Source organism: Streptomyces cupreus (assembly GCF_014257025.1).
Classification (GTDB): Bacteria; Actinomycetota; Actinomycetes; order Streptomycetales; family Streptomycetaceae; genus Streptomyces; species Streptomyces cupreus.
In genome coordinates this window covers 1-51,990 of sequence record NZ_JACMSF010000058.1, presented here as the reverse complement: position 1 = coordinate 51,990, position 51,990 = coordinate 1, and the positions used below count along the sequence as shown (strand labels likewise).

Genomic DNA, 51,990 nt, shown 5'->3' with positions numbered 1-51,990 from the left:
GGGATCGACATATTCAATGCCATCTCCGATTAACCCGTTTGGGGCGCCAACTGCACGCAGGGCTGTTGCAAAGTTGAGTGATCTTGTGACTTCGCTGGTCAGGGCAGGCCGATGAGGTCGAGGGGTCGGGTGTGGGGCCGGTAGGAGACGTGCCGGAGGGCGGCGGCGATGTTGTGGTGCCCGGCCCGCCGGAGGGTGCCGTTTGCGTAGTTCCGCAGGGTGGCCATGTTCTCCGGACCGTGTCCGGTGCGGACGCGGGAGGCGTCCTCGGCGAAGGTGACATCGCGGACGAAGGGGAGGCGGTTCTCGATCCCCCACTGCGAGCGGGCCACCCGACCGATTCGCTCGGGTGAGGCTTCCCTGCAGGTCAGATCCGTGATCGCGTAGATCGTTTTACGGGTGAGCTTCCCGGTCCTGACGTTCGTGCGGAACCGCATGATCCGTGCAGCCTGGACGACGCGGGGGAAGCCCACTGCGACTTCGGTGACCGTCAGCGCCTTCACGACGCGCAGCTCACGCCGGCCGTGTCCGGCATCGCGTTCCGCTGGCGGGCGGTGACCTCCTTCCAGGGCAGCGAGCGCAGAGCCTTGAACAGCCCGGGTTGGTTGTCCTTGACGACGAGCAGGAACCGGGCGCCCTTCTCCCGCAGGAAGCGGACATGGCCGCGCTGGGTGTGCAGGGCGTCGGCGGTCACGACCACTCCCGTCAGGTCGAAGGGGGCCAACAGGCGGGCGAACCAGGTGATTTCGTTAGTCTTCTCAGGGACACGCAACTGGCTGACGGCTTCTCCGGCACCGGTCATCGCGGCCAGCAGGTGTGCGGCCGGTGCGGTGCCGCGGCGAGAACCGCGGGCGGCCTTGCCGTCCACGGCGAGGGTGTCCGCTCCGGCCGGATCGCATCCCAGCAGGTCGGCAAGTCCCCCGGGGCACACTGCGGAGATCACCCGGCGGATCGTCGCAGCACTCGGCGGGATGCGCACCATCAGCGCCGTCGCCGCCCGGGCGCCGAGCCGTGTCAGGGTGTCCTGCGGGGCCCCGGCGGCCCACTGGCCGATCGCCGCGTAGGAGCGGGCGCCGGCCAGCACCGCGCAGACAGCGATCAGCAGCACGCTCACGAACGGGTGACGCACCCCGCGCCGACGTCGCGGGTCAGGCAGACTGACCAGCCGTTCCGCCACCGGCAGCCCCGCCAGGCCCGTCAGGGCGGGCGACTTGATCAGGCACGGCGTGACAGACTGACGGCACATCGAAGCTCCGTGGGATGCAAGCGACTTGGGAAGGTCACTCGCTCCAACGGAGCTTCGTTGCGTACGGCACGCTCCCCACGCCACCAAGCTCTGACCAGCGCGGACACAAGATCACTCAACTTTGCAATAGCCCTGGCCGCGCAGTATGCGGCATTCCTCACGGCGGCAACTGGTTTACCTGTCCACCCATTTGCGCGGCGCTGAGTAGCGTCCTCATTTGCTTTTATGGCCGAGAGCGGCACGCACGGTATTGCGGGAGTGGCCCGTCAGCTGTGCGATGCGTACCTCGGTAAGGCCAGCGGCCTTGGCTTTACGGATCAGATCGTCACGCGTCTGCATGCATCGCCTGTAGGCCACCAGTTCCGCCTCACAATCCGTCGCCCCGTCCTGGGTTTTGCTCTCGACGGGAGCTGGCGGTGATGCCCGGTTCGAGTTCCGTGTACGGGATTCGCTTGCTTGCTCAATCGTGGCTGGCGCACACATCCCCAGCAACTCGTTGTCTACCGCGATCAGTTCAGGCATGTGCAGAAATATACATGTCCAGTTCTGCACATTGAATTGTGTTGATAGTCAAGTGTGAATAGTCGGGAGAATGGGCTCCACGGGTTACAGAAAAGGGCTGACGAGGATGGCAGCTTGCCCGAATCAGGAAATGCCCGTGAAGCTTCGTCCAGCGGCGCACCGGTGTCGCTCATCTGCTGCCCAGGGGGCGTCTGCCCCCTGGGCATGTGAAACGGAGGCCTCATGGCAGTGCCCAAGGTCGTGGTCGGCATTGACTTCGGAACACATGGGTCCGGTATTGCGTGGTGCACCTATGGGGGCATGAACGACGACCCGGCCCAGCGGCGTATCAATTTCTTCAACACGTGGGCGGGGCAACCCGTCGCCACCGTGAAGAATCTGTCCGCGCTCTTGGTCGACGCGCAGGGCGAAGTCCTGGCGTGGGGCTACGACGCGCGAAGACGAGCTCTGATCAAGACGCACGGGGCTGATGAGCCTCGCTACTTCAACGCTTTCAAGATGGGGCTCATGGAGCAGGCCGTGGCGGAGCGTGCCGGCCTGGGCGGAGAACGGTCGGTGATTGAAAAGCCCGGCTGGGGCGACGACGAGGACGCAGACGACAACCAGGAAGAGGAAGAGGATGCGGCGACGCCGGAGAGCGTCGCAGGAAACACCGGCGAGGAGGAAGGGACGGAGGAAGAGGGGACAAGTGACCTCGTTGTGCTGTCTGGCTCACGCCGCCAGAACGCCGAGTCGCTCATCGCGGCGTACTTGCGGAGGCTTTACGAGACGGCCCTCGCGCAGGTCACCGCCAGCGGATACGACAAGGACGACATCCGCTGGTGTCTGACCGTGCCCGCGATCTGGACCGACGAGCAGAAGCAGGTGATGCGGGACATCGCGGGGAAAGCAGGCTTCCCCATGGAGGACGGCCGGCTCATCCTCGCTCTGGAGCCGGAAGCAGCAGCTCACTACGCCCTGGTCAGTGGTGTCAAAATCGCTGGCGGAGCCTCGGACGGCGCCAGCCTGATGGAGCCCGGCAGCCGGTTTGTTGTGGTGGACTGCGGCGGCGGTACCGTCGACCTCACGGCTTACGAGACCGACGCTGAAGGCCGGATGGTCGAGATCGGCCTGCCCATGGGTGGTCCCCACGGGGCGGAAGAGATCAACCGAGCGTTCCGCGATGAGCATCTCCTGGACCGTTTTGGCAAGCTGGAGATCTTGCAAGACCTGGCCGCTGATCACCCCGAGGCGCTGCTGGACCTCACTGAGGCCTTCGAGCGGGCCAAGCTCCACTTCGGGCCCGAGGAGACCGACCCCATCTACCTCACGTTGCCGACGGCAATCGACCGGCGGATTGGGGCCACGGTACGAAAGCGTCTCGCCCGCAAGCAGAACGGTGTCACGGACGCCATCGTCGTGACTGCGGACGAGGCCCGTCGCCTGTTCGACAATGTCCTGCCAGACATTCTTGACCTCATCGACGAGCAGCTCAAGGAAGTGGAGAATGCGGCGACCGCTGGAAGCCGTGACCCGGTCGTCCTCCTAGTCGGCGGTTTCGGCGCGTCCCCCATGCTCCAGCACGCAGTCAAGGAGCACCTCACGGGCCGTGCCGACGTGCTCGTGCCGCCGGACCCGGGCGCCGCCGTCCTGTACGGTGCCGCACATTACGCCTACGAACCGCACACGCGTGCACGTCGGAGCAGGCTGACCTATGGCACCTGCTTCTGCGCCGAGTTCGAGGACGGCGTGGACCCGGAGGAATACCGCTTCACTCTGAGCACGGGTGAGGACTACTGCAGGGGGCGGTTCTCCAAGCTCGTCTCCCGGGGCGACCTGGTCAACACGGATGATGAAGCGCACCTCTCGTACGTTCCTCTTGAGGGCACGACCCGCAAGCTGATCTTCAGTCTGTTTTCGTCCACGGAGCCGGATCCTCGCTACGTCACCGATCCAGGGTGCGAGTACCTCGGCAAGATCACGATTGACTTGAAGAAGGTCATGGCCTACGCCCTAAATGATCGCGCCGTCAACTTGTATATGCGTTTCGGGGAAACCGAGATCAAGGCCCGTGCGGTCGTGCGGGAAAGCGGTGAGGAAGCTGCCACCTCACTCCGATTCCTAACCAACTACTAAGCCGAGGACCACCATGGACTTGATCCGAAGCGTTTTCCCACCGGCACAGCCCCGCGAAACCTTCAGCCACCCGGAAGGCAGCGGAGCGGGGGATCCCCCAGGCAGCAGCCCCCGGCGCCTGGACGTGGAACTCATCGAGGGTGCTCGCCGACTGACCGCCCTCGAGCGCGAGCACCGCGGGCTGCAGCAGGCCTATGCCCAGTTGGAAGGCCGCCTGCAGTCTGTGGAACGACGGCTTGACACTCTGATGGCCGCGCAAGCGGAGGCCCGCAGTGACCTGCCATCAAACGCACACAGCGTTCATCACGTCATTGCCCGCGAGTACGACGTCCTCGTTGAGCAGAAGGTCCAGGCGCTGGCCCGAGCGGCTGCCCATTCAGTGGCCGCGGCTTCTCCCGGTGCGGTTCCCCGACTGCTGTGGCTCATGGGGCAGATCTGCTCCGTCCTCTTCGGCTCCGACAAGCCGGACGGCAAGGCGGTCCTGGCCGCAGTGTGCAAATCCCGCCTCGACCCGTTGGCGTCGCAAGCCAGTCGGTTGAGCAGCAGTGCCCTCGATCTCCGGGAGCGTTCGGCTCAGACGGGGCTGCCAGCACATTGGGATTTCGAGATCGTGCCTGGCGAACCCCTCGACGAGGAGTGGCAGGAAGCGTGGCCGTCCTGCGACAGCACGCTGCCCGGCCAGTTCGTGATCGCCCCCGCTTACCTTGTAGCCGAGCAGGTCTTCAGCCGGCAGCGGGTGTGCACCGGGCTGTCCATCCCGAGTTGATGCCAAGGCCGATCCATTGACTGCCCGATGCGGGGCACCCGGCCCGGCCATGCTCAACGCCTGGCCGCGCCACCCGCGAGCTATGGGCTAGCCCCAATGCCGTCGGCAATTGGGACTAGCCCCACCCATCAGGCGAACTCCAGGGCGGGGCCGTCGGCGTTTCGGGGGCCCTTACCGCATCGCTGCGTAATCCTGCGGTGCCGTGCGGAGGATCTCGACCATCTGGTCTTCGGTCAATCCGGTAGGCCAGCGCGGACGAGTTCGCGATCTTCCGGAACAGAATGTCGGCGGGGATCGGCGGCAGGCCGGCGAAGAGAGGGTGAGGGTCAGGTCCGGCGCCTTCGCTGAACTGTTGGACGACTCTCTGTATGAGTACGAAGGCGGGGGTCGGCGACACTCGCGGTGGACATGAGTGTCGATCTTGGTGGGCAGTCTGGTCCTGCTTCGTGCACAACGACACGGTGTGCACGAGGTGGAGGTAGGGAGGCCTCATTGTCGACACCGATGTCGTACGCGTGGAACGCCAACTGCGGGCAGGTGAGCTGGCCTGTCCGTCGTGCGGGCGCATCCGCCTCGTCAGCGCAATCCAGCACATGTAGGAGTAACTGCTGCCCGGCTTCGGAGTCGCACGATGGCGATTCGTTGGCCGGTCAACTGGGACGTCAGGCCGCGTGTCCGGGATTCGCAGCCGCGTCGTCATCGCCTTCGGCCGCGGCCGCGATCTGATCGCGGACGTAGCCGTCCACAGGTGCGTACGTAGGCTGCATCTTCGGGGAGCGCGCCGTGGCAGAAGCGCAGGTCCAGCCCTTCGTCCTGCAGCTCTCGCAGTGTGCTGAGGACCTCGATGTGCCCGAGCAGCCGCGTGCAGGCCTCCTCGGTGAGCACCGCCTCCGGCGCGATCCCTGCGAGGTGGTTCGACGTCTCCTGGAGTTCCGTCGGGCCGAGCGGGATGTGCTGCCCGTTGCGCAGCGCAGCGAACCAGACAGGTTCCGGGGCGGCGCCGAGCTTCTCGAAATCGACTCCTGCGGCGGCGAGGGTCGCGCGTACACGGTCGACGCGGCGGGGAGGCAGGCGTCAGCCAGGGAAGAGGTTGGGTCCGGCGTAGTGATCGGGCAAGGTGCGGGGAGAGCAGCCTCCCGGCGGCGACGGCGGACTTGTCGAACATCTCCTCGATCCTGCTGGAACGGTCCGCGCGTTGGCCACTCCTCAGGGATCTGACCTGGTGTGATGGCGCCCACGTGTGTGCTGTTCCCTGATCCGCGGGTGAGTCACGCAGGCGGATCGGTGGGCCTCATGCAGGTCTCGGAATGCCGCAATTGCCTTGTGTGGGTGGGCTATTGGCGGCGCCAGTGCTGGTGCACCTGTTGTACGTCTGCTTCGAGAATGTCGCGCAGGTCGTTGTCGTCCGCGGGAACGTCCAGCCCCAGGGCGGCGGCGACCTTGCGGTAGGACGTCATCATGTCCGGGTCTCCGGCGGCGACGAGGGATGACAGGAGTGCCTGGTCGGCGGGCGTGGCCTGGTCGACGAGGGTGAGGACCTCGACGCGGTCGGCGAGCGTCATGTGGGGGAGCGCGGAGCCGAGCTGCTGCTTGAGCCGGGACCAGGTGGTGGTGGTCTGCTCGCGGGCGGTCTTCTTGAGCGCCCCGCGCACTGCGGCGGCGGCGGATTCCAGGACGTGCGGCGGGAGCTCGCGGCGCCCCTGGCGGTCACGGGCCTGGGACTGCTTCTTCGCCTGGGAGGTCTTCTTGATCCAGGACCTGGCCTGCTGCCGCTCGCCGGTGGACAGCCAGTCGCCGGCGGTTTGCACCGCGGTGGCGAGTTCGTCGGTCAGCTTGCGCTGCTCATCGGCGGGGAGAGGGGAACCCTTTTGGAGGCGGTTCAGGGTGGCCCGGGCCTGGCGTACGGCTGCACTGCGTTCGCGTCGTTCCGTCCGGGCGGTGTTCGGTTCCTTCTTCCCCTTCTCCTTCTTCTCCGCCGGCGCCTGCTGTGGCCTGGGTACGGCCTTCGGTGTGCGGCGTCGCTTGGGGCGCGGCGCCAGGAGAGGGTGGAGTACAGGCCGGGCCGAGCCGGGCTCGGGGAGATGGTCCTGGTAGCGGAGGAAGTTGCGGGCCGCGGTCAGGACGCGCTGCTCGGCGGGGCTGGCGCCGCGCCGGGTGAGCGCCGCGGCGGTCTGGAGCTGGGAGCGGACGTCCCAGGCCCGCTTCTCGGAGACGGCCTGGGCGAGGTCGGCGAAGACGCGCTGCTGGTAGTCCTCATGGCCGGCCAGCCAGGTCCGGGCCTCGGCCAGGGCCTGCTCGGCGTCGGCGCGGATGGCGGGGGCCAGGGTTTCGAGGAAGGGGCCGCTGCCGTCGCACAACCGTCGTACGTGTTCCACGGTCCCGGTGCGCTGGGCTGCCTCCAGGCCTCGGATGAAACGGGTGACGTTTTCCGGGAGCGCTCCCGCGCGGTGCCCGTCGGTAGGTGGGGCGGTGGCGGAGGGCCGGTCTCGGAGGATCTCGTTGGCGGCCGGGGTGATCAGGCCGTCGTCGGTCCAGGAGCAGTCGGCGAGGGGAACCCATTCGGTGGGGTGGGCCAGGCTCTGCGTGCCGATCCACACCTGGCGGCTGGCTCGGCTGCTCTCGCACCGCACCCGGTACACGTACGGGCACCGGGAGAACACCCCCGGCTCCGGCACCACGCCGGGGCCCAGGACGGGGATCCGGTCATCCTCCCAGTCGGGCGGCACCGTGCCGTCCATGTGGACACGCAATGCGACGCCGCCGTCGAGGTCCAGGTCCAGGTCCAGCAGCGACCCGATCGGCGGCGGGAAGGCGAACCGGCCGACCAGACCATGGTCGAGCAGCGACCGCGACATGGCCGCCTTCACATACAGATGGTCGGCGCTGGACTCGCCGACCTTCGGCCTCCGGCACGCGTGCGGGGCGCCGTTGACCTGCGGAAAGTGCTGAAAATGGCACTGCCGGTCGACATACAGCTTGTGCGCGAGCTGGGCACCGCAGCCGCCGAGCAGAAGCCCGCACCAGAACGTGTCGTGGGCGTGCACGTGGCGGAACCCATCCAGCTCGATGGCCTCGGTCGGCAGGACGACCGGCACATCCGAGTGCTCGTCCCCGATCACTGCCGTCTGCACCAGCCGCGTGTCGCGCACTACGACGACCCCCAATCGTCCATGTTGACTTCCTCCCCGGTCTGATCCCCGGGGATTCCCCTATGAGGGGGTTCGGCCGGTCGCCCCGGCTTACGGGTTCCTGCTTTACGGACCGGCTGATGCCGAGGTCTCCACAGGCTGAGACCGCACGTCCTGCGGCCTTGATGTTCTTCGCGGCATTCACGTCGGCATGGTCATAGTGTCCGCAACCTGGGGATTTGCACCGGAAGACCGCTTGGCTCTCGCGGTTTCCTTCGGTGACGAAGCCACAGGCGGAGCACCGCTGCGACGTGTACGCGGGATTGACCTTCACCACGCGCGTGCCCGTGTACCGGGAGGCGTTGGCAAGGGCGCGTTCGAGGCGATGCCACCCCTTGTCCAGGATGGCCCGGTTGAGCCCGGCCTTCTGACGGACGCTCCGGCCGGGCTCGGCCGCAGTGCCGGACGCGCTGGCGGACATGTTCTTAATCCGGAGGTCTTCGAGGACCACGAGGGCGTTCTTCACGACGATCCGGGCGGCGGTCTGCGCACAGAAGTCCCCACGCCGGTCCGACACCCGGGACATAATCCGACCCATGGCCGTGATCGTCTTGTGCCGGTTCGCACTACCGCGCTTCGACCGGGCGAGGCTCTGTTGCAGACGCCGGTATCGGGCGATCTCGCCGGTCGTGACGAACGGCTGGTCGTGGAAGTGGCCGTCCGAGGTGACGACGGCGGTCTTAACCCCCCGGTCGATACCCACGGCGGTACCAGGCATTGCGTGCTGCTCCGGAGTGGCGGCTTGGTCGTCCACGAGGAACGCCACAAACCACCGGCCGCCCTTGCGGGACACGGTCGCGGAACGGATCTCGCCACCGGGGGACCGGGACCAGCGGAAGCGGACCCAGCCCAGCTTCGGCAGCTTGACCCGGCCCCACTTGCGTCCCAGCCGCTCCACGCTGATCTGCCTGGCGTCGGGGAACCGGAACGACGGCGACCAACGTGCCTTCGACCGCCACCGCACCTTGAACGTGCCGTGATCCCGGCAGGCCCGGTCCAGATCCTTGAGCGTCTGCTGCAATGCGTGCGACGGTGCCGCCTTCAACCATGGGTGCTCACGCTTGGCGTCGGCCAGCTCGGCGCACTGCGGCGCGTAGTTCATCCACGCGCCGCGTCGCCGGTACTCCCGGCGCTGCTCCAGGGCTGTGTTCCATACCGACCGGCAGATGTTGCCGAACTCCTGGCACATGTCCTCTTGTTCGGGCGAGAGGTTGAGCAGGTAGCGGCGACCGGACAGCATCAGAGCACCTCCCTTCGGTGGCTGGCGCCGTCAACGTAGTGCACGCCACTGACAACGCAGAGCACTCCGCCGCTGCGCGGCTCCGCGCGGCGGCAGGCGCTGGCCGGAAACGCTGACGGCCGGCGTGCTTCCGCCAACGGGCGATGCGTCCCGTCACCAGGGGCCATACTGAAACGGTGACCGTGGACCATGCCGCCGCTTCCCGTTGGGCTCATGTGGCCGAGCGTCTGCCCGCGCATCTTGAGGAGCTGTCCGGCCCCGCGACCGGGGTGGTGGAGTTGCCGCTGCATCTGGCGTGGTCGGGGCTCAGGCGCTTCGAGGTGAGCGACGAGAAGCTGCTGTTGGGCCTGTACCGCATCGTGCTTACGAACGGCCTGCACGACGACTTGATCGGCTACCTCAATGCCGACCTGCTCGTGAGGCACTGGCCGCGACTGCGGATCGCCCTGGGCAAGCCGGTACGCACATGCTGGGAGCAGCGCTTTCCCGAGCTGGTGGCCGCCGCCGCGGCATGAGACTCCCGGAACTGCACCGACGTTTGCTGAGCGACGCATTGGACAGCGGCCATGCCTACCGGCTGGTGCTGGCCGGCGGCTACGCGATCCAGGCCCACGAACTCGTGAGCCGGACCAGCCAGGACTTGGACCTGGCCACCGATGCAGCGGAGAGCATGAACGAGATCACCGGCGCCGTCGCCGCCGGCCTGGAGACCAGGGGCTGGGTAATCCACGTCGTCGAGGTCGCCCCTCGGATGGCCCGTCTGCTTGCCACCGACGCGGTGACCGGCGAGGCCTGCGAGCTCGACATTCTGAAAGAGATCTTCCACAGACCTCCCGCGCAGACGGACGCCGGGCCCACGCTGTCCCGGGACGACGCCGTTGGACTGAAGGTCCGCGCTCTGCACGACCGCGGCTTCCCCCGCGACGTCATCGACGTCTTCAGCGCCCGCGACCATTACACGATCGGTGAACTGGAGCGTCTGGGCGCTCAGCACGACGAAGAGTTCGACCTGGCAGAACTGCACGGCCGGCTCGAAGCGGTCGACTTCACCTCCGACCAGGAGTACGCCGCGTACGACATGAGCCCCGCCGGCATCGCCGAGCTGCGCGCGTGGGTCCGGGACTGGCAGGACGACCTCGGACTGCGGTTGGCCGAACCGTATGCCGAGGAAGCGGACGAGGACGGCGGCTGAAACGCCTTGGCCGCTCCGTTCAAGTGCACGTCCGGAAACTGAGGGGGGAACTGCTGGCCCTTGGATGCGCAGAGTCCAGCGGCAGGCCCAGGCGGGGGCACGACACCGTGGCATCCGCCCGTGGTGTACGGGGCGGCGAAGATGGTGCTGAGGAACTATCGGTCGAGCAGATGCCCGAGCGTGACCCGCGACGTCGCACTCCCCCTATTCGCTCGCGTGCGTGGCGCCAGGACACCTACCGTTGCCCGCGTGACCGATATGTGGACCCCCCTCTCGACCCGCCAGAGCACCGGCGACGTTCTGCGATACGACGTGTCCCCGGCCCTGGCCGCTGCCCTGCGCCCGTGGATCGACGGCGCGGTCCGTGAATCCAGCCGGCTGGCCGACCGCGTGCTGGTGCGCTGCGACCTGTTCCGCGACACCGAGCATGGGCCCGAAGCCGAGGTCGACGACGCCGAGTTCCTCGCCTGGTACACACCCGACGAGCGACTGCTCGACGTCGTCGACGCGGTCCTCGACCTGCTGCCCGGTGCCGGGGCTGTGCAACTCCCGGCGGGACACAAGCCCGGGATGCTGGAGGCAATGGCCGGCGGGCTCGCGAACATCACCTACGTGAAGCACCGCCAGCCGCTGCAGCAGCTGCTCGCCGACGGCCGCTCCGCCTACACCCTCAGCCCGAACGGCCGCTCCCTGGTCCACCGCGTCGACCCCGCCGTGGCCGCCCTGCTCGGCACGGCCGCCCGCGTCGCCGAGCAGCCCGACCGCGGATCCGCCAGCGGCCACCTGCGGCGGGCCTACACCGCGGCGTACGCCTTGCACCCCGAACCGGGGCGCGCCTACAGCGAGGCAATCAAGGCCGTCGAGTGCGCCGCGCACGCCACCGTGGAGCCGAACAACACGAAGGCCACACTCGGCACGATGCTGACTCAGTTGCGCCAGCACCCGGGCCAGTGGGTCGTCGCACTCCCCGGGACGACCGGCGTCGAGGGGGAGAACGTGGTCTACGCCATGGCGTCCCTGCTCTGGAAGGGACAGACCAGCCGTCATGGAGCCCAGCAGCCCACTCGGGAGGAGACCGCAGACGAGGCGCGTATGGCCGTCGATCTCGCGACGTCCCTGGTCCGTTGGTTTGCCGATGGAGCTGTACGCCGCCGCTGACCCATCCGACATCAGCGATCCAGCGGCTGGCGGAGTAGATGGCCGACCTGAGCGACCTCTCGCATTGCGAGTCGATGTCGGCATCCCAGTTCGTAGCCGCAGGGTGAGCGGTTTCTTCACGCCATAAGTCCGCAGGCGGTACGGCCGATAGAGTTCCGGCTCGCCAGCCCAGCACCCTGACACGGATGGTACCTACTAGGTACCATCCCATGTATGCCATCCCTGAACGTGTCGTTCACCGACGAGGAACTCGAAGGCGTCCGCGCGGCCGCGGCCGCCGAAGGCAAGAGCCTCAAGCAGTACCTGCACGACCTCGGCGTCCGCGAGATGCAGCGCAAGCAGTTCATCACGGGCGCGAGCGCCTGGGCCGACCGGCTGCGCGAGGAGTTCGACGACGCCTTCCCCGACGAGGTGCCCCCCTCGGAGCGCCCCGGCGGAGCCGCGGCCGCCTGATGCACCTGTACATCGACGTCTCCTGGCTCCTGGACGTCCAGGAGGCCGCCTTCGGCCATGACGAGGACATGTCGGTCGCGGATTACTCCGCGCTGGTCGCTGCCGTGGCCCGGCACAAGACCAAGCTGCCCACCCTGGAGGCCGCCGACCCGGACGCCGCATGGCGCGCGGCCGCACTCATGCACACCATCGTGCGTCTCGAGCCGCTCCCGCATCGCAACGGCCTGTACGCCGCGTTCATCGCAGCCCAGTACATGGACCAGTCCGGCGAAGGCATCGATCCGCCCTACGGCGCCCTTTCCGACCTCGTGCGAAAGATCCGCGACACCCGCCTGCGCGTCCCTGAGGTCGCCGCACGACTGCGCTCCTGGAAGATGTGAGCGACGCCCTGGACAGCGGTCATGCCTTCCGGCTGGTGCTGGTCGGCGGTTACGCGGTCCACCGCCCGTTTGGGCTGTCCCGAGGCTCAGCGCACTGGCGGCCCGGGATGTGCCGAGGGCCGGCGCCTTGCGGCGCCGGCCCTCGCATCAAGAGGTGTCCGGCAGGTCTTGCTCGCCGGATCTCAGATGGCGCGGACGTGCGAGGCCTGCGGACCCTTGGGGCCCTGGACGATCTCGAACTCCACGTGCTGGTTCTCCTCCAGGCTACGGAAGCCGGAGCTCTCGATCTCCGAGTAGTGCACGAAGACGTCCGGGCCGCCGTCGGCCTGGGCGATGAAGCCGAAGCCCTTCTCGGCGTTGAACCACTTGACGGTTCCCTGAGTCATTTCTTGCTCCTTGCAGGGGCTGGGTACGGGACCCGCACCGTGCAGTGCCCCGGGCCGGCCTGGACGCTACTTCTCCAGTTCCCTGAAGGAAGGCGGCGCCCGCGACATCGTTCTTCGCGAGCGTGCGGTCAAACACAGACACAAAAACTACGACCGCCCTGTACAACCCGCCGCCCGCCGGATTCATTCCCGCCGCCTGACGCAGGGCCTGGCAGTCCGCGTCAGGGCGCCGGGCGAGCTGCTGATGTAGGTCACTCCCCGTGGCGAGGCTCCCAGTCCGTAGATCAAGTTCCTGTGCGGACAGTGCGGTGAGGCGAGCCTTCACCCACAACTGTGTGTGGGGCAGCGCCTCACGCGACTTTCCAACCTCCGGCGTCGGGGTCTCGGTCGGTTTTCCGACGGACTCGGCCGCGAAGGCCATTACCGCACGGTCCAACGGCGTCCTTCGTCGCGCACCGCAACCTGCTCTTCACCGTGGCCTACGAGATGCTCGGTTCGGCCGCCGACGCGGAGGACGTCCTCCAGGAGACCTGGCTCCGCTGGGCGGACGTCGCTCTCGACACCGTACGGAACCAGCGCGCGTACCTGGTCCGGATCGCCACCCGCCAGGTACTGATCCGGCTGCGCACCCTCGACCGCCGCAAGGAGACCTACGTCGGCCCCTGGCTGCCCGAGCCGCTGCTGACGGAGCCGGACGTGGCCGAGGACGTCGAGCTGGCCGACAGTGTCTCGATGGCGATGCTGCTGGTGCTGGAGACGCTCACGCCGACCGAGCGGGCGGTGTTCGTCCTGCGTGAGGTCTTCGCCCTGGACTACGACGAGATCGCCGAGGCGGTGGAGAAGACCCCGGCCGCGGTACGCCAGATCGCCCACCGGGCACGGTCACACGTCGCCGCGCGCCGCCCGCGCGGAGGCGTCTCCCCGGACGAGAGCCGAGCCGCGCTGGCCGCCTTCCAACGCGCGGTGGAAACGGGCGACTTGCAGAGCCTGCTCGACATCCTCGCGCCGGACGTCGTCTTCCTGGGCGACGGCGGCGGAGTCGCCCAGGCCGCGCTGTCGCCGATCGTGGGCGTCGACCGCGTGGCCGCCCTGCTGGCCGCTTCCCGGCTCGCCGCGGCGGGCCCGCTGCGACCGGCGCAGGTCAACGGCTGCCCGGCGCTCGTCCTCCGGCTCGACGGCGAGGTCGACACGGTCATGGCCCTGCGCATCGACGACGGCCTCATCACCGGCCTGTACGCGGTGCGCAACCCGGAGAAGCTGTCGCGCATGCGGCGGGAGACGGCTCTGCGCCGCTGAGTCGAACAACGCGAACACCGGCAACGGCGATGTGCCCCACGTCCGGCTGGAGGTCCCCGGCCCACCGGGGCGCCACTCACGCTCCAGAACGCGATGACGGACGGCTCGCAGGACTGGGAACTGGTCCGGTGAGCGGTGCCGGAGGGGTTCTGAGGAACGCATGATGCAATAGGCCACCACAGAGTGGAACATGGGGCGGAGTGCGGCGTGTTGAGCAACGGGGAACTTGGTACCGGAGGGCTCGAGCCACTGGAGGCCGGCGATCCGCCGGTCGTCGGCGGCTACCGGCTGTTGGCCCGGCTGGGATCCGGCGGCATGGGACGCGTCTATCTCTCGCACACGCCGGGCGGGCGGGCCGTCGCGGTCAAGGTGATCCGTCCCGAGCTGGCCGAAAGCGCCGAGTTCCGCAAGCGTTTCCGCGCCGAGGTGGCCGCCGCGAGCCGGGTGCACGGGCTGTACACCGCTCCGGTCGTGGACAGCGACACGGACGGACCCATGCCATGGTGCGCGACCGCCTATGTGCCGGGACCGTCCCTCGCCGACGCGGTACGCGACCACGGCCCGCTGCCCGTCGACACGGTGCTGCGCCTGATCGCCGGGGTCGCCGAGGCGCTCCAGGCGGTGCATCGCGAGGGCATCGTGCACCGGGACCTCAAGCCGTCGAACGTGCTGCTGGCCGCCGACGGGCCGCGGGTCATCGACTTCGGTGTCGCGCGGGCCGCGGACGCCACTTCCGTGACGCAGAGCGGCATGGCCGTCGGCACGGTCGCCTACATGGCGCCGGAGCAGGTACTGGGCGGGGAGGCCGCCGCCTCGGCCGATGTGTTCGCGCTGGGGCAGACCGCGGTGTTCGCGGCGACGGGCGGCGCCGCCTTCGGGGACGGCGATCCGCACGCGGTGCTCTACCGGGTGGTGCACGAGGAGCCCGACCTCAGCCGGGTGCCGGCGGAGCTACGGGACCTGGTGACCCGGTGTCTGCGCAAGCCGGCCGCCGAACGGCCCTCCGTCGAGGAGGTCATACGTTCCGTCCAGGCGATCCAGGCCCAGCGTGGTGACGCGGCCCGGTTCACATCCGGGGCGTGGCTGCCGGGCGAACTGGCGGCGGGCATCGCGGCCCGGACCGAGGGAGCGGACCAGGCCCGGGCGGACGCCCCGTCCAGCACTCCCGCGGCGGGGGTCTTCGGGCCCCCGACCGCCTACTCCCCCACCTCCCCATCCCATTCCGCGCTGCCCGGACCCTTCGTGATGGGGGCGCCGACCGGCGGGCCCGGACCGTATGCGCCCGCTCCCTGGCCGGGGCAGCAGGAGCCGACCTCCCCGGTGGCCTCGGGCGGCAACGGCCGACGGACCCGGACCTGGGCCCTGTCGGCGGCCGCTGTCGTGCTCGTCGCCTCCGGAGCGACCGCGGGCCTGCTGCTCGTGCCCGGGGACGACGACCAGAACGACGGCCGGGTCCAGGACGTGGCCGCCTCCGGGTCGGCCACGGCCGCGAAGGCGTCGCCGTCCGCGTCCGGTTCCCCCTCGGCCCGGCAGTCCAAGAAGCCCGGGCCCGCCAAGTCCTCAGCGCCGTCGACCCCTTCGGGGGCGCCGACGCCGACGCGGGCGGCGACCTCCGCTCCCCCGCCTGTCGCATCAACCGCGCCCGCGGCCCCGACCGCCCCGGTCCCGGTGGCGTACTCCGGGATCCGGATGACCAAGAGCCACGACCTGTACCTGGCGGACAGCCCGGTACAGGCCAAGGCGGACACCGGAACCGCCGACGAGGATCTGACCTACGCCGTCTACTCCTCGGGCGCGGTCCTCGCCCCAGGCACCGACTCGGGCAGCTCCCTGGCCCTGCTGCCGACGGGTAGGCAAGGAAGCCTGGACGCGTGCAAGGCGGCGACGGGCTACAGGAGTTACATCTGGGTCAAGGATCTCGCCGTCGGCCAGCAGATGTGCGTGATCAGCGGGACCGGACACGTGGGGCTCGTGACGTTCAAGGGGGCGTCCGGAACGACGTACGCCACATTGGACGTGAAGGTGTGGCGCGACGCGGCGTAAGGCGGCAGGGGCGTGGCAAGGGAGTTCACCGCTGGGTTTCCTGCCCGGCGTGCAGCGCCGGGCAGTTGCAGCAGTCGCAGCCAGGGCGGCACCCACAGGTGCCCTCGCGTGTCGGGGTCTACTTCCTGCTCGCCCTGTCCCTGTTTCCGTCGCTCGGGTATGTGCGGGTATGGGACAAGCTGACCGCCGGGCTGCCGAACCGCGGTCATGCACGCCCCAGCGAGAAGGCTCTGCGGGATCTGCGCCGACGGGTGGGGCCGGTTCCTCTCAAGACGCTGTTCGAGATCGTGGCCGGCCCGTTGGGCCAGCCCCGGACGCCCGGTGTGTGCTACCGCCGGTGGCGGACAGTCGCCTTCGACGGGTGTTCCTCGGTCAAGGCGCCTGACCAGGAGCGGAACCTCAACTGGCTCGGCAAGTCCCGCACCCGGCTGGGATGGGCCGGCTACCCGATGATCCGCCTGATGGCTCTGTGCGAGACGGGCACCCGCGGCCTGTTGGGGGCCGTGTTCGGCCCCGCCGAACACGGGGAGGGTTTCTACGCACGGCAGCTTCTCCACCTCCTGTCGCCGCGGACACTTCTGCTGGCAGACCGGGGATTCGACGCGAACGACTTCCTCCAGGCGGCGGCCGACACCGGCTCCCAACTACTCATCCGCCTCAATCCCCGCCGACGGCCCGCCGTTCTCGCGGCTCTGCCCGACGGCTCCTACCTGACGCTCATCGGGCCGCTGAAGATCCGCATCATCGACGCCGAGATCAGCATGACAACCAGGGACGGACGACGCGTGTCCGATCACTACCGGCTGGCGACCACCCTGCTGGACCACCGGTCCGACCCCGCAGCGACCCTGGTCCGGCTCTATCACGAACGCTGGGAAATCGAATCGGCCCTCTACGCGCTGCGGCACACACTCGCCGACGGGCAAGTACTGCGCTCCGCAGACCCCACCGGTCTCGAACAGGAAGTATGGGCACAGCTCACGCTCTACCAAGTCCTGCGGACCGCCATGGTGGACGCGGTGGAATCCGTCGCCGGAACCGACCCGGACCGCGCCAGCTTCACCATCGCTCTGGAAGCCGCCCGCGACCACGTCGTCCGCGGCCCCGATCCTCTCCGGGAGGGCGCCATCGGCACCGTGGGCCGGATCGGCCGCCCGTCCTAGCGGGACTCCTGCCCAAACGGCGCCTGCGCACCTGTAATCGCAAGGTCAAAGCGCCGATGTCTCGTTACTACTCCCGCCTCATCGACCCCCGGCCTCGCAGCAGCTCCACCATCGAGGCCCTTGACTTCAAGATTCACCAGGCGCCGAGCGGACAGCCCCCACCGAAGACCACCGCGCCGGCAGACGGCCGCCGGGCGGGACGCGGACCCGGCCGGACCGGTGAAGGACAGAGGAATCGCACGCTCCAGCTCATGCGCACCGACCCCCAAGCGACCTGGAAGTCCTGTGACCTCGCACGATCACTCGGCTACAGCAATAATAGTGGATCGCGGATGCGCCCCGCTGGGTTTTGCTCGCCCTCGGCTTCGCCATCGACCCGTTCACCAGGGCGGTCACGGTCCCGCATCCCACGACCTTGATGTGACTCCTCGGGCGCCTCGACGGTGACGCCTTCGATGCCGCGGTCAGCGCGTTTCTGCAGGCGAGGGCCGCTGCCCGACAGACAGAGGAAGCCCGGTGGCGGGCCGTCGCCGTCGACGGGAAGCAGTTGCGCGGGTCACGAGCGGGCGGCGGGAAGGCCGTATGGCTGCTGGCCGCGATGGACCATGCCGGAACGGTCCTCGCCCAGCGGCAGATCTCTGCGAAGAGCAACGAGACGCCCGCGTTCATCCCTCTCCTGGACGGCCTGCCGTTGGAGAACACCGTGGTCACCGCGGACGCGGCCCACACCCAGCACGCGAACGGCCGCTGGCTGCGCGAACGTGACGCCCACTACATCGCCGTCGCGATGGGCAATCGTCCTGGCCTGCTCAAGCAGTTGAGGAATCTGCCGTGGCCGGACATCCCCGTGGACCACAAGGAGCGCACCAGGGGCAGGGGCCGACACGAGATCCGTCACCTCAAGACCGTCTCCTTCCGGCACCTCGACTATCCCGGCGCCCGTCAGGCCCTGCGTGTCATGCGCTGGCGCAAGGACCTGACCAGCGAGAAGCTCACGATCGAGCGACTGTACTTCGTGACCAGCCTCCCGCCGGGCGTTGCCACCGGTGAACAGATCGCCGGCTGGATCCGAGGGCACTGGAAGATCGAAAACCAGCTCCACCACGTCCGCGACACCACCTTTGCCGAGGACGCCTTCACGACCCGAACCGGCAGCCTGCCCCGCGCAATGGCCAGCCTCCGCAACCTCGCCATCAGCGTCCTCCGGCAGGACGGCTGCACCAACATCGCCGCCGCCACCCGGCACCAGGCCCGCCACCCGGGCCGCCCACTGGCCACACTCGGATGGACATGATCAACCACGGCCCACGTACTCAACCGGACGGAACGCGGACACGAAAAATCCCTGGTCCCCAACGACCTTGGAAGTGAGTCACTGCTCCTGGTCGTCCCAAGATCGGACCCAGGATTCGTCCTGCAACCGCTTCTCCAGCATGTACTCGTGGGTGAGATGCCCGTCGAGCCAAGCCTGAATCCACTGGGGGAACGTCAGGTCGAGTTTGTGGCGGTCGCCCTCCTCCCACCACCACATCTGGCCCTCGGGATGGCGACAGTCGAGCAGCGCCCACATCGCGCAGCCGAAGTCACAGAGGAACAGAACGCCCGGTGGCGGGAGAGGCGGAGCCCCTGGGGGCAACTCGGCATTGAGGCACTCAAGATACCCAGTGACCACTCCCTCGTGCTTATCGATCAGGGGCGAGAAGCCGTGGAACGGGCCGACACCGCCGTCGGCGATCTCCAGATAGAAACGCCGAACCAGTGGCGGCAGATGGAAGCCCATGCTGGACTCCGCGTCCTTGACCGTGGCCAGCGAAGCGGGTTCGGGTGTCGTCAGGACTGAAGGGGAGTCCGTGGGCCATCCCGCCGTCACACGAGCGTGCACGGCCTCAAACAGTTCGTCGTCGGTCACCGGTCGATCTTCGTGTGTCCGCCTAGAAGTTGGCCAGGGTCTGTCTGGCCAACTGGCGCCTTCGGTATCCCTGACCTCTTGGCGCATACGGCCTTGGGTCCATGCAGTCCCCGCAACTTACAACGCCCTCAGCTTCAGAATCACCTGAGCCAACCGGACAGATCGACATCACGCAACGGCCCTGGCCATGAGAGACGGACTGCCTGGCGCCGAAGTTTCCAGACTCATGTCCGCAATCGAAGCTGCGAAGACGTTGTCACGTCGGAGATAACGCGATGGTTAATGGAGAGCCTCAGGGGTGCGAAAACAGAAGCCGAAAACAGAAGCTAAGGGCTTGCAGATCATCAAGGTGTTGCTTCCCGCCCCGTGGCTCGTTGGTGTGGTATGCGCATCCCGGACGAAATCCGTGCCCAACTCGCCATGAAGTTCGCGGTGTTGTTCCCGCATCTGGATGAGCGGCAGCGACGGCTGCTGATGGCCGCAGAGACTCGTGTCCTGGGACACGGTGGTGTTCGGGCCGTCGCGCGGGCAGCCTCGGTGAGTGAGACCACGGTCCGCAAGGGTGTGTCCGAGATCGACCGGCTGGTCGCCCGCCGCGACGTGCGGCGCTACTTCCACCCCTCGGCGGAGGCGATCGCTGAAGTCACCAGCCTGCTCACCCCCGGCGGCATCAGGCGGTGAGACGCCTTCCAGGTCTGCCTCGGCGCACGGGAAAGCCGTCCCGGTGGCACGGGGGAGACCACCGGGACGGCCATGCTCAGCGTAGATGCCGAAGGGCCCCACGGAGCCGCCGGACTGACCCGCACAATCAGGGGGGCATCTGCCATCGCAAGGGGAGGTAGGACGTGAGACGCGCGAGGACGATAGCTGTCGTGCTCTTGATGTTGACAGCTGCGGCTTGCTCATCCGGGCTCCAGGGAGCCGAGGAGACAGACTGCTCAGACTACGTAGGAACACTCAAGGCTTACGCCGGAACGCTGTCACGCTTCCATGACTCGGCGACTGCGCACGAAGAGGACATCGCCAGTGGATATGACGGCACTGGCACAGCTGCGGCGCATGAAGCACGACTTCAGAACGATTCGGCGACGCACGCAACTGTTGAGCGGCTGGCAGACGAGCTCTACGGCACTAACTGGGACTGTCGGTGGGCTCATAACGGCGTCGACGGGCTACCGGGCTGAGACCTCGCACAGGTGAGCCGCGCCCGACAACCGGCACGAACGCCGCCGTGCGGTAAGGGGGGTTACTGGGGGTCGGTGACGGTCACGTTGTAGGTGAGCGTCCACGGTTGGTGTCCCTCGCGGCGGCAGCGCACCCACAGCCGCACCGGGGCGCCGGCGTACCGTTCGCGCCAGTACGAGGGATCGTTCCAGGACGGGGCGAAGGACTCCTCCAGGGCGTACTTGAGCCAGCCGCCCAGCTCTACGGGGACGGCGGGCACCCCGCGCCCGTTGGGGGAGGCGCCGTCGATGCCCGGCTTGAACCGGTACGGACCCCAGATGGTCTCGTCGATCTGCTCCTGGGTGGGCTCGCCAGCCAAGTTCGCGATGTGGGTGTAGCCGTCGTCGCGGATCTCGACCTCGACCGCGTCCAGGCGTTCCAGAGCGGGCGGCCCGTCGAAGGTCAGCAGCAGGCTGGCCTGATTGGTGTTTGGCCCGAGCCGGGTGATCGTGACATCGAAGCGCGGGGTCATCTCGTGGTGCCACCGCTCCCGCTCGACCTGTGCCACCGTGTCGGCGGTCGCATTCGCCCGGTCCGCGGCCCGGTTGGACGCGTGGGCCGCCTGGTTCGCGGTACGGCCGATCCGCAGTGCGATGACCGCTGTGCCGAACCCGGCGAGAGCGGATACCGCGCTGAGGCCGTCGGCCCAGGACACATCTGCCATGAACAGGCAGGCTATCCCCGTCAGTCGGAGCTGTTGTGCTTGTTCTTGAAGAAGGTGAGGCAGACCGCGAGAGCGTCCTCGCGCAACCCCTCATCCGGCAGCTGGTACCGGGGGGCCTCGTACCGGTTGGGCTCGCTGGGCTGGGAGATGCTGGCCAGCAGACTGTTGATGTCGGTGGCGACGGGTGCGATCCCGGAGGGCGGCGCACGACGCTGGGCGGGGCGGATGAGACCGAGGGCCAGCAGCATGGCGCAGCTGTCCTCGCACGCGTCTTTTCGCAAGCCGAACCATTGTTCGCGGTCTTGCCCGTACAGGTAGACACCGGACTCGTTGTGTACGCCGGGGAAGCGCTTGGCCAGGAAGCGCAGGGTGAGCCACGTGGCGATCTCTGACGGATAGAGCACGCTCGCCCAGCCGTGCAGAAAGAAGTCCCGGGGGATGTCCACGGTGAACTCCGACAGCGTCGGCACGCGGTACCGGTTCGCCGTAGGCAACCCGCCCCGGCCCGTCTCGTGCATCAGGATGAATGCCCCGTATTCCCGGTGCCGGCCGTTCTCCTTGCGCGGAACCTCGGCCAGGGCCTGGTTGTCCATGTCCTCGAAGGTCCGCAGGGCGCCCTGGACCTGCCGGAGACGGCTGGACTCCAGCTTGCGCCCCTGCTTGGTCTTGCGCAGGTAGCGGCCGGTCGTGCTGTCGTACGCGGCATCGATGGCGATGAAGTCGCTCCATCCCATGGCCCGTCGAGAGAGCGCGTGCTGGTCCACTCGGCACCCGGGTCCAGGCGCCACTGCGCCTCGAAGACGGCCAAGAGGTAGAACCGCAGCGCGATCCCGCGCGGGTTCAGCAGATGCGCCATGGGCGCGTGGGTGCGGCTGTCGTGCACCGAGCCGGGCACCCATCTGCCCGCCCTGGCCACGATCGCGCGGCAAGTCCAGCTGCCGACGGCCGTGGTCCGCTCCGCTCTGGAACAGCTCGCCGCCGAAGGGCTGGTGACCCTCCACAATGGCTACCGCCTGTACAGCGTCCGCACAATGACCCCGACGGAGCGCGCCTACCGGCTCATCCGCACCGTGATCCACCGCAGCTACCTGCCCGGCGAGCGGTTCATGAACCGCGACGAGATCGCCCGCACGTTCGAGATCAGCACCAAGGAAGCCGCGCCGCAGTGCGCCAGCTGGTAGCTGAGGGGCTGATGGACGCCGGCGACGGCCCGAAGGACATGTAGGCCCTGCCGCTCGTTGCGGTGGTCCTGTCAACTTGGCTGGTGGCACGATGGGTTGAGGCATGGAAGGGCGGGGGGTTTGCTGGAGGACAGGCGGCGGATTCAGACGGCGGTGCTGGGCGATGCGGCCTCGGAGGTGCCGCTGCTGCTGCCGCTGGAGGCGATCGAAGTGGACGCCTTCCGGCGGGAGCACGTGGGGGACACTTTCTGGTGCGGGCTGCTGCTGGGCGGCTGTGGCGGGCAGCTGACGACGAAGCTGTACACCGACCGGGTCTGCCACTTCGCGCACCGCCCCGACCCGGACGGTCTGCCGCACGTATGCGGGCGCCGCGCGCGTGATGTCTCCAGCGCGGATCACCTGTATCTGAAGGCGGCGGCGCAGGCGTGGCTGGCCGGCCGCGGTGAGAGCGCCCGGTTCACGTTCACGCAGCCGGACGGCCTGCCCGTCGGGTCGCTGCTGGACATCGCCTTCGACCGGGCCGGCCGCGCGCTGCGCGTGCATCTGGATCCGGCGATCACGCCGGTGTGGAGCGACGAAGCCGTCGAGCCGGTGCTGGGGATTCGGTGCCCGTCGACGACGACACCCTGATTCGGCGCTGGTACGTGCACCGGGTGCGCTTCGACAGCCAGGGCACCAGCCGCCAGGTCCGCATCGGCACGGAGGCCTTCGCCCGGCCCACGGAATGGTTCGGGCTGGACGACTGCGAGATGACCGACGACGGTCTGCGGACCCCGGCCGTCGAGCGGATCATCCGCTCGCGGCGCACGCCCCCGCCCCGCCAGGTGGCCTTCTCCCACGCCCCGGCGGCTGACTCCGGCGTGGTGGTGGGGCAGGACGAGCGGGTGCGGCGCCTGCGCGATGCGCTGCGCGCGGGCTCGGTGCCCGCTGTCACCGCCCTGTGCGAGGAGTTCGACGCCGACCCGCCGCAGACAGAGGGGGAGTTGGCCGCTGCGCTGTCCGAAGCGCACGCCTTCCTCGAGCGGCAGCGCGAGCTGCGCGGGGACCTGGTGCAGCAGCTGCGGCAGGCCGTTGCCGAGCGCAGCTCGGTGAAGGTGCGCTCGTTGCTGGTCCGGGTCGAGACCGTGGTGGGCCATGACCGGTCGAAGGACGAGGACGAAGCCATCCGCACGGCCGGCACGTTCCTCGAGGACCAGAAACGAAACGCGGGCTGGGCACACCGGGACCAGGCGCCGCCCGTCCGCGGGCCCAAGTTCTCCCGCATCCGCACCCCAGACCGTCCGCGCGCCGCAGCGGCGCCTTCCGCACGGCCGGATCTGGCCGCGGCCGCGCACCGACGGATGCGGGATCTGCTCAGCGATCTGCGGCGCCTGGCCGGACGTCTGCCCGAGCATGAGATCAAGCGGATGATCGGTCAGCTGAAGAAGAGCGCGGACGAGGCCGATGACCACGTCACTGCGCTGCAGCGCGAGGAGGTTGACTCCTGGGTCACGGCCACCCATGGCCTGTACCCGGCAGCCCCGGAGCAGGACCCGCACGTCAGGCAGGCCCAGGCCGCCCAGCGGCGGGTCCACGCGCGGCTTCGGGACCTGCGCCGCGTTCCCCGTGCCGGCCAGCCGCTCAGCCGCGAGACCCGGTGGCTGATCAAGGCGCTGCAGCAGGATCTGGCGGACGCCGGGGACGAAGCGACACCGGCGCAGCGGCGGGCAGCGAATGCGTGGATCGCGCGGCTGGATGAACAGCCGTCCCGCCAAGGCGCGGACGCGTCCGGGCAGCACGGTCCCGGCCGGAAGCGCGAGTACGGGGCCAACGGACGCACGGGCGGCCGGACCCGAAACGTGGAGCGGGAGCGGCTGACCGAAGCAAATGTCACCGAGGTGGCGGCCGCGGTACGCGGCGCGTTGAAGAAGGCCGCCCGCGAGCGCTCCACCACTTCCTGGTCCCGGCTGCGCCGCCAGCTCGGCTCCGCCTTGCCCCATCACCTTCACCCCGACGACCAGGTCGCCGTTCTCGCCCAGGTCGACGCCCACACGCCGGCCGACGAACCCCTCCTCACCGCGCTCGTTGCGGCCACCGACACCAACTCGGCGTCTGTGTTTCAGGTGTTCAGGGTGCGGCGGGTAGCGCGGTGACGCCGGTGATCTGCTCCCAGATGGTGAACGGTCTCGCGGCCGGGGACGTGGTGACCGCTGGCGCTGGACGTGGTGTTCTGGGCACCGCTGACCGCGCACGTGCTGTCGGCCTGGGCTGCTCGGACTTGGCGTGTGCGGGCTCGATGGGCCGCCCCAGCACCGTCGCCCGCCGCGCGTCGGCCGGACGGGCGCAAGATCGGCCGCTACGAAACTCGGGGCAGCTCAGTGCGTCCGGAACTTTATCCGCTGGCGAACTATACGGTGCTCCACAAATATAGGCCCACTATATGCAGCTTGTATATCTCTTGCGCTTTCGGTGACTAATTTGAGAGGTGCGGGGATTCCTCCCCGGAACCAGTGAAGGAGACTTTCACATGCTCAAGTTCATCGAAAACATCGGCGCCCGTGTGGTGGCGCGCGTGGCCCCGTCGGTGACGGCGGACGCAGCAGCGGAGGCGTGCTGGAACGAGTACTCCCACTGCCAGACCAACAGGTGCTCGCTTCCGTGGCAGGACCGGATCGCCTACGACCGCATCTGCAACGGCGTCTACCAGTACACCTGGTTGGCGTCGTGCGGGACCTGCGCGGCCTGACAACGTGGCTCGGTGAATCCGACGGCCCCGGTCCCCACCTATGGGGGACCGGGGCCGTTCTGGTCGACTCCGGCGCCGTATATGGGCGAAACGCACCCTGGCGGATATGTTTCGCTCGGGCTTTTCTCAGAGTGTCGGTTCCGGCTCCACGGTGCTTTGCTCCCGGTAGCCGCGCGACTGGAGTTTGAACAGCCGGGAATAGACACCGTCCATGGCGAGGAGTTCGCGATGGACGCCCTGCTCTGCTATTCGTCCGTCGCTGAGCACCACGATGCGGTCGGCGTCGCGCGCCGTTCCCAGGCGATGGGAGATGAGCAGGCTGGTGCGCCCGGCCCGGTACTGCGTCAGATGCCTGTGGATCTCGTACTCAGCTTCCGCATCGAGCCCCGAGCTCGGCTCGTCGAGGATGAGTAGATCCCGTTCGTCCCTGAGAAAGGCCCGGGCCAGGGCCACCCGCTGCCACTGCCCCCCGGACAGCAGCACCCCGGAGGCCGGGTCGTTGCTGTCCATGTCCTGGAACATCCTGCTCAGGAGCGTTTCGTACCCGCGGGGCAGCCCGTCGATGAAGTCGTGGATGCCCGCGCGGCGAGCCGCCGCTGTGACGCGCATATGGTCGCCGAGGGCGGAGATGTCGCCGAGACCGACATTCTCGCTCACGGACAGGTCGTAGCAGGTGTAGTCCTGGAAAGCAGCGCTCATCCGTGTGCGCAGCTCTGCGGGGGCGAACTCTCGCAGGTCGACGCCGTCCCACAGCACCTGACCACGGGTGGGGTCGTAGAGTCGGCACACCAGCTTGACCAGGGTGGACTTGCCGGCGCCGTTGTGCCCGATCAGGGCCGTGGCCTGCCCGCAGGGGAGGAACAGGTCCACGCCGCGAAGGATCCACGGCTGGTCGTCCCCGTAGCGAAACCACACCCCCCTCAGCTCGATACCGTGCCGCAATGGCGGCACGGGGCGGGGTGTTGCCGGCACGGTGAGGGAGGATGCGGTAGCCATCACCACTTGGTAGTGGCCGAACATCAGCAGCGAGTCGTGGACAGTCGACAGGCTCCGGACCAAGCCTGCGAGAGCCCCCTGGGTACCGGCCACGGACGCGACGAACATCGCCACATCACCGACGGTGAACCGCCCAGACAGCGCGGCGTGGGAAGCCCAGACGAGACCCGCGCCCGCCACCACTGCGGACAGCACGGAGAGACTGCCCTGGGTGCGCAGCACACGCCGGTCCAGCCGGTCCGTGGCGGCGTTGATGGTACGCAGTTCCCCCAGCATCCTGTCGCGCAGGAACCCAGCGGTGCCGAACAGGCGGACTTCCTTGGCGGCCCTCAGATCGCGCAGCAGATCTGTATAGAACATCTCTCTGCGTTCGGTCGGTCCAAGGCGCCACCGAAGCCCTGCCCGGCGTCTGTTCAGCGCTCGCTCGGCGAGCAGCGCCGGGATGACGGCCGCCACCACCACACTCGCCATCCCGGGGCTGAGCACGGTGAGAGTGACCAGGAATCCCACCAGGGTGATCCCCGCCTGCAAGAGGCCGAGCAGTCCGGTGAGGATCTGTCCTGGGCTCTCACTCCCGGCCTGCTGGGCGAGCATCAGCCGGTCGTGGAACGGCGGGTCCTCAAGCTGCGCAAGCCCCTGCAGGTCACCGACCTTGGTGAACAGCCGGTCCCTGATGGCGAGCTTCACCCTGCGCGACAGGTAGTTGGCCGCGTACCCGGTGGCGTGTGGAAGCAGCGCTGAGACGACCCCGATAGCCGCCAGCCCCATCGCCGGAGCGAGCAGGTGGTGCAGCCCGTCCGAGGACGACCCGGTGATGCTGTCGAGCAGGATCTTGGTCAGCCAGGCGGAGATAACGGGTGCGCCGCCGACGTACACGGCCGTTAGGAAGAGGAAGGCGACGGCCCAGGGTGCGGTGCGGCACGCCATGGCGAGGGCGGCCGGAATGTCCGATGGCTGCCCCGGGCCGCTCTCGTCGGGCCGTGGCCCTGCGGGCCTGCTCACGCCGAGACCGCCGTGGGCAGCTCGGCGACCTTGCGGGTGGCGACAGTGATGGTCCCGCCCGCGCCGAGCACTCCAAAAGCAGGCACCCCATCCACGGCGAACGCCGACTGCACCGGCCCGGACGGGCCCTCCACGACGACGTCTGCCACATCTGCGAACTGCTCCACGTAGGCGGCGCTCTCCGAGGTCGGCCCCGAGACGATGACGAGGATGCGGGATTGGCCGTCGGGCACGGTCGTGGCGTATTTAAGGAGATCGGGTACGGCCTCTTCGCACGGAAGGCATCCGGGGGAGATGAAGGCCACGACGGCGGAAGCGGGCAGCGAGTCACGCGAGACTGCCTGCCCTTTGACTGTGATGGCGGTGAAGTCCGAGGCAACCTCTCCCATCGGCCGGGGGCGCCCGTCCACTCTGCTTCCCCGCCGTCCTCCGCCTTCTGCGAGCGCTTCGGAATGCTCGCGCAGCCTCAGGATCACCCCGTAGGTGAAGATCAGATTGAGCAGGCACAGCAGGCCGAGGAAGCAAAGCAGAGCAATGAGATACGGCATGGTGCAGCCTCTTTTCCGATTTCTTTCAGTTCTTCCGAATGGTTTGATGTGTCCTCAGGCCGTCGACCTCGCGGGTACGAAGATTTCCGCTATGTCGTCGAAGAGCACGAATACGCTCGCGAGAACGACACCCGCGGAGGCGGCCAGAACGTTTCCGGCGGGACTCCCCCCGACGTGCCCGGCCATGAGGTGGCTAAGGAGTCCCGCAGAGGCGATCACAGCAAGGGGGACGTTGCGAACGATGTGACGCACTCCCAGTACCGACCCGCGGGCCCCGAAACAGGCGCAGGACGTTTGAGTACCGTTTCGTAGAGCAAGGCTGATGCCAGCGGTGAACGCCAGCAGCAGTCCGAGGGCCAGTACCGCAGAGCCGGCCCTGAGCCACCAGGACACCGCCTCGAGCGACCCGACGGGTACGACAGCGGCGAGGAGGAGTGCAGGGACCACGGCTTCAACGGCTACAGCCATGACCGCCGTGGTACGAGCCCAGGAGCGCCTGACCAGACCGAGTTCCCTGATCACCCCTACGAACTCGAAGAAGGCATAACGGTCGCGAATCTTGCCGAATACGGCGGCCACGAAGACCGCGCCTAGCAGGAATTGACAGCCTGTTGCCAGATACCGCATGACAGCCTCCTCGTTTCACCGACGCTCATCGCACAACACCGCCAGCGAACGCTAACTGCGGGCACGTACAGACCCCATACAAAAGCGGTACAGGCCGCCTTCAGGTCCCGAGCCGTGCAACAACGCGCCCCAGTACCTGCTCGGTGGGGAAGTATCCGTGCTCTCGCGAGTCGTAGCTCGCGCTCTCGTTATCGCCGAGGAGGACGAGCCGTCCCGCCGGGACTACCGTCTCTGGCACGTCGCGCAGCGCGGGCACTGTCTCCCGGGGCACCGGGTCACCCGGCACGGCAGCGACTCGCTTGATCAGGCACGGCCCGCTTCGGTCCCCGGCGGCGAGGCGACGGCGACCGCGCGGACGTACGGATGGAAGCGGGATCCGGGTGTGCAGGTCGCGTACGACGACAACCGCAGTCGGTGCGAGTCGCCGTTCGCGGACCCGGCGTACCACGACCCGGTCGCCTGAGCGGAACGTCGGCTCCATGCTGGCCCCCCAGACGGTGACCATGGTGTAAGAGTGGCGCAGCCACAGCAGCAGAGCGCCTACGGGCAGGGCTGTGCAGACGACGGGGGCAGCGATCGGCCAGGCACTGATGCGATCCAGCATGGTTGTCTCCCGTCAGTTCGGCGTGGCGGACAGGGGCCGCAGGACGTGGGCAGGCCCGGTGGGACCGATAAGCTCCGACTGCCCCTGCGGAGTAGGTCGGCAACGCGGTCGACCCCCAGGTCCGGGCGGCAGGAAAGGAGTTCACCCAGGTGGCGCAGGGTCCCTGGCTGGCCTGCGCAGCGGTCGACGATCTCGCGGGCCGCCTGCGGGGATGCGGCGATCCAGTCGGCTCTGGTGAACTCGGCCAGCAGGGTCATCGCCTCCTGGGCAGTAAAGGGATCCACCTGAAGGTGCTCGGCGTAGTCGAGCGAGAGTCGGTGCCTGCTGGTGACTATGACCGCGCAGTGGCGGCCCGAGGGGAGCAGGGGACGCACCCGTGCGGCGTCTGTCGCACCATCGAGCACAAGCAGAAGGCGTAAGTTGGCGGTTGCCGAACGGAATCGGGCCGCGCACTCGGCCTCGTCAATGTCTGATGCTGGAACCGGTTCGCCGAGCGCGGCGAGAAAGCCGGTGAGCAAGCGTCGGCTGCTCACCGATGGCCGCGTGGGTGCCCTGTCCGGGAGATCGCTTAGGTCCACGTAGAGCTGCCCATCGGGAAAGCGGTCACGGACGGCGTGCGCCGCGCGGAGCGCCAGCGCCGACTTGCCGACGCCCTGCGGGCCGGTGAGCACCGTGACGGATGCGAAGTGCCCTTCGCGCCGAAGGGCCGCCACGGTGTCGGCCACTGCCCGCTTCCGCTCGACGAACAGCACAGGGCGGGGCAGCTGCCGTGGCACTGGCCTGCTCCCCTGGGGTCCGGCGATAGTGTCCAGCGGAGTGGGGCAGGTGCCACACTGCCGCTGCACCGACGGGCGGGGAGAGGTGGGTCGCTGCGGGGCGCAGCCCAGTATGGCCTGATGGATACGGCGCAGTTCCGCGCCGGGCTCGATGCCGAGCTCGGCCACGAGATACTTCCTGGCCTGGCCATAGGCGAAGAGTGCTCCCGCCGTGTCTCCGGCATCATGCAGGGCCCGCATGAGCAGGCCCCAGGCTCGTTCTCTGAGCGGCTCCTCGCTGAGCAGGACCCGTAGCCTGAACGTGGCATCGCGGTACTCCCCGAGGGCGATCATGGCCTCCGCGTGGTCCTCCACCACAGTGGCGTACTGCCCCTGCAGCGCGGCGAGTCGTGCGGCCATAGGTTGCCCACAGCGGGTACCTTGCTCGGCCGTTCCACGCCAGAGGCTGATCGCTTGCTGCAAGCCCGTGGCTGCCGCGGTGTGGTCTCCGCGGGTAAGCGCAGCCCGTCCGCCCTTGGCCGCCTGCTCGAAGGCTGTGAGGTCGAGCCGCTCGGGAGCGGCTCGGAGCTGGTAGGAGCGGCAGTGCCCGGCGATCTCGACACCGGCGAGACCGGACAGGGCGCGGCGCAGCGCGTTGACGTAACTGCGCAGGTTCGCCATCGCCGAGGCAGGTGCCCTCTCCTCCCATAGCGCCTCGGCGAGCCAGTCAAGAGATACCGGCCGGTTGAGGTTGAGCAGAAGCGCTAGGAGCAGCGCTCGCTGTTTCGGGCCGCCCGTCGGCACCAGTTCCCCGTTTTTGCGGACGACTCTGACCGGCCCCAGGATCTGGAAGGTGTGATGCAAACTAATTCGCCCCCTTTTGTCTGTGTCCGCCGCCACGCCGGGATTCGAGCTGTTGGGTGTCCCACTGCGCTGGGGCGCGGGTGAGCTGCCCGGGAGTACGTCACCGATTTCAATGGCTGGCCCCCCCGTAGTCCTCCAACAGCCGACCGAGAACGACCCGTTGGGCCGGACGTTGTGTGTCTCGTCAGCCGTAGCGACGGTTCGCCCGGCGGGCCCAGCACTACAGAGACTGCTGACTGCCAGCCAGGCGGAACAAGCGCAATTGGCTGTCCCGGACAGATGCGGGCTGTCCGGGCTGGTCAGGGGCCTTGTCCGGCTTCGGCCCGGACAGGAGGAATAGTCAAATCCTGTGGATCGTGAGGTGGTTCAGGCTGCGTGAGCTTCGGGGCGTTCGACGAGTTCGCCTCGTTCGAAGCGGGCCCCTGCTCGGACGAGGGCGACGAGGTGGGGTGCGTTCACGGCTCGCCAGCGGGCCTGGGCGGACTCGACGAGCTTGAAAACCATCGCCAGGGCGGCGGCCCGGGAGCCGGCCCCCTTGGTGACCTTGGTCCGCAGACGGAGGGTCGCGAAGGTCGACTCGATGGGGTTGGTTGTCCGCAGGTGGATCCAGTGCTCGGCGGGGAAGTCGTAGAACGCCAGCAGCTCGTCCTCGTCATCGACGATCTTCTTGACGGCCTTGGGGAACTTTGCCCCGTACTGCTTGGCGAACGCCTTGACCGCGGCGGCCGCGTGCTCCTTGTCCTCGGCGTTGTAGATGTCCTGGATGGCCTTCTTCGCCGCGGTGGCTTTGTCCACGAGAACTCGTGGACAAAGCCACGCTGGAAGACGTCCCGGACACGTACGCGACGCCCCGGCCCAGGTCAGAGACGATCCAAACGTCACGGAGGTCGGTAAACAGGACCACGACGTCCTGATGCTGTTCGACAACTCCCTCGACGGCATCGAGGACAGCGACAGTCAGGTCAACCAGGCGCTCGGCATGGTCAACCTCGCGGCGCAGGACTGGTTCGACACCTTCGATCCTGAGCAGGCCCGAGACCACGCCCGCGGTTTCCGCCACGAGTGACGAGGCACCGGCAACTGAGCTGTCCCGCTCGATATCGGAGCCCGAGCAGTCGAAATCGCCGACGTTTCTCCGGGGCACCCCGAGCGTGCGGTTCAAGTTCACGCAGCTCGGAAGCGGTCGGGACGACCATAGCCGGTGCAACACCTGTCGTGCACGGGCACCCGTTGGCTGGCCGATGCCGTGGCAGAGTCACCGCCGCGACCACCGTGCAGGCCAAGGCGAAGACAGCCACGGCCACACCCTTCCCGTGCGGTCAGGCCTGCGCCTCTTGCCCCCCTTCGCCCCTGTGCCCGTGGCCACGGCTCTTGCCCCGGGCTCGGTACCGGTGTCGGCTGCCTCCGGACCGGCTGCCGCACGTCCGCTCCACTCCGTCTCCGCAATGTCCCACAGTGCCAGGCACCGCCCGTCAGGTTCGAGCGCGAGACGGCACAGCACCTGCACCGCCTCGCGCGGCGGTAGCGTCTTTCCGTTGAGATAGCGGTCCCATGACGACTTGCTGAACGGGGTCCTCACTGAGAGGGCCGCCAGGCTCAAGCCGGTGCGACTCTTCAGCTCGCGCAGTGCCTCAGCCAGCCGAGCAAGTTCCTCCGCGCCGACCCGTATGGACGTGACCTGTCCAACAGCCGGCTGGGTGCTGGGAGCGGGCCGCGACGCCACCTCGTGCAGCGTCAGCAGCCGAGTTGGATCGCCCCCACAGACCCTTGCAAGCTGTTCGACGGCCTCCCGCGGCGGGAGCGATTTTCCGTTGAGATACCGCTCCCATGACTTGGCGCTGAAACCGGTTTTCGCCCCGAGTGTCCCCATGCTCAAGCCACTGTGGTCCTTGAGGCGACGTAGTTGAACGATCAACTGGCGGTGCCGCTGCGGGAGATCGTCCTGCAATGGATACCACCGAGGGCGAACCCCAACCGCGGTATCCGCAATTGCCCCTCGCGCCAAGGGCGTCGGCTTCTTCATGGGTTGTGACTCACTGGCACGGGCCGACGCGGCAGAGTGTTGGGGCGCGCGTTGGCGCGGCTGGTTCTCACTGGCAACACGCTTCTTCGACGGGGACTCGACGGGCGCCTGCCCGTAGTAAAGGCGTGCGTGAGTGCTGCTCCAGGTGTTGATCTCCTCAGCGTCGATCCCACAGCCATGCAGGAAGGCCAGCAGCCTCTGCGATGGCGGGAGTTGCTCCCGACTGAGCATGTCACCCAGTGCGCTCTTGGATATGGATGTTCGAGTTTCAAGAACTCGCAGCGATAGCCCTGACGCCGTCTTGACCATGCGCAGACACTGAACGAAGTCGGCCGCGGTTTCGGCTTGCCGCAGCCGGCGGACTCGCTCTGTGCGAGTGACCGCGTCGAAGTAGTCCTCGGTAGTGGACGGAATGCCCTGGCGGTGGGTGGCTTGGAGACGGGCCTTCTGCCACCTGCGGTGCCAGTGCTCTTCCTCTCCTCCGCAAGCTTGCACGTAGGCACGCGTAAGTCGCCAGGATGGCAGTCGTTGGCCGGAGGCGGCCTGGGAGAGTGCACTGACCGAATACCCGGTGCGGTCGGCCATCTGCTGATAGGTCTGCCCTTCTCGAAGGCGTCGAAGCGCGGCGGCGAAGTCGGCGTAGGGAGCGCCGGGTGCGATGGCAGCTTCGGAACGGCCCACGATGTCCTCCTCATGCGTCGCCCGGATGTGGCGCCGACCTGACCAGGCCGGCGCCACATGAACGGGTGTGTCAGGACAGTCGGTAGTGGACGTCGCTGGCTAGCAGACCGATCCCCCCAGCGAGGCAGAGGGCGACCGCTGCGCTATGGCCGAGGATGATGAGCACGACAACAATTACCGCCACCACCAGGAGGCGACTGGTCGGCACGTGAGGACTGACGAGGCAGGCAGCAGTTGGCTGTGCCGGATGACGATCGGGCTGCACGAGTGCAGCGCGCCGCCTTCGTTGTGACGAGGCGCCCATATTGAGCGGGTTTCCTTTCGCTTGATCGCTGGCCCGGACTAATCACACGCAGTCGGAGGTTGCCGCCAACGAATGCGCTAGGCCGATAGTGCTATGCGCCGACAATGGCTGTCTAGCCGATCGCGCATTTCCTTTATCGACCTCCTCGAGCCTCTTCCCCTAACTTTGCGACTCAGATGAACCTTGCTCGAACTGGCGTGCACCGGTGCCCAGTTCAAATCTCAGCCGTCGCCGTCCCTGCCTATAGGCGCCCATCAGTGCTGAATCTGCTTTTTCAACGCCGTCCGCGTCGTCTTTGTTTTTCACAGGCATCCCGTGAAGCCGTCAAGGGGAATCAGCTTTTCGTGGATTACCCCTAAAGAAAAAGAACGGGCACCCCGGAGAAACCGGTGGTCACGCGCCGAGAATTTTTCACTCAGGCGTCCGCCACTGTCCTGGGCATCCCGGAGAGCCGTGATGATCTTGCTGGACGACCGCAGCTCCCGGAACATGGCTTCGACACCGCGGCCTACGCGTCGTAGTGGTCAGAGGCGCCTGTCCGTTGGCCCGGACGACTCGTCTCATGCGCTGCCTCCGCATCGTTGCCGCGATCGAGGGCGTGATCACATCGTGATCGGCCAACTGTCGGGCCGCCCCCCGAGCTAGGCTCCAGCCTGGCGTCATTGCGGCCCGACAGTCTTGGCACGTACGCATACGACATCCTCGGTGAGCCCGCTTCTGAGTGGGCACCGACGGCCACGGGCGGCGGCCCTGTAGGCGCGGCGATCGTGCTGCCGTCGCCGCACCCATGCTTGCCTGACGGATGGGTCACTGCTGCCGCCATGTCGAGAGCACTGCCGGGATACGTCCTGCGCCGCCGGTCCATACCCGTGGCACGATCCCCTGGCCGAGCCGAGAGATCGGCCTGGATGCCCGACCGGGTGTACCAACGGCCTACTTCCCTCCTCAGCCTGGTCGCGCGGACCTAGAGGCTGAGGAGGTGTGCAGAGCGAGCAGGGTGAGCGAGGGATTCTTCGTTGTCGAGGTCGATGTCCGCGAGGAACATGGGACGTCGAACGCCGCGCGCTACAGACGGTTGACCAGGACGACACGATGAACGTCCCGGTCGCCAGGCGGGTCCGCGGTCACTCGAGCGCGGTCGGTGCCGTTGGCCGGTTGAACTGCGCCATGAGTTCGCGGTTGGCCGCGCGGGCGGCGGCGAGGTCGTCGTCGCGCTCCTGGAGCTTCAACTCCAGGTCGATCACCTGAAGCGTGCGCGGCTACCGTGCCGACAAGGTCTTCCACGTACTTCAGGAGCCAGGGCGCTCGACGGGTCCTCTGCCCGGGCGGCAGGATCGTCCTGGTCGGTCAGGACTGGGACGCCATCGTGATCGACTCGGATGACGCGGCGCTCACCCGCACGATCGTGCACGCCCGCGCCGACCTTCTGGGCACGCCCCGCGCCAGCCGCCAGTACCGCAGCCTGCTCCTGGCCAGCGGCTTCGACGATGTCACGGTCGAGGTGCACACCAGCGTGTTCACCGACCCCGCGATGCTGTCGCTGCTTGCGAGGCTCGCCGAGCCGGCCTGCGCCAGCGGCGCCGTCGGCCGTGACCAGGCGGACGAGTGGCTCGCCGAACAGCGCCGACGCGCCGAGACCGGCCGCTTCCTCATCGCCATCGGCGGTCTTCTCGCTTCCTCCGGATCAAGCAGATCCAGTATCAGCGTGTCCACCACTCAGGGGGAGGCCCCTGGTTTGCCGCCTTCGACCCCGAGCAGGCCCGCAATCCCGATCGCGGCTTCCGCCACCCGTGACCGCGGTACACCCGGCGGTTACCGGCGGCTGTCACGCCGATGCGGCGCCCGACGCGTCCACGGAAGGCGGCAGGGTGCGCAGGCGTTCGCGTAGATCGGCCACGTACTCGGCGGGGCGGGCGGCGAGCAGGCCCTCCAGTCGCTGCAACCGGGTGCGGGCGGTGGCGCGCAGGCGGCTCGGCGGCACCCGGTCGAGGATGTCCAGGGCGCGCTGAGCGGCGTCGGACGGTTGGTCGGCGGCTTCAGCCTGGGCGAGGACGAGGGTGGCGGCGGCCCATCCGGGGGTGCCGGGTGTGCAGGCGGCCGCGGAGGCTTCGGCGCGGGCGCGGGCCTGTTCGGTGCGGCCGAGCGTGAGGTGCGCTTCGGCCTGGTGCAGGGCGAGTTCGGGTTCGTCGAAGCCGAAGCGCCCTGGGGCCTGTCCGGCCGGGTCGGCTTCGAGTTCGATCAAGGCGACGTCGAGGGCAGCGGTCGCTTCCCGGTCGCGGCCCTGCTGGGCGAGGGTGGGCAGCAGCGCCCAGGCGTGGAGCTGGGCACGGACCAGGCCGGCGGGGGCGGCGGCCGCGCCGCGCTCGGCGTACGTGTACGCGGCGGTCGGGTTGCCGTTGTGGCGGGCCACCATGCTCTGCGCCCCGTACGCCCACGCCGCCAGCGCCGTATCACCGCACCGGTTCGCGTACGAGATGGCGGTGCCCAGGTGGGTGCGTGCGCCGGCCGAATCGTCGAGGTGGAAGGCGAGGTTGCCCAGCAGTCCTGAGAGACGGCCGAGCTGGCGGTGCAGTTCGGTGCCGTCCGTGCCGGCGGGGAGCACGCCGGCCAGCAGGGTGCGGGCCGCGCGGACCTCGCGAAACAGCAGCGGGACGGGGTGACGGCTGTAGTTGAGGTGGTAGTGGTCGGCGGCGGCTTCGGCGAGTTCGTCGACCAGTGGGCTGCCCTCGCCTTCCGTCAGGAGCGCAAGCTGGAGAGACTCTCTGACCGAGGGGAGCCCCGCATCGGTGGTCATCGGATCCGCCCCTTCCTACTATGCGGCAGCGAGCTGGAGGAGTTCTGGCACGCCCTGGGCGTCCTGGTAGTGCTGGAAGCGGGGGAGAAGGTCGTCGACAAGCTGCACACAGCGGGGTGCTCCGATGCGACGTGCCAGGAGCAGGGATTCGGTGGCGGCGGCCGCGGCGAGCTCGGGTTCCTTCAGATCGAGGTGGCTCGCGGCGCGGTAGGCGAGGAACACGCCCCTCGTCTTGTCCCGGGCGGGCGGCAGCAGGCGTTCGCCTTCGCTGATGAGCTGGTGGGCGTGGCTGATGTCGCCGAGGTCCAGGAGGGCCTGGCCTGAGTCGACGGCGAGGTCGGCTTCGGACACCCAGGCGCACCAGGCTGGCCGGTCGGCGCTGGCGTCGCTGAGGTGCTGCTCGGCCGCGGTGAGGGCGCGCAGCACGGAGCGTCGTTCACCGCGGCCGCCTCGCACGGCGAGGGTGCGGGCGAGACGCAGCTGCAGCAGGCAGCGGGCGGCGGGGTTCTGGGCACGGGTGAGGGCATGGTTGAGGATGCTGGCCGCCGTGGTGTGGTCGTTGCGCCAGGCGGCCTGGTAGGCGAGGTCACTCAGGAGGCCGGCACCCATGTCGTGGTCCCCGGCGGCGTGGGCGTTGTGCAGGGCGGCGATCCAGTTCTGGCTGGCGTGGGTGTGCCGGCCCAGGTCGAAGCGGTGCCAGGCGACAGTCTGGGACAGCGAGGCCGCCAGGGTGTGCAGACGCTGCCCAATGCCGGGCGTGTAGCGGCCGTGTTCGAGCAACTCAGTCACCGTGGACAGATGGGCATCCATGAGGGTGGCGGTGTGCTGGTGCTGCTCGGTGGCGTGACCGGCGAGTTGCCGGGTGGTGTTCTCTAAGAAGGCGACGAAGTCCTCGCCAATCGGTTTTCCGTTGTGGGCCTGGGCGAGCGCGGTGGCGGGGCCGGCAGCCCAGTCTGCGGCCAGCGCGGACAGAGCGGCGCCGGAGATCGAAAAGAAGGTGCGGCGGTCCATCGCTGTTCGCAAGGCCTCTCTCAGGGCGGATACGGAACTGTGGGGTCCGAGCCGGATCACCCCGTCGGCGGTGAGCGGCAGCCAATTCGGCCAGTCGCCGGGACGGACGATGTCCGCGGGCCAGCCGAGCGCTTCGGCGATGTAAATCTGGGATTCCTCGCTGGGTTCGACGCCGCGCTGCCATTTACGCACCCGCGCCTCGTCCGTGCCTGAGCGCAGCCCGCGGCGGGCGGCCGCGGCATGGATACCGGAGACCAGCTCCTTATTCGTCATGCCGCGCGCGAGGCGCGCCAAGGCCAGAGGGTGACGGGTGGTCTCTTCCACGTCTCCATCGAATCACTCAGCGAACATGAGCGGTGACTCATTCGCGGAGACGGGACCCCCTGGGGACCCCCTCCAACTGGTCGACGGAGTCGAACAGTTGAGCCCATTCTCGTTCGTGCTGCAGCGCATGCGGCGCCACCACCAGCCACGTTCGAACGAGAAGGAAGCACTGATGACACCACCGGAGAAACCGTTGGTTTCGGTCGTGGTCAGTGCCCGGGGAAACACCGCGAGCCTGAGGAGTCTGCTGGACGCCCTGACCCAGCAGACGCTGCCTGCCGGGCAGTTGGAAGCCGTCGTCGTGGACAACGACCTCCCCGGGCCCGTGCGCCCGATCGCGGACGCGGTCCGCGACGGCGACTGGCCGTTTCCCGTGCGCGTACTGTACGAGCCGACCTTGGGCCTGAGTGCAGGCCGCAACCGCGGGATCTGCGCGGCCCGCGGCGAGTACGTCGCCATCACTGACCCCGACATCGCCCCCGACGCCGGCTGGCTGCAGGCCCTCGTCGACGCGATCCGGGAAGAGAAGGTGTTCGCCGTCGGCGGCCGCACCCACGTCACCTACCCGGGAGGCCAGGTCACCGCGCTGACGAAGGCGCTGCGCGAGTGCCACGGCGCGGTGGACTGGCCCGAGGGCCGGGCGTCGGCCGTGTGGCCGTACTGGGTCACCGGCTGCAACCTCCTCTTCCACCGCCAGACCGCGCTCGACCTCGGGCTGTTCCGTACGGATCTCGGGCGCCGGGGCCGGTGGATGGGCGACTGCGAGGACCTGGAGTTCATCGACCGGGCCCGCCAGGCCGGCCATCAGACCCTCATCGAGCCGACGGCCGTCGCCTCCCATCCCGTCTACCGGCCGGAGACCACCCTCACCTACTTCCTGCGCCAGGGCGCCGGGCACGGCGTGTGCGTCGCCCGCATGCACCTGAGCGTGATCGTGGAGCCCGCCGCGATCCAGGCCGGCCGCGACGCGGTGCATGCCGCCGTCATCAACCTCGCCGCTGGGTGGGCCTTCCTGGACCGCTCCCGCGCCGTCGAAGGCGCCCGCGACCTGGCCCGGATCGGCGCCTACCACCTCGAACGCGGTCGTCTACGCCTCCTGGGCCGCTGCCCCATCGCCCTCGCCCAGCACGCCCCGACGAAGGAGTTCCCTGCATGGACGTGATCAGCATCCCCGGCCTGTCCGCCGCCTCCGCCCTCCTGGGCGCCGAGGTCGTCGAACGTAAAGGGGCAGGCCACCCCGACACCCTCGCCGACGGCGTGGCCGAGGCGATCTCCCGCTGCTACAGCCGCTACTGCCTCGACGCCTTCGGCGCGATCCTGCACCACAACACCGACAAGACCTCGCTGCTCGGCGGAGCCGCCGACGTCCGCTTCGGCCACGGCGAACTCACCGCGCCCATCCAGGTCCTGGTCAACGGACGGATCACGGCCGCCCTCGGCGACCACACCATCCCGGTCGCCGACATCGTCACCACCGCCGCGCGCGAATACCTCGCCAGCGCCCTACCGCTGCTCGACGCCAACCGGTGGGTCGACGTGCGGCCGCGGCTGACCCAGGCTTCCAGCCCCGGCGCCGTCAGCACCCCGGACTCGGACAAGGGCGAGGCCTCCCGGCAGCGGTGGTTCGCGCCGCGCACCCTCGACGACCTCGCCGAACGGCACCGCCTGTTCTCCAACGACACCAGCGCCGGCGTCGCCTACTGGCCGCTGGGCGTCGCCGAGCAGGTCGCCCTCGGCGTCGAGGAGCAGCTGACGAGCGAGGCGTTCCGCGCCGAACACCCCTACTACGGCACCGACATCAAACTCATGGTCGTCCGCCACGGCCCGCGCGTGCAGCTGACCGCGTGCGTGCCACAGATCGCCCGCGAGACCCCCGATCTGGACACCTACGTCGCCCGCCGGGCGCAGGCCCGCGACCTGATCGGCGAACTCGCGGCGACGATCGCGCCCGAGCACCACGTGACGGTGGCCATCAACACCCGCGACGTCGACGCCCGCCCCGAGCTGTACCTGACGGCGACCGGATCGTCGATCGAGTCCGGCGACGAAGGCGTCGTCGGCCGCGGAAACCGCGCCAACGGTCTGATCAGCATGCTCAGGCCGTGGTCCGCGGAAGGGGTCTCCGGGAAGAATCCCTCCTACGACGTCGGCAAGCTCTACAACCTGGCCGCGGGCGAAGTCGCCCGCCGCCTGCACGCGGAAAGCGGACTGGACTGCGCGGTCGCGCTCGTCTCCCAGTCCGGCCGGGACCTGACCGACCCCTGGCAGGCGATCGTGCAGGCCTCCGGGCCCAACGCCATCCCCAACGCCCGCGTCCGGCAGACGGTCGCCGACGTGATGGCGGACTTGCCCGCGCTGCGCGAGCAGCTGCTCGACGGAAAGCTGGCCACGGCATGACCCCGCTCTCCGAGACCGCCGCGGGATTCGTGCCGTGCCTCAACCAGGCCACCCTCTCTGGCCTGCCCCTGGAGCAGTTCCTCGTCCTGGCCGCGGGCGCAGGATTCCCCACGACCGAGGTCTCCATCCAGCAGGCACAGGCATATGGCATCGGCCCGTTACGCGACCTGCTGCAGGAGATGGGCGTGAGCGTCGCGGCGGCGAGCGGCATCCTGCCCGCCGGGCCCGTCCTGCCCGCCCCGCTCCTAGTCGACCGGGACGCCTACCGCGCGTGCCTCGACGGCCTTCGCGAGCGTCTGAAAGCCATGGCCGCCCTCGGCTGCACCGTGGCCACCACCGTCCTCAACCCCCGCACGTTCCTTCCGGCCTCCCAGGCCCGGGCCCTGGCCCGGGAGCGGATCGCCCACCTCGCCGACGCGGCCGCAGCCCACGGCGTGCGGCTCGCCGTCGAAGCCGTCAGCGTCCGTCACGGGCTGCCGCCCGACCTGGACGGTCCCCACCCGGTCGCCGACAGCCTGCCCGATCTGGCCGAACTGCTGCACGAGACCAAGGCCGGCAACGCGGGGGTGCTCGTGGACTCCTTCCACTGGGCCGCCGCCGGCGCCGACCCGGCCCACATCACCGGCCTCGGCACCACGATCACGCACGTGCAGATCGCCGACATCCCGCATCCCGACACGGGCGACGGACTCACCGATGCCCACCGGTTGTTCCCCGGCGACGGCGCCCTCAACTGGCCGGCCTTCACCGACGCCCTGACCCGGGCCGGCTACCGGGGGCCGGTGTCGGTGGAGCTGTTCAACCCTCATCTGCGGGCGCTGCCCGCCGGTGAGATCGCCCGCTGCTCCCTCCACGCGGCCACCACCTGCTGGACTCTCCCGGAGGCGCCCCGATGACCACCACCGCACGCCCGACCAGCTGGCCGTGGCGGCTCGCCATCGCCGGGTGCGGCGCCGCCGCCTTCGGACTGCACCTTCCGCTCCTGGCCCGCTCCACGGCGTTCGAACTGATCGCCGTAACCGACCGCGACCCCGAGCGGGCACGCGCGGCGCAGAGGCGGTTCGCCGTTCCCCGCACGGCTTCACGGGTCGGCGACCTGCTGCAGGACGTGGACGCCCTGGTGATTCTCACCGGAGTACACGAGGACCTCATCGAGGAGGCCCTCGACGCCGGCGTGCATGTCGTCACCGAGAAACCCGTCTGCCTGGACGTCGTCCGCACCCGCAAGCTCGCCGAGCGGGCGCGGGAGGCAGGGCTGCTGCTGGAAGTCGGTGCGATGCGCGCCCACGACCCGGCCCTGCACGCCGCCCTCGCCCACGTACCCAAACCCGCCGGCGGCTGGCTGGTGAAAGCCGACGGGGTCGACGAGAGCGCGCGCCGGCACCTGCTCCCGTCCGGCTTCGCGCCGTACACCTTCGACCAGGACCCGACGCAGCCGGTCCCCGACCACCTGGTTCCGCATCAGGTGACGGCGCTGCAGATCCTGCTGTGGCAGGGCTACCACCTGCTGACCGCGCTGGTCCTGGCCGTGCCCGCGCCACCGCCACGGCGTGCACCCTCGACGCGGCCGGGCAGTCCGTGCACGCCCTGTTGCACGGGCCGAACGGGGAGCCGTTCACGCTGGTCATCGCCGCGACTCCGGCCGGGGTCTTCCGCGAGACGATCCACTTCGCCGACGCGCACGGCGCCGCCACGATCGACTTCGCCCGCCCCTACGCACCGGCCGACGGCACCCTCGTGACCACGGCCGACGGCATGCAGAGCGGCTTCACCGACCCGTTCGCCGCGCTGTGGATGTCCGTCGCCGCGCGCCTGTCCGGGCAGCACCCTGCCGACCTGCCGACCAGCGTCGACCTCGCCCTGCGGGTCGAGGCCCTGGCCCTGGCCCTGGCGGAACTCGCCGACCAGCCGCACGCCCGCACATGGAAGGACGCCTGATCGTGGAACACCGCGCTCCCGTACTGGTTCTGGACGGCCCGCCCGGAGCGGGCAAGACGTCCCTGCTCGCGCGCATGGTTCTCGCCCTCGGCGACGAGGCCATGTGGTTCACCGAGCCCAACGCCCGTCTCGCCACCGGCCTCGCGGCCCCCGTGCACCCCAGCCCGGCCGGACACACCCTGTGGTTCCTGCGGCATGAGCTGGCGAAGGCCCGCGCCATGGGGAACCTGACCGCTGACCCGGCGACGAGCCTGCTCATCTCCGACCGCAACCAACTCGGCGCCCTGGCGTACTGCTACGCCACCCGGGCCGAGGACTCCCTTCCCTACCTCACCGCCCGCGACTTCTACGCCCGCCGCATCGCCCCCGAACTGCCCGAGACGGTCCTCACCGCGATCCTCCTGGTCAGCCCCGACCAGAGCCTCAACCGCCGCGGCCGGGTCGCTGAACTGCCTCGCTGGAAGCAGTGGTTCGACACCGGTCTGCTGGAACGCCTGCACACCTTCTACCGGGAGATCGCCCCCACGCTGTGCCCGACCCCACCGGCAATCATCAACACCGACGGGGCCACCCCCGAAACGGTCCTCGCCCAGGTCGCCGGCGTCCTCGCAGACGCAGGCCTCGATGAGACCGCACGACGTCTCACCGCCGCCAACGTGTCGAACGCGCGGCCGCCGCTGGCCGATGAGTTCACCGACGCCTACACCGAGCTCGGCGGCCTGGAGGCCTTCGGCCACCCCTTCACCCCGTCGATCCCCTACCGCGGCAGCACCGTCCAGCTGTGCCAGCTCGGCGCACTGCACCGCGACCCATCCGGCGAGGCCCGGCTGTGGGACCCACTGACCGCACCCGCCATACGAAGGGCCGCCTGATGAGCCGCTCCAAGCCCTGCGTCGTCGGCATCAACCTCGGGCACGACGGCGGCGCCGCCCTGATCACCGACACCGTGATGGTCGCGATCGGCGAGGAACGCCTCAACCGCACCCGCTACAGCCCCGGCTTCGAGGCCTCGCTCCTGTACTGCCTGCGCGCGGCCGGCCTGACGCTCGCCGACATCGACCTGGTCGCCGTGAGCGGCATCGGCCGCACCCCACCCACCCGGGCCGAGACCGGCCTGGTTCACCTCGGCATCGCCCCGAGCCGGATCGTCCCGGTCGACCACCACCTCAGCCACGCCTACACCGCCTACTGCCTCAGCCCGTACCAGGAGGCGACCGTGCTGGTCGTCGACGGCGGCGGCAACGCAGGCGACACCGAGACCTACTACCGGGCTACCCCGGACGGGATCGAGCGCCTGGGCGGCAACTCGCCCACCAGGCCGAGGGCGGGCGGGATCGGCGCGACCTACGAGGCCTTCACCAACTGGCTCGGCTGGCACGAGCAGGAGGCCGGCAAGACCATGGCACTCGCCTCCTACGGCGACGCCAGTCGCTACGACGCCCCGCTGTTCGACGTCGCCGACGCCACCGTCCACGGACATCTCACCCGCACCCACGCGCGCGGCATCGCGGAACTCGCCGAACGTACCGGCTTCGACTTCGGACCGTACGAAAGCCGCGGCAAGCACGAACTCGGCAAGCACACCGCCGCCTACGTCCAGGACCAGACCGAACGCGCCCTGTGCCAGCTCACCGAGCAGACCATCGCGGCCACCGGGCTCAGCAACCTGTGCTTCGCCGGCGGCGTCGCCCTGAACTGCGTCGCCGCCGACAAGATCCGCCGCCTGGACGCGGTCACCGGATACTTCGCCCCGCCCGCCGCATCCGACCGCGGACAGGCCCTCGGCTGCGCCCTGTATGCCTGGCACCGTCTCACCGGTGGCCTGCCCAGGCGACTGCTGGCCAGCGACTACTTCGGCCGCGAGTACACCGACAAGGAGATCGAACAGGCCCTGACCCGCGACCCCCGATCCGGCCTGGTCGAACGGCGCCGGACGCCATTCACGTGGCGCCGGGAGAGCGACATCGCACAAACCGCCGCCCAGATGATCGCCGACGGAAAGATCATCGGATGGTTCCAGGGCGGCAGTGAACTCGGGCCCCGTGCCCTAGGGGCCCGCAGCATCCTCGCCGATCCCCGCACCACCGCCAGCTCCGACGCCCTCAACCGGAGGATCAAGCACCGCGAGCCATTCCGGCCATTTGCGCCAGCCGTCCGCGCCGACCACGCCAGCACCTGGTTCGACCTCGACGTACCCAGCCCATTCATGCTGCTGGCCCCACCCGTCCGCCCCGACCACGCCGACAAGATCGCCGGAGTCGTCCACATCGACGGCACAGCCCGCGTCCAGACCGTCGACCCCGCCGCCGCACCCGACTACGGAGCGCTGATCGAGAACTTCAACCAGCTCACCGGGGTGCCCGTCGTCCTCAACACGTCCTTCAACGACCGCGAGCCCATCGTCGAGTCCCCAGCCCACGCACTCGCCACGCTCCAGGCCTGTGACCTGGACGCGATGTGCATTGGCGAATACCTGGTCGAGCGGTCCTGACCCCCCTCCGGGGACTGCCACACTGGAAGGCATGACGACCTCCACTCCGCCGCTGAGGGAAGCCGCCCGCGCCATCGTCCTCGACGCAGAGGATCGCGTCCTGCTGCTGCGCTACGACGAGAACGGCGGCTTCTGGGCGACGCCCGGCGGCTCCCTGGAGGACGGGGAGGACCACGCCACGGCGACGCTCCGCGAGTTGCATGAGGAACTCGGTGTCGATGCGAGCGCCGTCGACCTGGGAGCGCAGCTCGCGGAGCGCAGCAAGGACCACCTCGTCGGCGGGCGCGCGGTCCGCCAGGTGGAGAAGTACTTCCTCGCCCGCATCCCCGCAGCTGCCATCGACCCGGCCCGGGCATCGCAGCCCGACAACATCCGCGAACACCGCTGGTGGCCCCTCGCCGACCTGCACGCCACAGCCGAAACGGTCTACCCGCTCGGTCTCGCCGACCTGCTCACCGGTGTCCTCGCGCACGGTGCACCCATGCGCCCCGTCGTCCTGGCCGGATAAGCCTTCCCCACACCGCGCGGGACAGCAGACTGCGGGCACGACTCAGCACCGCCCGCCCCCTCCGATGCCGTATGCCGCCGTACTCTGCGACGTTACGGGCTACCCGCCAGTTGAACGCGGCCTTTGCCCCGGCCCGCGTGCACCCCGCCATCACCGCAGAGATCACCGACGAACAGTGGAGAACCTCTGTGGCGGCCGACCTCGCCAACAGCTGCGGCTCGAATACCGCGACCACGACGAACTACGCATGACGCTCGCGCCGCTGCTCAACCAATAGCCCCCGTACGGCCTTCTGCCCGCTGCGCCAGGCCGGGCCAGCGGCCTCGGCCCAGCGCCTCACCGACCGAGCAGCTGATTTACGAGCCCAACGGGCCATGGACAGCACGCGCGCCGACGTTCGCGGCGGTGGTGTCAGGGGGCGGGCTGGTAGCAGCAAAATTCAGTAGTTGCTCCCCTGGTGCCCGAGTTACTCGGACACCAGGGGAGCGTGGTTTGAGTCGCTGGTATCGGCTCCTGGGCCGATCCGAGCCTTTGGGACTGCCGCCGGCTTAGGTCTGGCTGAGGGCCTTCAGACGCATCCAACCGATGTCGTCGGCAGCTGCGTCGGAGTGGACTGCGACGTAGTACTCCTGTTCACCCTGGTTGTACCAGGTGAAGCAGTATGGGCCGACGATATCGCCGGAATGCTTCGTCTTGATCAGATTGCCGGGGTCGCGGAAGGGTTTTTCGTACACACCGGCGGTTCCCCACTGGACCTGCCAGTGGCATTGGGCAGCGGCGTGCGTGGGGGCCTGGACAGCGGCGGAGGTACCAGCTGCGCTCGTGGCAGCCCTGTCACGGGAGCTCGAGCCAAGAGCTTCCTGACCCAGGGAGGCACGCGTACCCTGCGGGCGCTGCTTCCGCTTCTCCTTTTTGAGCAGGTGTTCACCACACCTGTACGACTTGGCTTCGCCCGCGAAGCTCCACCGGCCCCTCACCCGCCGGACCTTGGATGCTTCGACGAAGCCCCAGCCCTTGTCCTTGTCGTAGATGACGGCCCAGCGTCCGTCCTTGGTGGTGTAGCGGTACCAGACCTGCTTGCGGTGTTCGAGTTTCCCAGCGGCGGGGTTCTTTCCCGGGCCTCCGCTGTAGTCACCACGCCAGTTCAGGTTGTAGTACAACGTGGCATCGCGGGTGATCTTGGTCTTCTGAGGGCCTCGTGCCCTGTTCTCACCGCAGTTGAAGCGGCGACCGATGTTCTTCCTGTCCGTCAGCCAGTCCACCCGCCACTGCGAGCACCGGTCCTTGGTCCTGGACAGCTTCCTGCTCAGATACGGAATCGACTTGCGGTCGCCTGCAGACGGGCCGATCCACAGGCACGTCCGCGCGGTGCCGTCCGCATACCCCCAGCGGTAGGTGAGGTCGCGCCCCCGCCTCTTCGAGACGTACGTCCCGCTGCGAGACCGGTACTTCTTGCTGGAGACCTTGGAGGTGCTGTGGCGGTAGAAGTCCTGCCTTTCGAACAGCCGGCCCATGTAGTAGTAGCCCGGCTGGTTGTACAGGTAGACCCCGCCGCCCTTGTACTCAAGTGCCGCCGAGCCCTCGACCTTGTGATGCGTGGCTGCGTGCGCGGCATCGGGCAGCGCGGCCACCAGGAGCAGTGAGAGCGCAGCGAGCGTGCGCCGACGCCAGGTCCGGCTGGCTACCAGGCGGGCCAGCCAGCCTCTCCGCCACCTCGGGCGTGGCGGTGTGGAGGTACTGGAGTTACCGGTGCGTTTGCCGAGCATGAGACCTCTCTTTCTGACTCAATCCCAGGTGCGACCGCCTGGGTTGACGGGCACCGAGAGTTGCTGACCCGACCCGTGTCCCGCACCTGCGGGACACCATCGGGACAAAAAGGCCGGTGACCTGCGATGTCCCGCGCACGATCCGGCGGTGCGTCAGTGTGGATGCCGCGCAGACGGCAGGAGGAGGTCACATGGCCGAGGGCAGCGATCAGGATTTCTGGCTGGAGGAACGAGCTGAGGTCGTCAGGCAACTCAGGGACAGTGCCGGCCTCACTGTGCGCGGGTTGGCGTCCAGAACCTCCCGGGCACCGCAGTCCTGGTCGGCATACGAGAACCCGGGAGAGAGGCGGCGAATCCATCCAGAGGTTCTGCAAGAGTTGATCGCTCTCGCCCCCAGCGCGCCCGCCGAACTCAAACGGCGAGCACAGCGTCTGCTGGAGCAGCTTGAAGGAGACCGCGCTGCTGCGTCGGCCCGCACGGCCGCCGCTGGCCCAGACATTCCCGACAGCCAGGAAGGCGCCCCCGAAACGGGCCCGTTAAGCCGGCCCAGGGCAGGTTCGTCAGCCTTTCTGGTGTGGTCGAGGAAGAAGAAGGGCCTCGCCCTCGCCGGCGCAGCCCTGGCCGTAGTGGGTGTGGCCGCCTTCGCCTTCTTGCGAGAGCAATACGATGATCCCTCCGTTACGACGGAGGCCATGGCTTCCGCCTCACCGAGCCGCACCAGCCCGACCCCGACACCCTCACCCACGACTACGCCGTCCACAAGTCCGGCCAATACCACCGCGCCAGAGAGCCCTCCTTCAAGCACCACCGCCCCGGCCACATCACCGCCCGGCGCACCGGCACCGCCCCGGCAGGAGCTCACACCGTCCGCGGAGCCGACCCTTTCAGCCAAGGCCTCGCCCGCACCGTCTACCTCCTGCCAGCGGCGCAAGCAGTACCGGGTCACCGAGCGTGGCAACGTGGTGGACGAGATCGACAATCCCATCGGTCAAGTGGTCCCGGACGAGCGATTCATCCACGATGATTCCCCGGAGCATCCCCTCAACCGATCCCGCCTATACGGCACCGTCGTGGGCCGGGATCTGGATGGCTACGTCATGGAAAGCAAGCTGGCCTACGAGCGCATGGTCTGCGTGTAGAGGCGTGCCATCCGGCACGGCACCACGATGAGCATCGATGGCCACCAGGGTCTGGGAAAGGGAAGTATCGGAGCGACCAGTAGGTGAACGACGGCGATATTCCCCAGCTACGGCGCCAGAAAATTCCCCATGGGGATCCCGGCGCTGCACCGGCGCGACCAGGGGGACGCCGCTCGTCCCCGGCCCGCCCGACCCACGACACTGCCCGGGCGGGCGGGCCGCCCTCAGACTCACCGCGCGTTCGCACGCTTGCCTGGGAAAGTGGCGCCGCACCTGGGGAATTACGCGGTCGTCGACAACCAGTAGCGCTACTGGTCGCTCCGATACTTCGAGGCCGTACTACGGCGACCCCCTACCGCAGACCGCTCTCACCAGCGGGAGCCTCCCCGTTTGGGGCTGGTGACGATGAGGCGGAAGGTGTTGGCGTGGCCGGGTTCATTCCTCACCCGGCGCACCCTACTGTCTTCAGCCGGGACCACTGCATACTTCCGGCCTCGCTCGACGGGTGAAGGATCGCCGAGAATCTCGGCGATCCGGAACCCACCTTCTGAGCACAAGGGCCCTGGCCGTTGGCCAGGGCCCTTCAACACGTCCTTGCGGGAGCTACCAGGTCGCGCTGCCCTACTTACCGGTGGGGATGGCCGCCGCCAAGCCCCAGGCCGCAGCAGCCAGTTCGAACAGGCTCTTGCTGCCGTTCGTGCCCGCCGCCAGGAAGACGAGGCCGACCGTGAACGCCGCCGTGCCGACGACCGTCAGCCCGACGCACCGCGTCCGGCGGGCGACGTGCATGACGGGGCGTCCTTGCTGGGCGCGGCGAGCGCGGCACAGACGGCGCCGCTCCCGCTTCGCCTCACGCTTCTGCAGCGGGTGCTGCAGATTCAGCGAGGCACGTATTCGAGGTACAGCGGTGTAGCCAGTACCCGACGTTCGTGATCCCCGCCCGGGGCGTTGCCGACTGCCAGGACACGGGCGTGACCGGCGAGCTTTGTCGGTGGCATCCAGCGAATGCCGTTGCGCTGCGCTCGCGCGTCGATGCGGCACAGCCAGCTGACCGCACGACCCCAGTCGCCGTACTCGAGTTCATTCGGGTCCGGCAGGGCGCCCACGGCTCCCCCTCCTGGAAGCTCGCGCAAGTGCCGGAATTCCTCGTGCAGGGCCTCCATATAGAAGAGTCCGGGGTCGTTGCCCTGCTGCGGGGACAGTTCTGCCTGCCTGAGGTCCAGGATGTGGTAGCCCGAGGCGAGCAGCACCACAGGCGGGAGCTCCTCGGCTGCAAAGTACACAAGGTCGTACCTCTCGGCGGTGGGGTAGCACGAGGTAGATGCCCGGCCGTAGAGGAAGACCTCGTCCAACCTGATCCAGTCCCCTACCCGCAGGTCCGCGTCGTTGCGAGACCGCTCACCGTACTTTTCCTCGATCATGTCGATGACAGCGCCGAGAGCCTCGAATGAGGACACCTCGCGGCTGCCCCCATCGTTGGCGAGTGTCGCCTTGACCGACACCACCCCGGCGTTAACCCCTGCCTCTACAGCGAGCCGCTTACGGACGCGGTCCGGTAACTGAGGGATAAGGGTCCGCATCTTGGAGTCGGACAGGTAGAGAAGGTCCCGCATAGGTGTTGCCGAGCGTTGAAGTCTCATCTGCCCACTTTCGACGCTGGGTTGGGGCATGACCAGTGGGTTTCAGAAATCCCGAACCGCAACGGTGAGCACGCGGGTGCGGCTGTCCGGTCCACTTCACCCGGCCCTGGAAGACACAGTGCGCACCAACTTCGACCTGGGGGACTACGAGACGGCGTGCTTCGCCACGATGAAGGCGGTCGAGGTCGCCGTCCGCGACGCCTCCGGACTCGACAACTCCCTGGTCGGAGTGAAGCTGATGCGGGAGGCGTTCCGACCTAGGTTCCGTCGGTTGGCCAGACCACAAGCGAGTTGTGATCTTCGTAGCCGCGGTTTGCGTCCCGTCCCGCGCTACGTCCACCCCGGCCGGGGCGAACTCCTGGTTTCTGGGAGGCGGTTGCGCAGCTTTGGCCGCGCAGTGTCCCCACGGGACGGGGCTGGGCGCCCCGCCATGGTGCTCGCTGCGCGATTGACTACGACCGCCCCTGCCGCTGCGCCCACGCACCGGCGGAGGGGAGAGTGGTTGGTTCAGTCCAGAGCATCAGGGTCGATGTTCTGGGCCCGGGCAAGGGCGAACAGAACACGCTCGATGACATCCAGTCGCAGCGTGATCGTGCGGTCCCCCGGCGCACCGACGGCGTTGGCGAGCGAGTCAATGTTCCCGAACGCCGTGGCCTGCTGCTCACGGATCTCCCCAAGCTGCTCACCATGCTCAGCCAGGGTGCGCCCCGTACGGAACGCCTCCGCCTCCAGGTCCCGGAGCCTTTCATCGTGCGTTTTCGTCTCTCCCGCCATGACGCCCATCCTCGCAGAAACCAACCAGCGCCGATGACGGTCACCCTGTCAGCGGGGGCACCTCGCACCAAGACATGTGCCAGCCGTCACATGGCGCCGTGCCCGTTCCAGCCCTCGCCTGCCCCTGGACTGCAGGTCACGCAGGGCGTGTGCAGCGCACCGCGGGCGGGATGTGGTCTTGAACCACGCCGTACAGAAGCAAGCCGCGGTGCGCCCGCCCGCGATCACCCCGTCCGCGAGGGATCGCCGGACGGGAGGGGCTTCCACTGGCGTAGGTCGAGTTCCTCGGCGGAGTGTGCGGCAAGCCGCGCCATCACCGACAGCTGCGTGCCAGGCAGGTCCTGGCGCGGCTTGCCGGTGGCCGTCTCGATGATCCAGGTGTCCGCCGGGGCGAGGATCTGGCCGCCGAACCAGCCTTCCACGGACAGCAGAGTGGTGGTGTCCCCGGCACGTATGACTGCAGCCCGGGTCTGGACATGGCCCTCTCGGCTCACGCCTTCCCCCTTCTTCCGTGCGCGCTGCTCCGTTGGGGGGGAAACGATCATGCACGCTGCACGGTCCCGGGAAAAGGGGGCGGCCGTGGGGAACATCGGTGCAGCGGGCCACGCCAAGCGTTGATCCTGATGGGCGGTTCGGTACTCGGGGGACCGGAGGCGCGGGTGGGCCTCGTTGCCCAAGCCCCCATCCCTGGCCAGCCAGGCCGGCGGCCGACGCCGCGCGGCATGAGACTCCCGGAACTCCACCAGCGCCTGCTCGGTGATGCCCTGGACAACGGTCACGCTACCGGTTGGTGCTGGCCGGAGGCTGCCCGGTCCAGGACCACGACCTGGTCTGCCGCACCAGCCAGGGCCTGGACCTGGCACCGACCGCGCCGCGCACCTGGCGCGGTGATGTTGACGGGTGCCCGCTGCCGGCTCTCGGCACCCGAACAGGGTTCCCGCCAGGGGACGGGCCGGGCTACCGTGGCGTCATGGCGAAGGAGCTCCGCATCCAGGTTGATGACGAGACGTACGAGCAGCTGGCGCGTCTCGCTGCCGACGGCCATGTGGAACCCGGGCAGTATGCGAGCCAGCGGCTGACCGCGGATCTCGCCCGCACCCGTTTCCTTGAGGGCGCGAAGGCCTTCGCCGACCAGCACGGGCAGGCCTTCGCCGAACGCTTCGGACACGGCGCCGGCAGCCACGCCGCCTGACCGCCACCATGCCTTTCGTGCTGCTCATCGACGAGCGCGCGAAGTCCGTCTCTGGGGAAACGTCCTCGTAGAGCGGCAAGCCCCGCCGCCTGAGTTCAGCGTTGAGCGCCGAAGCAACCTCGCCCCATCCATCTTCCTCGTCACCGAACCATTCCTCCGCGCCGACGCTCACCAGATAAACACCCATGTCAGGAAGCTATCGCGCGCATCTGACATCGATCAGTGAGCCAACAGGACTCGCTTGCGGAGCAGTGCGAAGCCGGCCCGGCCGAACATCTGGCGCTTGAGCATCTTGATCCTGTTGACGTGTCCTTCGACGACTCCGGAGTTCCAGGGCAGGGTCAGGCCGGCGATGACCGCGTCGCGGTCTCGGTCGATACCGGTCGCGAGAGTGTGGAGGCTGGGCAGGTCGTCCTTGCGGACGGCGTCGAGCCACTGCGGGAGTCGTTCGCCCTGGCGCTCGGTGAGCATCTGGGCGAAGGATCTGACTTGACCGGTCAGGGCATCGAGTTCAGGGCAGTTGGCCAGGACGGTCTTGAGCCGGACATGTTCGATCTCGGTCAGCGTCTCGGGTCGGCTGAGGATCCATCTCGTCACCACGCGGGGTGCTGGCGGCTGCGCGGTGACCGGCCGTGGCGATGTCCGCTTCTTTCGCAGGTAGGCGCTGACCCGGCCATAGCTTCCCCGGTAGCCCATGGGAACGATCTCTTCCCAGAGCTTCCAGGCGTTGGTGCAGCCCTCGTCCCAGCGTTCGTCCAGGT

The 51,990-nt window shown here is 68.6% G+C and carries 47 protein-coding genes and 8 pseudogenes; 29 read left to right on the top strand and 26 right to left on the bottom strand.

Annotated features, from left to right (window positions below; genetic code table 11):
- Positions 1-98 precede the first annotated feature (98 nt).
- From H4N64_RS44590 to H4N64_RS35740, 3 genes are all read right to left on the bottom strand, one after another.
- Positions 99-503, bottom strand: a complete 405-nt coding sequence (locus H4N64_RS44590) for a hypothetical protein (protein ID WP_222109790.1) — start codon at positions 501-503, stop codon at positions 99-101.
- On the bottom strand, positions 500-1,246 hold the full coding sequence (locus H4N64_RS35745; RefSeq protein ID WP_222109789.1) for an ISAs1 family transposase: 747 nt from the start codon (positions 1,244-1,246) through the stop codon (positions 500-502). The genes H4N64_RS44590 and H4N64_RS35745 overlap by 4 nt, the downstream gene beginning before the upstream one ends.
- 213 nt (positions 1,247-1,459) lie before the next feature.
- On the bottom strand, positions 1,460-1,768 hold the full coding sequence (locus H4N64_RS35740; RefSeq protein WP_186286708.1) for a DUF6003 family protein: 309 nt from the start codon (positions 1,766-1,768) through the stop codon (positions 1,460-1,462).
- Positions 1,769-1,990: 222 nt separating this feature from the next.
- Here H4N64_RS35740 and H4N64_RS35735 point away from each other — a divergent pair, with 222 nt between their 5' ends.
- Together H4N64_RS35735 and H4N64_RS35730 are read left to right on the top strand one after the other, a co-directional pair.
- The gene (locus H4N64_RS35735; protein WP_186286706.1) at positions 1,991-3,883 is read left to right on the top strand and encodes an Hsp70 family protein; all 1,893 of its coding nucleotides are present in this window, start codon (positions 1,991-1,993) and stop codon (positions 3,881-3,883) included.
- Between the two features lie 124 nt (positions 3,884-4,007).
- Positions 4,008-4,649 carry a hypothetical protein gene (locus tag H4N64_RS35730; RefSeq protein WP_186286704.1) on the top strand — a complete coding sequence of 214 codons (642 nt, stop codon included), beginning with the start codon at positions 4,008-4,010 and terminating at the stop codon, positions 4,647-4,649.
- A 1,334-nt stretch (positions 4,650-5,983) separates the two neighbouring features.
- Here H4N64_RS35730 and H4N64_RS35725 read toward each other — a convergent pair.
- Together H4N64_RS35725 and H4N64_RS35720 are read right to left on the bottom strand one after the other, a co-directional pair.
- Complete coding sequence (locus H4N64_RS35725) at positions 5,984-7,813, bottom strand: hypothetical protein (protein ID WP_186286724.1); 1,830 nt, start codon at positions 7,811-7,813, stop codon at positions 5,984-5,986.
- A gap of 202 nt (positions 7,814-8,015) precedes the next feature.
- A pseudogene (locus tag H4N64_RS35720) lies at positions 8,016-9,077 on the bottom strand (RNA-guided endonuclease InsQ/TnpB family protein); the annotation flags it as partial.
- A 176-nt stretch (positions 9,078-9,253) separates the two neighbouring features.
- Between H4N64_RS35720 and H4N64_RS35715 the strand changes: the two are divergent.
- The 5 genes from H4N64_RS35715 to H4N64_RS35695 all read left to right on the top strand — a co-directional run bounded on the left by H4N64_RS35715 (position 9,254) and on the right by H4N64_RS35695 (position 12,260).
- On the top strand, positions 9,254-9,592 hold the full coding sequence (locus tag H4N64_RS35715; RefSeq protein ID WP_336246893.1) for a hypothetical protein: 339 nt from the start codon (positions 9,254-9,256) through the stop codon (positions 9,590-9,592).
- A complete protein-coding gene (locus H4N64_RS35710) occupies positions 9,589-10,269 on the top strand; it encodes a nucleotidyl transferase AbiEii/AbiGii toxin family protein (protein ID WP_186286702.1) in 681 nt (226 codons plus the stop codon). Before H4N64_RS35715 ends, H4N64_RS35710 begins: the two co-directional genes overlap by 4 nt.
- A 249-nt stretch (positions 10,270-10,518) precedes the next feature.
- On the top strand, positions 10,519-11,427 hold the full coding sequence (locus tag H4N64_RS45850; RefSeq protein ID WP_260860171.1) for a hypothetical protein: 909 nt from the start codon (positions 10,519-10,521) through the stop codon (positions 11,425-11,427).
- A gap of 213 nt (positions 11,428-11,640) precedes the next feature.
- Positions 11,641-11,880, top strand: coding sequence for a hypothetical protein (locus H4N64_RS35700; protein WP_186286700.1), 240 nt, complete (start codon positions 11,641-11,643; stop codon positions 11,878-11,880).
- Positions 11,880-12,260 (top strand): toxin Doc, encoded by a 381-nt coding sequence (locus H4N64_RS35695; protein ID WP_186286698.1) that lies wholly within the window; start codon positions 11,880-11,882, stop codon positions 12,258-12,260. Before H4N64_RS35700 ends, H4N64_RS35695 begins: the two co-directional genes overlap by 1 nt.
- A gap of 182 nt (positions 12,261-12,442) precedes the next feature.
- Here the strand turns inward: H4N64_RS35695 and H4N64_RS35690 are convergent, their stop codons facing one another.
- Positions 12,443-12,646 carry a cold-shock protein gene (locus H4N64_RS35690; RefSeq protein WP_186286696.1) on the bottom strand — a complete coding sequence of 68 codons (204 nt, stop codon included), beginning with the start codon at positions 12,644-12,646 and terminating at the stop codon, positions 12,443-12,445.
- A gap of 333 nt (positions 12,647-12,979) precedes the next feature.
- Here H4N64_RS35690 and H4N64_RS35685 point away from each other — a divergent pair, with 333 nt between their 5' ends.
- From H4N64_RS35685 to H4N64_RS35670, 4 genes and pseudogenes are all read left to right on the top strand, one after another.
- Positions 12,980-13,942, top strand: coding sequence for an RNA polymerase sigma-70 factor (locus H4N64_RS35685; RefSeq protein ID WP_186286694.1), 963 nt, complete (start codon positions 12,980-12,982; stop codon positions 13,940-13,942).
- Positions 13,943-14,149: 207 nt separating this feature from the next.
- Positions 14,150-15,985, top strand: a complete 1,836-nt coding sequence (locus H4N64_RS35680; RefSeq protein ID WP_336246892.1) for a serine/threonine protein kinase — start codon at positions 14,150-14,152, stop codon at positions 15,983-15,985.
- Positions 15,880-17,148, top strand: a complete 1,269-nt coding sequence (locus H4N64_RS35675) for a transposase domain-containing protein (RefSeq protein WP_418896320.1) — start codon at positions 15,880-15,882, stop codon at positions 17,146-17,148. The genes H4N64_RS35680 and H4N64_RS35675 overlap by 106 nt, the downstream gene beginning before the upstream one ends.
- 439 nt (positions 17,149-17,587) lie before the next feature.
- Positions 17,588-18,442: pseudogene (locus H4N64_RS35670) on the top strand (ISAs1 family transposase); the annotation flags it as partial.
- Between the two features lie 78 nt (positions 18,443-18,520).
- Here H4N64_RS35670 and H4N64_RS35665 read toward each other — a convergent pair.
- On the bottom strand, positions 18,521-19,057 hold the full coding sequence (locus tag H4N64_RS35665) for an SMI1/KNR4 family protein (RefSeq protein ID WP_186286691.1): 537 nt from the start codon (positions 19,055-19,057) through the stop codon (positions 18,521-18,523).
- Positions 19,058-19,441: 384 nt separating this feature from the next.
- Between H4N64_RS35665 and H4N64_RS35660 the strand changes: the two are divergent.
- Positions 19,442-19,636 (top strand): annotated as a pseudogene (locus H4N64_RS35660) (ISAzo13 family transposase); the annotation flags it as partial.
- Between the two features lie 667 nt (positions 19,637-20,303).
- Here H4N64_RS35660 and H4N64_RS35655 read toward each other — a convergent pair.
- Both H4N64_RS35655 and H4N64_RS35650 read right to left on the bottom strand, forming a co-directional pair.
- The gene (locus tag H4N64_RS35655) at positions 20,304-20,945 is read right to left on the bottom strand and encodes a hypothetical protein (RefSeq protein ID WP_186286689.1); all 642 of its coding nucleotides are present in this window, start codon (positions 20,943-20,945) and stop codon (positions 20,304-20,306) included.
- Positions 20,946-20,965: 20 nt separating this feature from the next.
- Positions 20,966-21,679, bottom strand: coding sequence for a hypothetical protein (locus H4N64_RS35650; protein WP_186286687.1), 714 nt, complete (start codon positions 21,677-21,679; stop codon positions 20,966-20,968).
- Positions 21,680-21,799: 120 nt separating this feature from the next.
- Between H4N64_RS35650 and H4N64_RS35645 the strand changes: the two genes are divergently transcribed.
- The 4 genes from H4N64_RS35645 to H4N64_RS35630 all read left to right on the top strand — a co-directional run bounded on the left by H4N64_RS35645 (position 21,800) and on the right by H4N64_RS35630 (position 24,851).
- Positions 21,800-22,126 (top strand): GntR family transcriptional regulator, encoded by a 327-nt coding sequence (locus H4N64_RS35645; protein ID WP_186286686.1) that lies wholly within the window; start codon positions 21,800-21,802, stop codon positions 22,124-22,126.
- 120 nt (positions 22,127-22,246) lie between these two features.
- Positions 22,247-22,756 carry a hypothetical protein gene (locus H4N64_RS35640; RefSeq protein WP_186286684.1) on the top strand — a complete coding sequence of 170 codons (510 nt, stop codon included), beginning with the start codon at positions 22,247-22,249 and terminating at the stop codon, positions 22,754-22,756.
- The gene (locus H4N64_RS35635) at positions 22,732-24,258 is read left to right on the top strand and encodes a hemerythrin domain-containing protein (RefSeq protein WP_186286682.1); all 1,527 of its coding nucleotides are present in this window, start codon (positions 22,732-22,734) and stop codon (positions 24,256-24,258) included. The genes H4N64_RS35640 and H4N64_RS35635 overlap by 25 nt, the downstream gene beginning before the upstream one ends.
- 374 nt (positions 24,259-24,632) lie before the next feature.
- Positions 24,633-24,851, top strand: a complete 219-nt coding sequence (locus H4N64_RS35630) for a hypothetical protein (protein ID WP_186286681.1) — start codon at positions 24,633-24,635, stop codon at positions 24,849-24,851.
- Between the two features lie 126 nt (positions 24,852-24,977).
- Here H4N64_RS35630 and H4N64_RS35625 read toward each other — a convergent pair whose 3' ends face one another.
- The 6 genes and pseudogenes from H4N64_RS35625 to H4N64_RS35600 form a co-directional block, all read right to left on the bottom strand.
- The gene (locus H4N64_RS35625) at positions 24,978-26,849 is read right to left on the bottom strand and encodes an ATP-binding cassette domain-containing protein (protein ID WP_186286679.1); all 1,872 of its coding nucleotides are present in this window, start codon (positions 26,847-26,849) and stop codon (positions 24,978-24,980) included.
- Positions 26,846-27,397, bottom strand: a complete 552-nt coding sequence (locus H4N64_RS35620; RefSeq protein ID WP_186286678.1) for a TlpA family protein disulfide reductase — start codon at positions 27,395-27,397, stop codon at positions 26,846-26,848. Before H4N64_RS35620 ends, H4N64_RS35625 begins: the two co-directional genes overlap by 4 nt.
- Positions 27,398-27,451: 54 nt before the next feature.
- Entirely contained in the window at positions 27,452-28,024 is a 573-nt protein-coding gene (locus H4N64_RS35615; RefSeq protein WP_186286676.1) for a MauE/DoxX family redox-associated membrane protein, read from the bottom strand.
- Positions 28,025-28,124: 100 nt separating this feature from the next.
- Positions 28,125-28,505 carry a S26 family signal peptidase gene (locus H4N64_RS35610; RefSeq protein ID WP_472910310.1) on the bottom strand — a complete coding sequence of 127 codons (381 nt, stop codon included), beginning with the start codon at positions 28,503-28,505 and terminating at the stop codon, positions 28,125-28,127.
- Positions 28,506-28,564: 59 nt separating this feature from the next.
- The gene (locus tag H4N64_RS35605) at positions 28,565-30,247 is read right to left on the bottom strand and encodes an AfsR/SARP family transcriptional regulator (protein ID WP_186286674.1); all 1,683 of its coding nucleotides are present in this window, start codon (positions 30,245-30,247) and stop codon (positions 28,565-28,567) included.
- Positions 30,248-30,613: 366 nt separating this feature from the next.
- Positions 30,614-31,024: pseudogene (locus H4N64_RS35600) on the bottom strand (transposase); the annotation flags it as partial.
- 136 nt (positions 31,025-31,160) lie between these two features.
- Here H4N64_RS35600 and H4N64_RS35595 point away from each other — a divergent pair.
- Complete coding sequence (locus H4N64_RS35595; RefSeq protein WP_186286673.1) at positions 31,161-31,313, top strand: hypothetical protein; 153 nt, start codon at positions 31,161-31,163, stop codon at positions 31,311-31,313.
- A 189-nt stretch (positions 31,314-31,502) separates the two neighbouring features.
- On the opposite strand, the gene H4N64_RS46980 is transcribed toward H4N64_RS35595, so the two are convergent.
- From H4N64_RS46980 to H4N64_RS46540, 3 genes and pseudogenes are all read right to left on the bottom strand, one after another.
- Positions 31,503-31,970: a helix-turn-helix domain-containing protein gene (locus H4N64_RS46980; protein WP_418896321.1), complete on the bottom strand. Its 468-nt coding sequence runs from the start codon at positions 31,968-31,970 to the stop codon at positions 31,503-31,505.
- A pseudogene (locus H4N64_RS35585) lies at positions 31,962-32,162 on the bottom strand (helix-turn-helix domain-containing protein); the annotation flags it as partial. The gene H4N64_RS46980 and the pseudogene H4N64_RS35585, both read right to left, overlap by 9 nt.
- A 264-nt stretch (positions 32,163-32,426) precedes the next feature.
- A pseudogene (locus tag H4N64_RS46540) lies at positions 32,427-32,951 on the bottom strand (helix-turn-helix domain-containing protein); the annotation flags it as partial.
- A gap of 1,552 nt (positions 32,952-34,503) precedes the next feature.
- On the opposite strand from H4N64_RS46540, the pseudogene H4N64_RS46975 reads away from it, so the two are divergent.
- Positions 34,504-34,942: pseudogene (locus H4N64_RS46975) on the top strand (methyltransferase domain-containing protein); the annotation flags it as partial.
- 138 nt (positions 34,943-35,080) lie between these two features.
- Here the strand turns inward: H4N64_RS46975 and H4N64_RS35570 are convergent.
- Together H4N64_RS35570 and H4N64_RS35565 are read right to left on the bottom strand one after the other, a co-directional pair.
- On the bottom strand, positions 35,081-36,049 hold the full coding sequence (locus tag H4N64_RS35570) for a Twin-arginine translocation pathway signal (RefSeq protein ID WP_186286672.1): 969 nt from the start codon (positions 36,047-36,049) through the stop codon (positions 35,081-35,083).
- A gap of 18 nt (positions 36,050-36,067) precedes the next feature.
- Complete coding sequence (locus H4N64_RS35565; RefSeq protein ID WP_336246890.1) at positions 36,068-37,354, bottom strand: XRE family transcriptional regulator; 1,287 nt, start codon at positions 37,352-37,354, stop codon at positions 36,068-36,070.
- A 202-nt stretch (positions 37,355-37,556) separates the two neighbouring features.
- On the opposite strand from H4N64_RS35565, the gene H4N64_RS35560 reads away from it, so the two are divergent.
- From H4N64_RS35560 to H4N64_RS35525, 8 genes are read left to right on the top strand one after another with little or no spacing between them, the layout of a single operon-like run.
- Positions 37,557-38,546, top strand: coding sequence for a glycosyltransferase family 2 protein (locus H4N64_RS35560; protein WP_186286670.1), 990 nt, complete (start codon positions 37,557-37,559; stop codon positions 38,544-38,546).
- The gene (locus H4N64_RS35555) at positions 38,537-39,781 is read left to right on the top strand and encodes a methionine adenosyltransferase (RefSeq protein WP_186286669.1); all 1,245 of its coding nucleotides are present in this window, start codon (positions 38,537-38,539) and stop codon (positions 39,779-39,781) included. Before H4N64_RS35560 ends, H4N64_RS35555 begins: the two co-directional genes overlap by 10 nt.
- Positions 39,778-40,677 (top strand): sugar phosphate isomerase/epimerase family protein, encoded by a 900-nt coding sequence (locus H4N64_RS35550; RefSeq protein ID WP_186286668.1) that lies wholly within the window; start codon positions 39,778-39,780, stop codon positions 40,675-40,677. Before H4N64_RS35555 ends, H4N64_RS35550 begins: the two co-directional genes overlap by 4 nt.
- On the top strand, positions 40,674-41,522 hold the full coding sequence (locus H4N64_RS35545) for a Gfo/Idh/MocA family protein (protein ID WP_186286667.1): 849 nt from the start codon (positions 40,674-40,676) through the stop codon (positions 41,520-41,522). Before H4N64_RS35550 ends, H4N64_RS35545 begins: the two co-directional genes overlap by 4 nt.
- On the top strand, positions 41,519-41,719 hold the full coding sequence (locus tag H4N64_RS35540) for a hypothetical protein (protein WP_186286666.1): 201 nt from the start codon (positions 41,519-41,521) through the stop codon (positions 41,717-41,719). Before H4N64_RS35545 ends, H4N64_RS35540 begins: the two co-directional genes overlap by 4 nt.
- A 2-nt stretch (positions 41,720-41,721) precedes the next feature.
- Positions 41,722-42,591 (top strand): hypothetical protein, encoded by an 870-nt coding sequence (locus H4N64_RS35535; protein ID WP_186286665.1) that lies wholly within the window; start codon positions 41,722-41,724, stop codon positions 42,589-42,591.
- Entirely contained in the window at positions 42,591-44,210 is a 1,620-nt protein-coding gene (locus H4N64_RS35530) for a carbamoyltransferase family protein (RefSeq protein ID WP_186286664.1), read from the top strand. The genes H4N64_RS35535 and H4N64_RS35530 overlap by 1 nt, the downstream gene beginning before the upstream one ends.
- A gap of 31 nt (positions 44,211-44,241) precedes the next feature.
- A complete protein-coding gene (locus H4N64_RS35525; RefSeq protein ID WP_186286663.1) occupies positions 44,242-44,718 on the top strand; it encodes an NUDIX hydrolase in 477 nt (158 codons plus the stop codon).
- Positions 44,719-45,266: 548 nt separating this feature from the next.
- On the opposite strand, the gene H4N64_RS35520 is transcribed toward H4N64_RS35525, so the two are convergent.
- Positions 45,267-46,349, bottom strand: a complete 1,083-nt coding sequence (locus tag H4N64_RS35520) for a hypothetical protein (RefSeq protein ID WP_186286662.1) — start codon at positions 46,347-46,349, stop codon at positions 45,267-45,269.
- A gap of 326 nt (positions 46,350-46,675) precedes the next feature.
- On the opposite strand from H4N64_RS35520, the gene H4N64_RS35515 reads away from it, so the two are divergent.
- The gene (locus H4N64_RS35515) at positions 46,676-47,623 is read left to right on the top strand and encodes a helix-turn-helix domain-containing protein (RefSeq protein ID WP_186286661.1); all 948 of its coding nucleotides are present in this window, start codon (positions 46,676-46,678) and stop codon (positions 47,621-47,623) included.
- A 621-nt stretch (positions 47,624-48,244) separates the two neighbouring features.
- Here the strand turns inward: H4N64_RS35515 and H4N64_RS35510 are convergent.
- A complete protein-coding gene (locus H4N64_RS35510; RefSeq protein ID WP_186286660.1) occupies positions 48,245-48,412 on the bottom strand; it encodes a hypothetical protein in 168 nt (55 codons plus the stop codon).
- An 89-nt stretch (positions 48,413-48,501) separates the two neighbouring features.
- Complete coding sequence (locus H4N64_RS35505; protein WP_186286659.1) at positions 48,502-49,263, bottom strand: SAVMC3_10250 family protein; 762 nt, start codon at positions 49,261-49,263, stop codon at positions 48,502-48,504.
- Positions 49,264-49,291: 28 nt separating this feature from the next.
- Here H4N64_RS35505 and H4N64_RS35500 point away from each other — a divergent pair.
- Positions 49,292-49,516, top strand: a pseudogene (locus H4N64_RS35500) (TIGR02391 family protein); the annotation flags it as partial.
- A 254-nt stretch (positions 49,517-49,770) separates the two neighbouring features.
- Here H4N64_RS35500 and H4N64_RS35495 read toward each other — a convergent pair.
- Both H4N64_RS35495 and H4N64_RS35490 read right to left on the bottom strand, forming a co-directional pair.
- The gene (locus H4N64_RS35495; protein ID WP_186286658.1) at positions 49,771-50,037 is read right to left on the bottom strand and encodes a hypothetical protein; all 267 of its coding nucleotides are present in this window, start codon (positions 50,035-50,037) and stop codon (positions 49,771-49,773) included.
- A 224-nt stretch (positions 50,038-50,261) separates the two neighbouring features.
- Complete coding sequence (locus H4N64_RS35490; protein WP_186286657.1) at positions 50,262-50,531, bottom strand: hypothetical protein; 270 nt, start codon at positions 50,529-50,531, stop codon at positions 50,262-50,264.
- A gap of 476 nt (positions 50,532-51,007) precedes the next feature.
- Here H4N64_RS35490 and H4N64_RS35485 point away from each other — a divergent pair, with 476 nt between their 5' ends.
- Complete coding sequence (locus tag H4N64_RS35485) at positions 51,008-51,229, top strand: hypothetical protein (protein ID WP_186286656.1); 222 nt, start codon at positions 51,008-51,010, stop codon at positions 51,227-51,229.
- 219 nt (positions 51,230-51,448) lie between these two features.
- Here the strand turns inward: H4N64_RS35485 and H4N64_RS35480 are convergent.
- On the bottom strand, positions 51,449-51,990 hold a 542-nt coding region (locus tag H4N64_RS35480), incomplete at its 5' end, for a transposase (RefSeq protein WP_186286655.1).

What these genes read in the sequence shown, in the direction of transcription:
- H4N64_RS35745 (WP_222109789.1), bottom strand. Translation starts at nt 1,246, where the DNA reads ATGTGCCGTCAGTCTGTCACGCCGTGCCTGATCAAGTCGCCCGCCCTG.
- H4N64_RS35740 (WP_186286708.1), bottom strand. Translation starts at nt 1,768, where the DNA reads ATGCCTGAACTGATCGCGGTAGACAACGAGTTGCTGGGGATGTGTGCG.
- H4N64_RS35735 (WP_186286706.1), top strand. Translation starts at nt 1,991, where the DNA reads ATGGCAGTGCCCAAGGTCGTGGTCGGCATTGACTTCGGAACACATGGG.
- H4N64_RS35710 (WP_186286702.1), top strand. Translation starts at nt 9,589, where the DNA reads ATGAGACTCCCGGAACTGCACCGACGTTTGCTGAGCGACGCATTGGAC.
- H4N64_RS35700 (WP_186286700.1), top strand. Translation starts at nt 11,641, where the DNA reads ATGCCATCCCTGAACGTGTCGTTCACCGACGAGGAACTCGAAGGCGTC.
- H4N64_RS35695 (WP_186286698.1), top strand. Translation starts at nt 11,880, where the DNA reads ATGCACCTGTACATCGACGTCTCCTGGCTCCTGGACGTCCAGGAGGCC.
- H4N64_RS35690 (WP_186286696.1), bottom strand. Translation starts at nt 12,646, where the DNA reads ATGACTCAGGGAACCGTCAAGTGGTTCAACGCCGAGAAGGGCTTCGGC.
- H4N64_RS35655 (WP_186286689.1), bottom strand. Translation starts at nt 20,945, where the DNA reads ATGGCAGATGTGTCCTGGGCCGACGGCCTCAGCGCGGTATCCGCTCTC.
- H4N64_RS35650 (WP_186286687.1), bottom strand. Translation starts at nt 21,679, where the DNA reads ATGGGATGGAGCGACTTCATCGCCATCGATGCCGCGTACGACAGCACG.
- H4N64_RS35645 (WP_186286686.1), top strand. Translation starts at nt 21,800, where the DNA reads ATGGGCGCGTGGGTGCGGCTGTCGTGCACCGAGCCGGGCACCCATCTG.
- H4N64_RS35630 (WP_186286681.1), top strand. Translation starts at nt 24,633, where the DNA reads ATGCTCAAGTTCATCGAAAACATCGGCGCCCGTGTGGTGGCGCGCGTG.
- H4N64_RS35620 (WP_186286678.1), bottom strand. Translation starts at nt 27,397, where the DNA reads ATGCCGTATCTCATTGCTCTGCTTTGCTTCCTCGGCCTGCTGTGCCTG.
- H4N64_RS35615 (WP_186286676.1), bottom strand. Translation starts at nt 28,024, where the DNA reads ATGCGGTATCTGGCAACAGGCTGTCAATTCCTGCTAGGCGCGGTCTTC.
- H4N64_RS35610 (WP_472910310.1), bottom strand. Translation starts at nt 28,505, where the DNA reads ATGGAGCCGACGTTCCGCTCAGGCGACCGGGTCGTGGTACGCCGGGTC.
- H4N64_RS35595 (WP_186286673.1), top strand. Translation starts at nt 31,161, where the DNA reads ATGCTGTTCGACAACTCCCTCGACGGCATCGAGGACAGCGACAGTCAG.
- H4N64_RS35570 (WP_186286672.1), bottom strand. Translation starts at nt 36,049, where the DNA reads ATGACCACCGATGCGGGGCTCCCCTCGGTCAGAGAGTCTCTCCAGCTT.
- H4N64_RS35560 (WP_186286670.1), top strand. Translation starts at nt 37,557, where the DNA reads ATGACACCACCGGAGAAACCGTTGGTTTCGGTCGTGGTCAGTGCCCGG.
- H4N64_RS35555 (WP_186286669.1), top strand. Translation starts at nt 38,537, where the DNA reads ATGGACGTGATCAGCATCCCCGGCCTGTCCGCCGCCTCCGCCCTCCTG.
- H4N64_RS35550 (WP_186286668.1), top strand. Translation starts at nt 39,778, where the DNA reads ATGACCCCGCTCTCCGAGACCGCCGCGGGATTCGTGCCGTGCCTCAAC.
- H4N64_RS35545 (WP_186286667.1), top strand. Translation starts at nt 40,674, where the DNA reads ATGACCACCACCGCACGCCCGACCAGCTGGCCGTGGCGGCTCGCCATC.
- H4N64_RS35530 (WP_186286664.1), top strand. Translation starts at nt 42,591, where the DNA reads ATGAGCCGCTCCAAGCCCTGCGTCGTCGGCATCAACCTCGGGCACGAC.
- H4N64_RS35525 (WP_186286663.1), top strand. Translation starts at nt 44,242, where the DNA reads ATGACGACCTCCACTCCGCCGCTGAGGGAAGCCGCCCGCGCCATCGTC.
- H4N64_RS35515 (WP_186286661.1), top strand. Translation starts at nt 46,676, where the DNA reads ATGGCCGAGGGCAGCGATCAGGATTTCTGGCTGGAGGAACGAGCTGAG.
- H4N64_RS35510 (WP_186286660.1), bottom strand. Translation starts at nt 48,412, where the DNA reads ATGCACGTCGCCCGCCGGACGCGGTGCGTCGGGCTGACGGTCGTCGGC.
- H4N64_RS35505 (WP_186286659.1), bottom strand. Translation starts at nt 49,263, where the DNA reads ATGAGACTTCAACGCTCGGCAACACCTATGCGGGACCTTCTCTACCTG.
- H4N64_RS35495 (WP_186286658.1), bottom strand. Translation starts at nt 50,037, where the DNA reads ATGGCGGGAGAGACGAAAACGCACGATGAAAGGCTCCGGGACCTGGAG.
- H4N64_RS35485 (WP_186286656.1), top strand. Translation starts at nt 51,008, where the DNA reads ATGGCGAAGGAGCTCCGCATCCAGGTTGATGACGAGACGTACGAGCAG.